The organism is Arminella tubonensis (genome assembly GCF_003240585.1).
Taxonomy (GTDB): domain Bacteria; phylum Pseudomonadota; class Alphaproteobacteria; order Rhizobiales; family Rhizobiaceae; genus Rhizobium; species Rhizobium tubonense.
The window spans coordinates 1-56,908 of sequence record NZ_PCDP01000032.1; the positions used below are offsets into that span (position 1 = coordinate 1).

At 58.4% G+C, this 56,908-nt stretch carries 50 protein-coding genes and 7 pseudogenes (1 of these 57 cut by a window edge); 25 read left to right on the forward strand and 32 right to left on the reverse strand.

The window, feature by feature from the left end; genetic code table 11:
• From CPY51_RS10070 to CPY51_RS10100, 7 genes are all read right to left on the reverse strand, one after another.
• On the reverse strand, window positions 1-373 hold a 373-nt coding region (locus tag CPY51_RS10070; protein WP_154677728.1), incomplete at its 3' end, for an alcohol dehydrogenase catalytic domain-containing protein.
• Complete coding sequence (locus CPY51_RS10075; RefSeq protein ID WP_111160118.1) at window positions 374-1,240, reverse strand: sugar phosphate isomerase/epimerase family protein; 867 nt, start codon at window positions 1,238-1,240, stop codon at window positions 374-376. It abuts the gene before it with no gap.
• A 39-nt stretch (window positions 1,241-1,279) separates the two neighbouring features.
• Window positions 1,280-2,287, reverse strand: a complete 1,008-nt coding sequence (locus CPY51_RS10080) for a LacI family DNA-binding transcriptional regulator (protein ID WP_111160119.1) — start codon at window positions 2,285-2,287, stop codon at window positions 1,280-1,282.
• Between the two features lie 153 nt (window positions 2,288-2,440).
• Window positions 2,441-3,658 (reverse strand): NAD(P)/FAD-dependent oxidoreductase, encoded by a 1,218-nt coding sequence (locus tag CPY51_RS10085; protein WP_111160120.1) that lies wholly within the window; start codon window positions 3,656-3,658, stop codon window positions 2,441-2,443.
• Between the two features lie 53 nt (window positions 3,659-3,711).
• Window positions 3,712-4,656, reverse strand: coding sequence for a substrate-binding domain-containing protein (locus CPY51_RS10090; protein ID WP_111160121.1), 945 nt, complete (start codon window positions 4,654-4,656; stop codon window positions 3,712-3,714).
• Between the two features lie 78 nt (window positions 4,657-4,734).
• Window positions 4,735-5,046 (reverse strand): MocE family 2Fe-2S type ferredoxin, encoded by a 312-nt coding sequence (locus CPY51_RS10095; protein WP_111160122.1) that lies wholly within the window; start codon window positions 5,044-5,046, stop codon window positions 4,735-4,737.
• Window positions 5,043-6,077 carry a sterol desaturase family protein gene (locus CPY51_RS10100; protein WP_111160123.1) on the reverse strand — a complete coding sequence of 345 codons (1,035 nt, stop codon included), beginning with the start codon at window positions 6,075-6,077 and terminating at the stop codon, window positions 5,043-5,045. Before CPY51_RS10100 ends, CPY51_RS10095 begins: the two co-directional genes overlap by 4 nt.
• A gap of 527 nt (window positions 6,078-6,604) precedes the next feature.
• On the opposite strand from CPY51_RS10100, the pseudogene CPY51_RS10105 reads away from it, so the two are divergent.
• From CPY51_RS10105 to CPY51_RS10120, 3 genes and pseudogenes are all read left to right on the forward strand, one after another.
• A pseudogene (locus CPY51_RS10105) lies at window positions 6,605-6,813 on the forward strand (integrase); the annotation flags it as partial.
• A gap of 341 nt (window positions 6,814-7,154) precedes the next feature.
• Window positions 7,155-7,289: a site-specific integrase gene (locus CPY51_RS33795; protein ID WP_275540469.1), complete on the forward strand. Its 135-nt coding sequence runs from the start codon at window positions 7,155-7,157 to the stop codon at window positions 7,287-7,289.
• A gap of 774 nt (window positions 7,290-8,063) precedes the next feature.
• Window positions 8,064-9,770: an adenylate/guanylate cyclase domain-containing protein gene (locus tag CPY51_RS10120; protein WP_111160125.1), complete on the forward strand. Its 1,707-nt coding sequence runs from the start codon at window positions 8,064-8,066 to the stop codon at window positions 9,768-9,770.
• Window positions 9,771-10,198: 428 nt separating this feature from the next.
• Here the strand turns inward: CPY51_RS10120 and CPY51_RS10130 are convergent.
• Window positions 10,199-10,839: pseudogene (locus CPY51_RS10130) on the reverse strand (dihydrofolate reductase family protein).
• A 147-nt stretch (window positions 10,840-10,986) separates the two neighbouring features.
• Here CPY51_RS10130 and CPY51_RS10135 point away from each other — a divergent pair.
• Both CPY51_RS10135 and CPY51_RS10140 read left to right on the forward strand, forming a co-directional pair.
• Window positions 10,987-11,343 carry an ArsR/SmtB family transcription factor gene (locus CPY51_RS10135; protein WP_111160127.1) on the forward strand — a complete coding sequence of 119 codons (357 nt, stop codon included), beginning with the start codon at window positions 10,987-10,989 and terminating at the stop codon, window positions 11,341-11,343.
• Window positions 11,318-11,806: an SRPBCC family protein gene (locus CPY51_RS10140; RefSeq protein ID WP_195909494.1), complete on the forward strand. Its 489-nt coding sequence runs from the start codon at window positions 11,318-11,320 to the stop codon at window positions 11,804-11,806. Before CPY51_RS10135 ends, CPY51_RS10140 begins: the two co-directional genes overlap by 26 nt.
• Before the next feature lie 354 nt (window positions 11,807-12,160).
• Here the strand turns inward: CPY51_RS10140 and ilvD are convergent, their stop codons facing one another.
• Window positions 12,161-13,882: a dihydroxy-acid dehydratase gene (ilvD, locus tag CPY51_RS10145; RefSeq protein ID WP_111160128.1), complete on the reverse strand. Its 1,722-nt coding sequence runs from the start codon at window positions 13,880-13,882 to the stop codon at window positions 12,161-12,163.
• Between the two features lie 540 nt (window positions 13,883-14,422).
• On the opposite strand from ilvD, the gene CPY51_RS10150 reads away from it, so the two are divergent.
• The 4 genes and pseudogenes from CPY51_RS10150 (at window position 14,423) to CPY51_RS10170 (ending at window position 19,259) form a co-directional block, all read left to right on the forward strand.
• The gene (locus CPY51_RS10150; RefSeq protein ID WP_111160129.1) at window positions 14,423-16,048 is read left to right on the forward strand and encodes a DUF1254 domain-containing protein; all 1,626 of its coding nucleotides are present in this window, start codon (window positions 14,423-14,425) and stop codon (window positions 16,046-16,048) included.
• A gap of 243 nt (window positions 16,049-16,291) precedes the next feature.
• A pseudogene (locus CPY51_RS33335) lies at window positions 16,292-16,440 on the forward strand (IS110 family transposase); the annotation flags it as partial.
• 1 nt (window position 16,441) lies between these two features.
• Window positions 16,442-16,966 (forward strand): annotated as a pseudogene (locus tag CPY51_RS10160) (IS66 family transposase); the annotation flags it as partial.
• Between the two features lie 520 nt (window positions 16,967-17,486).
• Entirely contained in the window at window positions 17,487-19,259 is a 1,773-nt protein-coding gene (locus CPY51_RS10170; protein WP_111160130.1) for an adenylate/guanylate cyclase domain-containing protein, read from the forward strand.
• Between the two features lie 354 nt (window positions 19,260-19,613).
• On the opposite strand, the pseudogene CPY51_RS10175 reads toward CPY51_RS10170, so the two are convergent.
• Window positions 19,614-19,828, reverse strand: a pseudogene (locus CPY51_RS10175) (transposase domain-containing protein); the annotation flags it as partial.
• Window positions 19,829-20,807: 979 nt separating this feature from the next.
• Between CPY51_RS10175 and CPY51_RS10185 the strand changes: the two are divergent.
• Together CPY51_RS10185 and CPY51_RS10190 are read left to right on the forward strand one after the other, a co-directional pair.
• Window positions 20,808-24,188, forward strand: coding sequence for a CheR family methyltransferase (locus CPY51_RS10185; RefSeq protein WP_244598576.1), 3,381 nt, complete (start codon window positions 20,808-20,810; stop codon window positions 24,186-24,188).
• 22 nt (window positions 24,189-24,210) lie between these two features.
• Complete coding sequence (locus CPY51_RS10190) at window positions 24,211-24,579, forward strand: response regulator (RefSeq protein WP_111160177.1); 369 nt, start codon at window positions 24,211-24,213, stop codon at window positions 24,577-24,579.
• Window positions 24,580-24,607: 28 nt separating this feature from the next.
• Here CPY51_RS10190 and CPY51_RS10195 read toward each other — a convergent pair whose 3' ends face one another.
• The 11 genes and pseudogenes from CPY51_RS10195 to CPY51_RS10250 all read right to left on the reverse strand — a co-directional run bounded on the left by CPY51_RS10195 (window position 24,608) and on the right by CPY51_RS10250 (window position 33,894).
• Window positions 24,608-25,636, reverse strand: a complete 1,029-nt coding sequence (locus CPY51_RS10195; RefSeq protein ID WP_111160132.1) for a chemotaxis protein CheB — start codon at window positions 25,634-25,636, stop codon at window positions 24,608-24,610.
• A gap of 250 nt (window positions 25,637-25,886) precedes the next feature.
• Window positions 25,887-26,155 (reverse strand): annotated as a pseudogene (locus CPY51_RS10205) (tyrosine-type recombinase/integrase); the annotation flags it as partial.
• 47 nt (window positions 26,156-26,202) lie between these two features.
• Window positions 26,203-26,997, reverse strand: a complete 795-nt coding sequence (locus tag CPY51_RS10210; protein ID WP_195909495.1) for a transporter family protein — start codon at window positions 26,995-26,997, stop codon at window positions 26,203-26,205.
• 39 nt (window positions 26,998-27,036) lie between these two features.
• Window positions 27,037-27,606 (reverse strand): OmpA family protein, encoded by a 570-nt coding sequence (locus tag CPY51_RS10215; RefSeq protein ID WP_111160134.1) that lies wholly within the window; start codon window positions 27,604-27,606, stop codon window positions 27,037-27,039.
• 15 nt (window positions 27,607-27,621) lie between these two features.
• Window positions 27,622-28,047 (reverse strand): hypothetical protein, encoded by a 426-nt coding sequence (locus CPY51_RS10220; RefSeq protein WP_111160135.1) that lies wholly within the window; start codon window positions 28,045-28,047, stop codon window positions 27,622-27,624.
• 55 nt (window positions 28,048-28,102) lie between these two features.
• Complete coding sequence (locus CPY51_RS10225; RefSeq protein WP_244598580.1) at window positions 28,103-29,071, reverse strand: formylglycine-generating enzyme family protein; 969 nt, start codon at window positions 29,069-29,071, stop codon at window positions 28,103-28,105.
• A 41-nt stretch (window positions 29,072-29,112) separates the two neighbouring features.
• Window positions 29,113-29,907, reverse strand: coding sequence for a hypothetical protein (locus CPY51_RS10230; protein WP_244598573.1), 795 nt, complete (start codon window positions 29,905-29,907; stop codon window positions 29,113-29,115).
• A gap of 184 nt (window positions 29,908-30,091) precedes the next feature.
• The gene (locus CPY51_RS33340) at window positions 30,092-30,802 is read right to left on the reverse strand and encodes a hypothetical protein (protein WP_244598574.1); all 711 of its coding nucleotides are present in this window, start codon (window positions 30,800-30,802) and stop codon (window positions 30,092-30,094) included.
• Between the two features lie 125 nt (window positions 30,803-30,927).
• Window positions 30,928-31,299, reverse strand: a complete 372-nt coding sequence (locus tag CPY51_RS10240; RefSeq protein ID WP_111160136.1) for a response regulator transcription factor — start codon at window positions 31,297-31,299, stop codon at window positions 30,928-30,930.
• A 106-nt stretch (window positions 31,300-31,405) separates the two neighbouring features.
• Window positions 31,406-32,014, reverse strand: a complete 609-nt coding sequence (locus CPY51_RS10245) for a response regulator transcription factor (protein ID WP_111160137.1) — start codon at window positions 32,012-32,014, stop codon at window positions 31,406-31,408.
• The gene (locus CPY51_RS10250; protein ID WP_111160138.1) at window positions 32,014-33,894 is read right to left on the reverse strand and encodes a sensor histidine kinase; all 1,881 of its coding nucleotides are present in this window, start codon (window positions 33,892-33,894) and stop codon (window positions 32,014-32,016) included. The genes CPY51_RS10245 and CPY51_RS10250 overlap by 1 nt, the downstream gene beginning before the upstream one ends.
• Before the next feature lie 271 nt (window positions 33,895-34,165).
• Here CPY51_RS10250 and CPY51_RS10255 point away from each other — a divergent pair, with 271 nt between their 5' ends.
• The 3 genes from CPY51_RS10255 to CPY51_RS10265 all read left to right on the forward strand — a co-directional run bounded on the left by CPY51_RS10255 (window position 34,166) and on the right by CPY51_RS10265 (window position 37,971).
• Entirely contained in the window at window positions 34,166-35,809 is a 1,644-nt protein-coding gene (locus CPY51_RS10255) for an arylsulfatase (protein WP_111160139.1), read from the forward strand.
• Window positions 35,810-36,077: 268 nt separating this feature from the next.
• The gene (locus tag CPY51_RS10260; RefSeq protein WP_111160140.1) at window positions 36,078-37,088 is read left to right on the forward strand and encodes an HAD family hydrolase; all 1,011 of its coding nucleotides are present in this window, start codon (window positions 36,078-36,080) and stop codon (window positions 37,086-37,088) included.
• A gap of 40 nt (window positions 37,089-37,128) precedes the next feature.
• Window positions 37,129-37,971 (forward strand): hypothetical protein, encoded by an 843-nt coding sequence (locus CPY51_RS10265; RefSeq protein ID WP_111160141.1) that lies wholly within the window; start codon window positions 37,129-37,131, stop codon window positions 37,969-37,971.
• A gap of 157 nt (window positions 37,972-38,128) precedes the next feature.
• On the opposite strand, the gene CPY51_RS10270 is transcribed toward CPY51_RS10265, so the two are convergent.
• Window positions 38,129-38,464 carry a hypothetical protein gene (locus tag CPY51_RS10270; RefSeq protein WP_146260111.1) on the reverse strand — a complete coding sequence of 112 codons (336 nt, stop codon included), beginning with the start codon at window positions 38,462-38,464 and terminating at the stop codon, window positions 38,129-38,131.
• A gap of 229 nt (window positions 38,465-38,693) precedes the next feature.
• Here CPY51_RS10270 and CPY51_RS10275 point away from each other — a divergent pair, with 229 nt between their 5' ends.
• Both CPY51_RS10275 and CPY51_RS10280 read left to right on the forward strand, forming a co-directional pair.
• Window positions 38,694-38,927 (forward strand): hypothetical protein, encoded by a 234-nt coding sequence (locus tag CPY51_RS10275; RefSeq protein ID WP_111160143.1) that lies wholly within the window; start codon window positions 38,694-38,696, stop codon window positions 38,925-38,927.
• Window positions 38,928-38,987: 60 nt separating this feature from the next.
• A complete protein-coding gene (locus tag CPY51_RS10280) occupies window positions 38,988-39,287 on the forward strand; it encodes a hypothetical protein (protein WP_111160144.1) in 300 nt (99 codons plus the stop codon).
• Window positions 39,288-39,712: 425 nt separating this feature from the next.
• Here the strand turns inward: CPY51_RS10280 and CPY51_RS10285 are convergent, their stop codons facing one another.
• On the reverse strand, window positions 39,713-40,096 hold the full coding sequence (locus CPY51_RS10285; RefSeq protein WP_111160145.1) for a hypothetical protein: 384 nt from the start codon (window positions 40,094-40,096) through the stop codon (window positions 39,713-39,715).
• Between the two features lie 713 nt (window positions 40,097-40,809).
• Here CPY51_RS10285 and CPY51_RS10290 point away from each other — a divergent pair.
• Window positions 40,810-41,481, forward strand: a complete 672-nt coding sequence (locus tag CPY51_RS10290; protein ID WP_195909496.1) for a hypothetical protein — start codon at window positions 40,810-40,812, stop codon at window positions 41,479-41,481.
• Between the two features lie 1,076 nt (window positions 41,482-42,557).
• Here CPY51_RS10290 and CPY51_RS32515 read toward each other — a convergent pair.
• Window positions 42,558-42,698 carry a hypothetical protein gene (locus CPY51_RS32515; protein ID WP_154677729.1) on the reverse strand — a complete coding sequence of 47 codons (141 nt, stop codon included), beginning with the start codon at window positions 42,696-42,698 and terminating at the stop codon, window positions 42,558-42,560.
• Between the two features lie 1,105 nt (window positions 42,699-43,803).
• On the opposite strand from CPY51_RS32515, the gene CPY51_RS32275 reads away from it, so the two are divergent.
• From CPY51_RS32275 to CPY51_RS10310, 4 genes are all read left to right on the forward strand, one after another.
• The gene (locus CPY51_RS32275) at window positions 43,804-43,956 is read left to right on the forward strand and encodes a DUF982 domain-containing protein (protein WP_146260113.1); all 153 of its coding nucleotides are present in this window, start codon (window positions 43,804-43,806) and stop codon (window positions 43,954-43,956) included.
• Between the two features lie 386 nt (window positions 43,957-44,342).
• Window positions 44,343-44,489, forward strand: coding sequence for a DUF982 domain-containing protein (locus CPY51_RS10300; RefSeq protein ID WP_111160148.1), 147 nt, complete (start codon window positions 44,343-44,345; stop codon window positions 44,487-44,489).
• An 829-nt stretch (window positions 44,490-45,318) separates the two neighbouring features.
• The gene (locus tag CPY51_RS10305) at window positions 45,319-45,546 is read left to right on the forward strand and encodes a hypothetical protein (RefSeq protein ID WP_206607248.1); all 228 of its coding nucleotides are present in this window, start codon (window positions 45,319-45,321) and stop codon (window positions 45,544-45,546) included.
• 468 nt (window positions 45,547-46,014) lie between these two features.
• On the forward strand, window positions 46,015-47,031 hold the full coding sequence (locus tag CPY51_RS10310) for a zinc-dependent alcohol dehydrogenase family protein (protein WP_111160150.1): 1,017 nt from the start codon (window positions 46,015-46,017) through the stop codon (window positions 47,029-47,031).
• Between the two features lie 142 nt (window positions 47,032-47,173).
• On the opposite strand, the gene CPY51_RS10315 is transcribed toward CPY51_RS10310, so the two are convergent.
• A complete protein-coding gene (locus CPY51_RS10315; RefSeq protein ID WP_111160151.1) occupies window positions 47,174-47,470 on the reverse strand; it encodes a PRC-barrel domain-containing protein in 297 nt (98 codons plus the stop codon).
• 386 nt (window positions 47,471-47,856) lie between these two features.
• On the opposite strand from CPY51_RS10315, the gene CPY51_RS32520 reads away from it, so the two are divergent.
• The 3 genes from CPY51_RS32520 (at window position 47,857) to CPY51_RS33800 (ending at window position 48,544) form a co-directional block, all read left to right on the forward strand.
• The gene (locus tag CPY51_RS32520) at window positions 47,857-48,027 is read left to right on the forward strand and encodes a hypothetical protein (protein ID WP_154677730.1); all 171 of its coding nucleotides are present in this window, start codon (window positions 47,857-47,859) and stop codon (window positions 48,025-48,027) included.
• A 147-nt stretch (window positions 48,028-48,174) separates the two neighbouring features.
• Window positions 48,175-48,405, forward strand: a complete 231-nt coding sequence (locus CPY51_RS10320) for a hypothetical protein (RefSeq protein WP_111160152.1) — start codon at window positions 48,175-48,177, stop codon at window positions 48,403-48,405.
• Window positions 48,406-48,409: 4 nt separating this feature from the next.
• On the forward strand, window positions 48,410-48,544 hold the full coding sequence (locus tag CPY51_RS33800; RefSeq protein ID WP_275540470.1) for a hypothetical protein: 135 nt from the start codon (window positions 48,410-48,412) through the stop codon (window positions 48,542-48,544).
• Between the two features lie 38 nt (window positions 48,545-48,582).
• Here the strand turns inward: CPY51_RS33800 and CPY51_RS10325 are convergent.
• Both CPY51_RS10325 and CPY51_RS10330 read right to left on the reverse strand, forming a co-directional pair.
• Window positions 48,583-48,717, reverse strand: a pseudogene (locus CPY51_RS10325) (alcohol dehydrogenase catalytic domain-containing protein); the annotation flags it as partial.
• A 306-nt stretch (window positions 48,718-49,023) separates the two neighbouring features.
• Window positions 49,024-49,794, reverse strand: coding sequence for an alpha/beta fold hydrolase (locus CPY51_RS10330; protein WP_111160154.1), 771 nt, complete (start codon window positions 49,792-49,794; stop codon window positions 49,024-49,026).
• Between the two features lie 213 nt (window positions 49,795-50,007).
• Between CPY51_RS10330 and CPY51_RS10335 the strand changes: the two genes are divergently transcribed.
• Window positions 50,008-50,973, forward strand: a complete 966-nt coding sequence (locus CPY51_RS10335) for an AraC family transcriptional regulator (RefSeq protein WP_111160155.1) — start codon at window positions 50,008-50,010, stop codon at window positions 50,971-50,973.
• 151 nt (window positions 50,974-51,124) lie between these two features.
• Here the strand turns inward: CPY51_RS10335 and CPY51_RS10340 are convergent, their stop codons facing one another.
• The 5 genes from CPY51_RS10340 to CPY51_RS10360 form a co-directional block, all read right to left on the reverse strand.
• The gene (locus tag CPY51_RS10340) at window positions 51,125-52,303 is read right to left on the reverse strand and encodes an ROK family transcriptional regulator (protein ID WP_111160181.1); all 1,179 of its coding nucleotides are present in this window, start codon (window positions 52,301-52,303) and stop codon (window positions 51,125-51,127) included.
• 377 nt (window positions 52,304-52,680) lie between these two features.
• Window positions 52,681-53,274 carry a DJ-1/PfpI family protein gene (locus CPY51_RS10345; RefSeq protein WP_111160156.1) on the reverse strand — a complete coding sequence of 198 codons (594 nt, stop codon included), beginning with the start codon at window positions 53,272-53,274 and terminating at the stop codon, window positions 52,681-52,683.
• Between the two features lie 70 nt (window positions 53,275-53,344).
• The gene (locus CPY51_RS10350) at window positions 53,345-54,295 is read right to left on the reverse strand and encodes a substrate-binding domain-containing protein (RefSeq protein WP_111160157.1); all 951 of its coding nucleotides are present in this window, start codon (window positions 54,293-54,295) and stop codon (window positions 53,345-53,347) included.
• A 53-nt stretch (window positions 54,296-54,348) separates the two neighbouring features.
• Window positions 54,349-55,341, reverse strand: a complete 993-nt coding sequence (locus CPY51_RS10355; RefSeq protein WP_111160158.1) for an ABC transporter permease — start codon at window positions 55,339-55,341, stop codon at window positions 54,349-54,351.
• Window positions 55,338-56,908 carry the 3' portion of a sugar ABC transporter ATP-binding protein gene (locus CPY51_RS10360; RefSeq protein ID WP_195909497.1) on the reverse strand. The gene runs 7 nt beyond the window's last position, so the window shows 1,571 of its 1,578 coding nt (coding positions 8-1,578); the start codon falls outside the window, past its right edge; it ends in the stop codon at window positions 55,338-55,340. Before CPY51_RS10360 ends, CPY51_RS10355 begins: the two co-directional genes overlap by 4 nt.

Consider the following 56,908-nt stretch of genomic DNA (forward strand, 5'->3'; position numbering starts at 1 on the left):
AGCGCGACGTGCCGTCGGGCATGACGCCCTGGCCCTGGGTCGAGCGGATCGCGGTGCAGAGGTTCGTCTTGCGCGAGAGGCAAGAGGGGCATTGGCGGCATTCCGGCGTATAGAGCGGGATGACGTGGTCGCCCTTTTTCACCGAGGTGACGCCGGGGCCGACGTCGACGACGATCCCGGCGCCTTCATGGCCAAGGATGGCCGGAAACAGGCCTTCCGGGTCGGCGCCGGACAGGGTGAAATCGTCGGTGTGGCAGATGCCGGTCGCCTTGACCTCGATCAGCACTTCGCCGGCGCGGGGGCCTTCGAGCTGAACGGTCATGATCTCGAGCGGTTTTCCTGCCTGAACGGCGACTGCGGCGCGCACATCCATCTAAATTCCTCCATCGCTTCGTTTCGTTTTGCGCTCGGGCGTTACATGAGCCCAGAGTGCCCTTATCTCATCTTTCAGAATTTGGGATTCCTGCCATCTGTCGGTGCTGTCTTCGCCGTCACGCCCGGTGATGGCATAGGGCTTCGGGCCGAGTTCGCAAGTGAAAGCCAGAACGTCATCCGGCCCAGCACGATTTTTCCAGCTCCGGAAGCCGTAATCCCACCAGCCGAGGAAAAGGTTGAGCCACGGCTTGTGATGGGGAAACGAGATTTCGATCTGCACCTGCTCCCGCGATGCTACCCGGCCATGAAAAGACCACGAGCTGTCAAGCACGCGGTGCATAAGCGCGTGGTTCTCGTCCGAGATCGGCCACGCGAATTCGCGACCGACCAGAAAATGCGAGAGATCCCCGAGAAGTTTCAGGTCGGGCATCCGGTCCAGCAGATCGAGCGTGAAAAACAGGTCAGTCGTCATGCGGTCGCGGTGGGTCTCGACATAGACAGGGATCTTCGCCTCGTCCCCGAGCCGCTGCCAGCCCTCCAGTAGAGGCAGACAGTCCTCGATGCGCCGCAGCCTGACGTCGGGTTGCAGACAGATATGGGCGACCTCGAATTCGACGGCGTTTTCGAGCACCGGCTTGAGATCGTCGACGGTCTTGGGAAAGCACTGCCCTTCAGCTTTCAGGTCACGATCTTTCAGCAAAGTGGCGAGCTGCCTGACATAGGCGCGCTCATGCCAGTGAGCGCTGACGCCGTCGAAACCCGCGTCGGCGGTTCGTTGAACATTTGTCTCGAGCGAGGGTTCCGACTTCGAGGAACTACGCAGCTCCATGGCCCAGAGCGACTGGAATATGTTCAGCGTTTGCAAGGGCGCCTCCAGTTGCGGTTACTTGCGGAAAATTTAAAATCAAACATTCTGGGCGGTGATCGTCATGAAGCGCACTGGATCGATTGCAACCTCGGCCTGGATGATGCCAAGCTTGCGTAATATCAGATCGACGGAACGCCGCGCCTGCGTTTCTGGCGCTTGGTCGAGACAGATATCAAGCAGGCCCGATTGAAGATAGCGCTTCTTTCTTTGAGTCAGCTCGTGGCCCACCCAGAAGATATCCCGCTGACCGCTCAAGGTTTTCAACACCGTGGCGACGCCCTCGTCTCCCCCACCGGCTGAATAGACGCCGATGATCTGCGGATCGTGACGGAGAGCCTCGCTGACAAGGTCTGCTGATCGCAGGTCGTCGTCAAATCCGATCATGACCCGCGTCAGGTCGTGAGTGCCGGCCTTTCCTGCTACGAAGTCAGAGAAGCCCTGGATACGCTCCCGATGGGTTCTGTAGGTGCCGCTGTGGCAGATGGCAGCCAGATTCCCGCTCCTACCCCCAAGCATGCCGGACATGAAAAACCCGGCGCTCCTCCCGGCTGCATAATTGTCGATCCCAACGTAAGGGATCTCCGCGTCGTCACACCGGCTGACGACCTGCACGACCTCGACGCCCGCCTCCCTGACACGCCTCAAGCTCTCTGTGACCTTTGGATGATCCAGGGCGCAGATGATCACACCGGAGCGGCGAAAGCTTGGATTGGCGATATGGTGCGCCATGCCGACGGGATCGCTCTCCTTGACAAAAGTCCGGTGAAGAACGACGGATCGGTCAAGCGACGCGGCGATGCGCTCGAAGGCCTGGTTCAGGCGGGCGAAAAAGCTGGTTTCAGGGCGCACGAGAATGACCTCTATCTTGATAGCCGGTCGATGTCGCTTGGATGGGCGAATGCCGTAGTTCAGCCTCTCCACCACCGCCAAAACCTTTTGAACGGTATCTTCCCTGACGTTGCCACGCCCGTTGATGACACGCTCTACGGTCGCTGTGCCCACGCCCGCCTGCAGGGCGACGTCCCTGATCGTTATCTTTGGCATTGGCAATCCGTTGTCTTGCACCAGGACACGAGACTCCTACCGCAAAACGTGGCCAATGTCGGTAGGGGAGAGAGCTTATGACATACGCTCTCTCCCCGTCGCCGCCACCGGAGGAGTTCGGCGACTGCGAATCGAGACACGATGATCTTGTTGTCATGCAGCAGCCTGAGCCGAGCGCACATCCCTTAGCAGTTCCTTAAGGTTCAGCACTGGATCGGCCAGTTTCGAAGGGTCTGGCGTGGCTCTCGCATCGATCAACATCTCCGCCAGTTTGATATCCTTGGCGACGCCGTTGCCGACGCCAAGCCCAGCCGCGGCAACAAGGCGCCCACCGTCCAGATAGAATTCGATCGCGCCGTCGGCGATGTGTCGAACGATGGTCTGTTGCCCAGGCATCGGTATTCCGACGACCTGCAGACTAAAATCGTATTGATCCGACCAGAACCAAGGTGTGGCGACAAATGCTTCCTCGCCGCCCAGCATGTTTCGGCTTGCAGTCTCGGCCTGCTTGCGGGCGTTCCGCCAGCTTTCAAAGCGCATGTGCCCATTGTCGCCGATAAGGACCGAGGCACAATCGCCTGCCGCAAAGACGTCGGGCGCGCCTGTCCGCAGGCACGCGTCAGTCACGATCCCGTTCGACGTCGCAATTCCTGCAGATTCGGCCAGTTCGACATTTGGAACGACGCCGATGGCCGCGACTACTACGTCGGCAGGCAAGACCGTTCCGTCAGCGAGCACGACCGAATTCTGCTTTATCTCTTCGACCCCCTGACCCAGATGGAACGCCACACCCTCCTCGACATGCCTGGCATGCAGCATCTGGGCGAAGCGCCGCGGTACCGCCCGCCCGAGAGGCTTCGAGGCCGCTTCTACAATGCTGACCGCGATACCTCGCCGACGTAACACCGAGGCAAGCTCCATGCCGATCAGCCCGCCTCCGATGATGGCCACCGATTTCGCGCCTCTTGCTTTCTCGAACATGACGCCAGCATCAGAATAGGTCCGAAAGCCGAGTGCAAGGTCGGAACCGCGACAGCTAAGACGCCGCGGACTTGCTCCCGTTGCAAGAAGCAGCTTGTCATAGCGGTATGTCGTTCCGTCGGTCATTTTGATCGATCGCGCTGCGACGTCTATGGCCGTGACAGCGCATCCTTGCCGATATTGGATTGACGCTGCCTCCAGAGCCTCTGCGGTGCAGATCGCCTTCATCTGCGCGATGCCATCCGAGGGCTTCGATAGTGGTGGACGCTCGTAGGGGAGATGCAGCTCCCCGCCGATCAGGGTTATCGGCCCGACATAGCCTGCTTCGCGCGTTGCGAAAGCGGCCCGAGTCCCACATTCGCCAGCACCGATGATAACGATTCCGTCCATGGTTTTCGTATCCGTGAAGGGCTGGCGCGCTGCCGCTCGCCAGCCGCATGGGGTCAGTTCTTGTGAGCGTATTCGTTCATGTTCTTGGGGGTGACGAGTTCGAAGGGAACCATGACCTCCTTTTCCACCGACTTGCCGCGCGCGAGCGCGACGGCCGCATCAAGGGCGCTTCCAGATTGACCCTTGGCATTCTGGAAGACAGTCGCGGCCAGATCTCCAGCGGCCATAGCTGCGAGACCATCCTGGGTCGCGTCGATGCCGACGACGATCTCGTCCTTCATCTTCATCCCGGAGGATTTTAGCGCCTGCACGGCGCCGAGAGCCATTTCATCGTTGTTTGCAAACACGACGTCGATCGGCCGGCCAGCGGTGATCCAGTTCGTGGTCATATCCATCGCGCTCGTTCGCTGCCAAGCCGCCGACTGCTCGTCCGCGATAGTCGCCCCCTTACAGTCGCCACCGGCAAAGGCGTCCTTGAACGAGTCTGTGCGATCGTGCGATGCCTGGTGAGCGAGATCACCCATCAGGATGTAGACCTGCGCACTGCTTTCCTTCTTCTTGGACTTCAGGAGATCGCATGCCGCCTGGGCTGCCAGCTTCCCGGCGTCCGTCTCCTTGGAGCCGATATAAGCTTCCTGGTCCGGGAGCTTGGCAACGTTCGAGGGCTCGAGGTTGAGGTAGACCAGCGGGATCTTTGCTTTGCTCGCCGCCTCGCTGATCGCCGGTGCCGCGGATGCGTCAGCCAGAGTGATGATGATTGCATCGACTTTAGCGGCGATGAAGTTGTTCACCTGATTGATTTGCTTTGAGATGTCAGTCTGCGCATCCTCGAATTGTACGGTGACCCCGCCCACCTCGGCCGCCCTCGTCTGGATGCCCTGCCGCAACAGCGTCTGGAAATTGTTGTCGAAGCTCTGCATCGAAACGCCGATCGTTTCGGCTGACGCGCTGCCGGCCATTAAGGCGGCAATAGCTGCCGCCACCAAAGTCATTTTCATGTTCATCCTCCCATTTGATGCCGGCACATCCAAAAAGCGCTCCGGAGGCCGTTGTGGCCCAAACCAAATCCTTGTCGCCTAGGCGAGTTCGATGCGGATCTCCCCGTTCATCACCACCGCGGGGTAGGTCTTCAAGTTCTCGCAGGCCGGAAGTCTGATCGCCTCCCCAGTCCGATAGTCGAAGACGCCAGAGTGCTTGGGACACTCCACTTCAAAATCCATGACCAGCCCGTCTGCAAGGTGGACGGCCTCGTGCGTGCAGAGACCGGCGGTGCAGTAGACGCTGTCATCAAGGGCGCGATAGACCGCATAGGTGCGGCCCAGGTAATCGAAGCGGATCGCGCCTTCCTGTTCGACGGTGTCCAGTCTGCAAACTGATATCCAGCTCATTCGGCAGCCTCCCCAACGCTGCTACGAGCCTTTTGCGCGGCGAGCTTCGCCTTCCGTTTGCGGTAGCGATCCTGCATGCGGGCATCGCCCTCCTGCGAGCCGTCGTGCCAGGTCCCGAACCACTTATCGAGAGGGATAAGGGCATCGCCATAGTTCACCTCGAAGTACTTGTGGTGCAGGTAATGTGCGTAGGCATGGCTATCGACGAGCGTTTCCTTGCCCACCTCGACCTTGTCGAAGCCCACATGCCCAGGGATCGCACCAAAGCCCGCATAATGGAGCTGGTAAAGCATGATGACCGGATTCGAAGGCAGTATGAGGTGGTAGAATGCCGTTCCGAAATACAGCAGGTGCTCGATCGGATGCATCGATAGCGACGACCACGGCGACGGATTGACTGAGTTGTGGTGAACTGAGTGGACCCATTTATAGAGCAGTGGCGTGTGAATGAGCCGGTGAACGCAGAAGAAGTGGAACTCATGAATGATCGGGACGACCAGCGCGACAATCGCAAGGGTCCAGGGGTGCTGAGTGAAGCCGAGCCAGGGCGCATAGCCATTCGCGTAGGCCCAGAGCATGGCGACTTCGATCGCGGTCCAGATGGAGACGCCCGACAGAAAGGTCCGGAGGATGTTGTCCCTATTCTGGTTTTCGAACCAGAAAGCCTTGTTCTTCTGGTCAGAAGGAAATTTTCCGTTGTATTTGAAACGGTTCTTCTGCCGCTTCAGCACATACAGGTGAAGTTCGAAAGCACCGTAAAAAAGGAAGACACAGACAGCATTGACAAAATACAGCCCCCCAACCCACCCTATACGGATCGTCTGCATGCTCTCCGTGGCTGGAATTACCCACGCCCAATAGGCCACTGCCGATGCAGCAAAAGTCAAATTCCATGGGAAGAAGTAGTGCGGCAGCCACTTCAGAATGGCGACGATTCGTGTAGGAAATTGAAATAATGGGGCATAGACTACTGGATTATAAGGAGCCCAATCGCCACGCTTGTCGCGTTTTCCGTATTTTTCATCGTCCATGCGAGCTCCTTCACGCGACTTTCATCGCAGTGCTTTTCAAGCCAAATTTTGTGATGAAGACCGTGACCAATGCGCTGTCAGCACGTGCCTACTTGCCTTCTCCCATCCTTCAAAGATAGCAGGACAGTTGGATCAAGCCGAAAAGTAAACTGATCAAAAGTGATCATTTTGAACCCTCTGCAGCATGGGCATTGAATTCATTCTGCGGCTACCTGGTGGTCGGAGGAGAGCGCTGACGCCGCTGCACGTCTTTTCGACGGCCACCCGCATATCACCATTTTTCCCGGCGACGGTGTGGATGTAATGCCTTTTTTGACGTGACCGTTACGTGCAGGCATCATCACACGAGATGATATCACTCAACTACGCGGGGGTCCGCAACGGGCCAACCCCGACCTTGGCGCGGCGTGCTAAAATCTCCGTTTTCTCGTCGAGTATGCTAGCAGCGGACGATCTGCGGTCGGCCCCGTGAATCCTTGCGTTCGCGGGTTCTTCCGACGGCCAATGGTGGCCGAAGGAGAACTCAAGTGGGTATCGCGCAATACGATCCTGCTGCACTGGGTCGACCGGCATGGAACGCCGGCCGGAAGGTCGGCGTAAAGAAGCCCCTGAAGCAGCGACAGATTTGGGCAATTCGTTTCTTCCTCGATAGGGAGGGCGCATGAGAGATCGGGCGCTGTTCGATCTCGCAATCGACAGTAAGCTACGCGGCTGCGATCTGGTTAAGTCTCGCTTGAAGGGGACACTTGAGTTGGCGCCCCCTTCCTGGAAGGACGAGTTCACTAATCAGTGGGGCACCTTAGAGATAGTCTACGCTATGGCGTTGAATCGGGCTAAAAGTGTTGCAGGCGACAGCCATAGCGAAATTATTCTCAGCAAGGAGGAACATTCGCTTGTTTTGACATCGATCAACAACCTTCAGCGACTTATTCCGTTGGTCTCAGGTTCCGTCTGAAGTGACCCAAGCGAGTTGGAGCGCCTCTGAAAGCCGTCCTCGATCCCCTCAGACAGAAAATCGGAAATGCCCTCGTCAACAGCGATGGCGATCTTTGGACTTCGCGCGGATTTGGATCTTCTTTGGGAAAAGCTCGCCCGGCTGCCGGCGTGGTCGGTGTGACCTACAATGACCTGCGCGGACCGGCTGCGACGAGGCTTGCCCTCGTCGGATGCACGGAAGCGGAGATCGCGACTTTGACCGGCCATAGTCTTTGACAGGTGCGCTCGATTCTCGACGCACACTACCTTCATCGCGATCCACTGCTCGCCGTCGCCATCCGGAAGCTCGAAATGAGAACGAACTCTTCCAAGTGACTATCAATGTTCTAAGAGAAGAATGAGGAAAACGAAGCAAAAACAGATGACTGGGAAACCTGGACTCTCACATGATTTCAATGGCTTATAGAGAACGCCTCGAAATTTCCTCTGTTTTCCCATCGCAAGCGACCGTGGATGCCACCTTTGCGCCCTGCCTTTGGGCCTCAGTCAACGGGAGGGGTCTAGCGGCAATAATTGCCGCTTTCGGGGCCCAACTGGCCCTCGCCTGCCCGTCATTCCAGCAGCTTTCGGTGGAATTCGGAAGCAGGGCGACGGGAGCTGGATGAGTACGATGGGCCACAAACGGTCGTCTCAAATGGTGGTTGTCGATGACCAAAATGGGGCCGGAAGGAGACTGGCCGCATCTGGAGAGTTAGCCAGAAATGCAGGCTTAGCGCAGTTGCAGTTCGGGTCTCCCCCGAACGCCATTTCGCGAACAGAACTGGGCACTTCCGCCGAAGCCCCCGCTCGCCGCCCATCACCAGACGTTCAAGAACCGTCCGCTTTCCGTTGATACTCATTTCCGTGCCGTCCACCTCGACGCCGTCGGTCACAAACAAGGATGACGGCTCGATGGAGGTGGAGATCGCCTGGACATTACCTCTTACCACTTGTTGACTCAATCGCGGTTGAACAATAACTTGCGAGTTCGGTCGTTAGGCTTGTCCTCACATGACGAATCAATCTCTTCAGCGTCGCCTTGCCGCCATCGTCGTTGCCGATGTGGTGGGATATTCACGCCTGATGGAGGCTGATGAAGTCGCAACGCTGACGAACCTCAGGGAACTCCGTTCTGGCGTTATCGAGCCGGCTGTGATGCGCCACAACGGTCGCATCTTCAAGGTTCTGGGCGACGGATTCCTAATCGAATTCGGTAGCGCGGTGGACGCGGTCGCAGCCGCGTTGGAAATGCAACGGGCCACCACTGCTGTTGAGGCTTCCGGAGACCGGCGCCTGCTTTTGCGTGTAGGCGTCAATCTGGGAGATGTCATTGACGACGGTTCAGACGTCGTCGGCGACGGCGTCAATGTCGCGGCGCGCCTCGAGACGCAGGCCGCACCGGGAGGTATCTGCATTTCAGCCAAAGTTCACGACGAGATCGTCGGCAAGATCGGCGACCGGTTCTTTGATGCAGGCGAACGCTACCTAAAGAACCTGACTCGCCCGGTCCACGTGTGGCATTGGCCGGATGCGCTGCAGAGCATATTGCCGCTGCCCGAATGTCCCTCGATCGCTGTATTGCCGTTCACGAACATGAGTGGGGATGAAGCGGACGCGTATTTCGTCGACGGATTGACCGAAGACCTGATCACCGACCTTTCCCGTACGGCTGGCCTGTTCGTCATCGCGCGCAATTCCGTCCACGGTTACAAGGACAAGCCGGTCAACGTACGGCTGGTCGCCCAGGAACTCGGCGTCCGCTACGTCCTGGAGGGGAGCGCCAGACGCGCAATGGGCCGTGTCCGCATCAATGCCCAATTGATCGACGCGCTTGGCGGCGGGCACTTGTGGGCCGACCGGTTTGACAGGACGGTGGAAGATGTGTTCGAATTGCAGGATGAAGTTAACGCCAAGATTGTCGAAGCCCTCGTCGGCCGGCTGACCATCCCGAAGCCGCGCAATCGGCCGAAGAACTTTGAGGCGTACGATCTGTGTGTGCGCGCCCGCCTCCTGACGGAAGTGTCGCCGCAAACTGAGCGTGAGGCCTATATGCTGCTCCAACGCGCGGTTAAACTCGAGCCATCATATGCCGAGGCGCTCGGTCTGCTCGCGTATAACCGTTGGCTTGCCTGGACTCATTTCGGCGAGCCCGAAGATCCTAACCGTCGGATGGCGGCGACGTTCGCGCAGAAGGCGGTCGACCTAGATCCCAACGATGCCGGCTGCCGTTACGTTCTGGGTACCATTTTGGCTTATGAGCGGCGATGGGAGGAATCGGAGGCCGCCTTCGCCAAGGCCCTGGAGCTGGACCCCAACCATGCCGACACCTGGGCCGCTAAGTCGGACATGTCCGTGCTGGACGGCAGGGTTGCCGACGGACTAGCGCAGATCGAAAAAGCTCTGCGGCTCAATCCCTATCCACCCTGCTGGTATCTTTGTCATCTGGGGCAGGCGCAATACGCCGCGCGTAACTATCAGGCGGCAACCGCCACACTCCGCAGGGAAAACACGTATCGTACCAACTCACGCAAATTCCTGGCTGCTACGCTTGCGCAGTTGGGCCACCGTGAGGAGGCGCGGCGAGAAGCAGAATTGTTCCTGATCGCCCACCCTCATTTCACCATCGGCCATTGGCTCAGCTCCCAGCCGCTGCGCGATGCATCTGTACGAGACCACTTTGTCGACGGCTTCCGAAAGGCCGGCCTGCCGGAGATGTGACAGCGGGTGGGACAATCCCGACGCGTTCGAGGACTTGATCAACGGATATGCGCTGCGCGAGAACGGCGGTCTGGATCGCAGTGCCAAGCTTCTTCAGACGCTCCACAGAACGCGTCAACCAGCCCGAGTCTCGCATGACTTTTCCGCTGGACCGCCTTGCATCAGGTGGCGATGAGCCCATAGCCCAGAATGAAGACAGGATGCTTTGAGAAACATTTAAGCAGCTTCGCCGAGACATGAAGGCGACGACGCTTACTTCCGCTATCGGCGGCGCAAAGATGCCGTTACCTTGAAACTAGACAATGTCTGCTTTCCGGCAGTCATGGGGCCGGAAGCAGACTGTCAGCACTTGGACTGGCAACTCGAGAAGCCGACATCATGGACCACCTATGGACAGTCCATGATCGCCCCAAGTCACAGGCTAGCGGCTAGCGTTGGAAGGTGAGGTGGATGGTGCCGCTCGGTGACGTTTCCGCCTTGACTGTGCAGCCAGCTTCCAAGCCGCGCAGATCGTCCCACAGGCGGATGCCGCGCCCGAGCAAAATCGGCACGATAGCAACATGAAGGCGGTCGACGAGGCCAGCTTTGAGATAGTCGCAAACGACGGTAGCACCACCGCCATCCTCACATCCTTGCCGTTTGCGGTCCTCACGGCCTGCTGGAGCGCATCGACAGGGGTGGTATTGAGGAAGTGGAAAGTGGTGCCGCCGGCCATCTCGATGGACGGCCGGGGCTTGTGGGTGAGGACAAAGACCGGACACCCGAACGGCGGCTCGTCGCCCCACCAGCCGCGCCAGTTCGGATCGTCGGGAAAGTTGTGGAGCCCAAACATGCCGGCGCCCATAATCTCAGCGCCCACATTCTCGAAATATTCCTTCGCGTATTCGTCGTCGACCCCTGTGGTCCCTTCCCCCGTGGTATCCTTCAACACGCGCTCACGGAACGTTCGCGTTGCGGCATATGCGCCGACGAGACGCGGCCAGTCCTCGCCGAACGGGGTTTCGGGCGTCTGGTCCGTCGTTGTCGCGAAACCATCGAGCGAGATCATGAAATCGACACGAACTACCATTGGAGTCCTCCTTGAAAGGTGTTGCACCACAGCGCCCCCTCGTTCGGGGCCAAACACTAAGGCAACTACCTTTATATTTGGAGCGGGATACTAAGGCAAGTGCCTTTTTAACCTTGACCTGAGCCCCCGACGCCTTTACTCATCCATATGCCTTACCATTCGACTCCGCTCGACCTCGCCTTTCACGCTCTCAGCGACCCGACCCGCCGCGCGGTGGTGTCGCGGTTAGTCGAGGGCGAGTTGCCGGTCAGCGCGCTGGCCGAGCCTTTTGACATGGCTCTGCCCTCCTTCGCCCAGCATCTCAAGGTGCTGGAAGATTGCGGGCTGATCGCCAGCGAGAAGCGCGGGCGCAGCCGCTGGTGCCGCCTGGTGCAGGCGCGCTTCGACGAGGCGGCGGACTGGATGGTCGCGGAGCGCCGTCGCTGGACCGGGCGGTTGGATCGGCTGGAAGTCTACCTGGACAAAACGGAAGAGGATGATGAAGGACATGGCAAACCTCTTTGAGACATGGTCGCTCGACCGCGAAATCGTGCTGGTCAAGGTGCTGAACCACCCGCGCGACAAGGTCTTTGCGGCCTGGATGGACCCGAAAGCGCTTGCCGAATGGTACGGCCCGGACGGCCTCAGCATCGAGAGCCACGAGGCCGATATCCGCGAAGGCGGGCTCTGGCGTTTCGACATGGTGGGCGTGTTCGAGGGTCGGGAGCAGCGCTTCCCGAACCTCATACGCTTTCTGGAGATCGTGCCGAACGAGCGGATCGTGATGGACTACGGCACGCCCAACCCTGATGATCCCGACCGTTTCCGCACCACGGTGACCTTCGATGAGCAGACCGACGGCAAGACGGTGCTGACCTTGCGCCAGCTCCATCCCAGCCGCGAGCGGCGTCAGTTTGTCATCGGCTTCGGCGCGGTGGAATACGGGCTGCAGACGCTGGATGGTCTCGCCGCCTGGCTGGACCGCTGAGCCCTTGGCCGCTCGGCGTCGCTCGCGCCAGTTGGCGATGGCCGAGGCGGGCGTGCAGATCGAGCTGCGCTGATCGCGCAGGTCACAGCTTGACGGAACAGGAGGGCCACACATGATGTCTGCTTTCGGGCGTCCGCTATCGCGATCTGTAGGACAGCATGGCGGGCGCAAAGCCGCCATCGCTGCGGTGCCCATCTTTGTGGTGGAGTGGTGGGAAATGGCGCGCTCGACAGGATGAAACTGGGCACTGGTATGTGATTGTTTGCGCTGTGTGATTTATGAGTTCCCGCCGAAGGACGCAAGTCGAGCTTTGATCATGGTTGGTCACCGAAGCTCGCGTTTCAATAGTGAAACTCAGATATCCGCGTAGACGTGGGTCTCGGCTCGAGCGCCGGGGTGCGTTACCGCGCCTTTTGATGCGGGGCCGACGTTCTGAGCGTAGCGCCAGAGCGCACCTGATTGGTAGTTGCTGGCGTGCGGTTCCCAACCGGCGCGGCGCTTTTTCAGGACCTCATCCGTCACATCAAGATCAATTGATCCGGCTTCGGCATCGATGCGGATTATGTCGCCGTTTTCGACCAGAGCCAGGGGACCGCCGACCGCTGCCTCGGGGCCGACATGGCCAATGCAAAAGCCACGAGTCGCGCCGGAGAAGCGTCCGTCGGTCACGAGTGCCACTTTCTCGCCCATGCCGAGACCATAGAGCGCTGCCGTCGTCGAAAGCATCTCACGCATTCCAGGCCCGCCTTTTGGGCCTTCGTAACGAATAACGACAACGGAACCCTCAGGGACGTCGCGTGACTCGACAGCGGCGAAGGCGTCTTCCTCGCATTCGAAAACGAGGGCCGGGCCTTGGAACTGAAGGCGATTCATGCCGGCGACTTTTACGATCGCGCCGTCAGGCGCCAGGTTTCCGGTCAGCCCAACGACGCCGCCCATCGGGCTGATGGGCGTCCGCGCATCGTAGATGACCCTCTGGTCGGGGTTCCAGGTCACCTCGTCGATGTTCTCGGCCAAGGTCTTGCCTGTAGCCGTCAGGCATTCGCCATGAAGATAGCCTTCGGCGAGGAGCGTCTTCATCAGCATGTAGACCCCGCCCGCCTCATACATGTCCTTGGCGACGTAGCGTCCGCCGGGCTTCAGGTCGGCGATATAGGGAGTTGACTTGAATATCCCTGCGACATCGAACAGATCGAACTGAATCCCTGCCTCGCTCGCCATGGCTGGCAGATGGAGCGCTGCATTGGTAGAGCCACCTGTCGCGGCGACGATGCGCGCGGCATTCTCGAACGCATCTCTCGTGCAGATGTCGCGCGGACGGATATTGCCGGCCAGCAAAGCCATCACCTGCCTGCCGGCCGCGCGCGCAATCTCGTCGCGGCCACGATAGGGAGCGGGAATCATGTTGCTGTTGGGCAGCGACAGGCCGATCGCTTCGCCGACACAGGCCATGGTATTGGCGGTGAACTGGCCGCCGCATGCCCCGTGGCCAGGACAGGCAACCCTTTCGAGGGCATGCACGTCCGAGATCGAACAGGCACCGGCAGAATATCGGCCGACGACCTCGAACACATCCGCCACGGTCACGTCGCGATCCTGATAGCGCCCCGGCAGGATCGATCCGCCGTAAACGAAGATCGATGGAACATTCAGGCGCAACATCGCCATCATCATGGCCGGAAGCGACTTGTCGCAGCCGGCGAAGGCGACCAATGCGTCGTAGCAATGTCCGCGAACCGAGAGTTCGACCGAATCGGCGATAACCTCGCGGCTGACCAGCGAGCTCTTCATTCCCTGATGACCCATGGCGATGCCATCGGTCACGGTGATCGTGTTGAAACGACGGGGCGTGCCGCCAGCCTCCACGACGCCTTCACGGCAAAAGTCGGCCTGCTCATCCAGCGTGGTATTGCATGGAGCGCTGTCGTTGCCCGCGGATGCGACCGCCACGAAGGGGCGATTGATCTGATCCTCGGTCATGCCCATCGCATAATAGTAGCTGCGATGCGGCGCGCGCTCTGGCCCAATCGAGACATGCCGACTGGGTAGGCGTGACTTATCGAAGACCTGGGTCATCGGATTTGCTCCGGTGGAAGCTCCAGAAGGCAGAGCCGCTAGGATCTACGCGCCCCAAGCCAGTTGTCGGCAGCTTCCATGCCGGTCGGACCAATGCGGCAGGATCGTCCTTCAGCCACCATTGGCCTTCAGGAAAACGCATGATCTCAATGATTCACCGGGCCGACAACAGACCGTCCGCTCCTAGGGCACCCTCCACGAAAGCGGACATCGAAGTATCTGTGAAGGCCCGGATTTGGCGCAAATGAGACCCACGTCAGGGTGCGTGATGGCCCGAAGCGGCCTCTCATGGATGTTGCTTCGACAGAAATGTTCGGTGGGTAACCCACGATAGCTGCGGCCTGGTGTCCAGACATCGCTTCCCAGGAACAATATCAATTTTGGACGCACCGTCTCATCGCAACTAAAAGGAAGTAGACCTTAGTTGTTGCACGCTGATTGTTATTGGAACCATTCCTGATAGACTGCCCTCCTCATCCCAAAATAAACGTTAGCGAGCATCCAAGACTATTCATCAAAGAGAAACCTTAGGGGGCAAGCATGGCAACGATTGGCAGAAGCCTTGCATTGATCGCAATTGTTGTGGCGGTGGCGAGTGTCGGTAGCCTTAACAAAGCCGACGCGCAGACTGACGGCTTGAGACCCCCGGCGATCCTCACCCCGGACAAAGTACAGACAGCGATAGGACCGCTCGACTTCAAGGATGGTGCCCCGAGCAGCGAAACGTTGCAAAAGGTCTACGATCATCTGGACTTCACGCACGCCTTCGATGCGTTCATGAACACCATGCAAGGTGTCAGTGTCGCCGCCTTCGATAAGGGCATGCAAAGCATTGGCGTGAAGCACAACGAAGTCATCGTCTACTCCAAGCTAATGGATGCCAGCTCTCTCTTTTTGACGGCCAACGCGGACACGATCTACTTCTTCGGTGTCCTCGATCTTACAAGGGGGCCAATGGTTCTGGAGGTGCCACCGAAAGCGCTCGGTGCCATAGACGATTATTGGTTCCGTTGGGTCACTGACTTCGGTGCGCCAGGACCCGACCGGGGCGAAGGTGGAAGATACCTCGTCTTGCCACCCGGCTACGATGGACCGCTACCGGAAGGCGGCTTCTATGTGGCTCACGCAAAGACCAACAACGTCCTATGGTTCGGGCGCTCGTTCATGGAAAACAACGATCCCGCCCCGGTGGTCGAGGGGATCAAGGCCAATACCAAAATCTACCCCTACCAAGTCGGTGGTGTCGGCACGAGCATCGCCCAATTCCTGGCGGGCGATGCCAGGCTCGGCAAAATCACCGAGCCGCCAGCGACCGTGTTTCACGAAGGCACCGCCGTTTCGGTCAACACGGTCCCGCCCGGCGACGTCAGCTACTTCGACATGCTCAATGAGATCGTGCAGAACGAGCCAGCGACGTCTCTCGATCCCGAGCTGATGGGATCGCTGGCCGCGATTGGCATCATCAAGGGTAAGCCGTTCGCGCCGGACGAGAGGATGAAGACGATTCTTCAGGAGGCAGCGGCGCTCGCAAATGCTTCATCACGGAGCTTGTTCATGGCTCCGCGCGATCCAAGCTGGTTCTATTACCCAAATTCATCATGGTCGAATTTGCTGTTCCAGACCGGCTATCAGTTCGAGACGCCGATCCCGGAAATTACCACAAGCGGCGTGAAGCCCTATCCGGACACCGGATACCGTACGCTGAATGCGCGATCGTATTTCTTCTACGGCGTGACCGGCATCACGCCGGGAATGGCCATGCGCCTGCCGGGTGTCGGCTCGCAATACCTCCTCGCCATGCAGGACGCGAACAAGGAGTATTTCGACGGCGGCAAGACCTATAAGGTGGCACTGCCGAAGGATATTCCCGAAGCTAACTTCTGGTCGTTCACACTCTACGACAACCAGACCCGCTCTATGCTGGATACCCCGCAGCGCTATCCGCGTGCAGGAAGCCAAAGCTTTCCGTCGCCCGCTGCCCAAGCCGATACGGACGGAGTGACGACCGTCTACTTCGGACCGAGCCAACCCGAAGGGGTCAGTCGCGGTAATTGGGTGCAGACGGTGCCCGGCAAGGGTTATTTCGCGATCCTGCGCCTCTACAGCCCGCTTGAGCCGTTTTTCACAAAGGAGTGGCGGCCGAGTGAGATTGAACCCGTAAAATAACAGGGCGTCCGATGAGACAGATGCGCCTGTTTGAAGCTTGGTGCTTTTCCTATCCCTAGTTTCTCGTCCGGCGATTCGTGCGCATCACGCTTTTTAGGAGCGTGTCATGGGACGATACTCTCGGTCGGAATGGTAGGATGGACCTTAGCCGCGATTTTGGCAGAAGGTCAGGTGGTACCTCCACCGGCATCGCGATGTGCCATGATAGAGGTGTTGTTAGGAACCGCATGGGAGGAGCCATCCATGGAAGAGATTACCACGATTGGACTCGACATTGCTAAGTCGGTGTTCCAGGTGCACGCCATTTCCGCAACCGGCACACGGTCGTCGTTCGCCGACAACTGAAACGCCCCCTTGTCGTTCAGTTCTTTGCGGGCCTCAAACCGTGTCTGAGGACCGCCGGAACAGGCGCTCCGGTTCTTCGAACAGCTCTACCGGATCGAAAGGAAGGCGCGAGACGAAAAGCCCGACGTCGGTGAAACGCAGGCCGACTGCATTCACCGTTTCCGCCAACAGCACAGTTTGCCTGTCCTGAACGCTTTAAAGACGTGGCTCGAGGCCGTCGCGCCGAAGGTCGTGCCGGATACCAAGCTCGGCGATGCCGTGTCCTACACTCTGAACCAATGGGATTACCTGACACGCTACACCAGCGACGGCAGGATGCCGATCGATAACAACATTCTCGAACGCGACATCAGAGTTTTTGCGACAGGAAGAAAATCGTGGCTGTTCAGCGACACTGCCGACGGAGCCAAGGCCAGTGCTGTTATCTACAGTCTGATGCTCACCTGCCGCGCCTGTGGCGTCGACCCTCTCACCTGGCTGCGACACGTGCTCACTAAGTTGCCTCAGCGAGATGACGACGCAGATCTCAGCGATCTGTTACCGTTCAACTTCTCCAAAACCTCTGCGGCCTAACAGACCCGGATATCGCTGCCGATGCGAGGGCGGTTCAGCGGTGCCACAGCCGTCAACGCGCAGGGAAAATCGCGCTTACGGTTGATCACCGACTACTCGTTCTTTTCAGTTTTATAGCCCACCGTCCGGCCGGCGTTCCATACCGGGCGACCCAGTGCAGCAGGATCATATTGTGCGATACCCGTTTGAGTTCTCATCCGGCCACGATTGGCCGTTGGAAGAATGCGCAAATTCCAGGTTCAAGGGGACCGGAAGCGGACTGGCAACTTCAGGCTGCGGATCTTCAAAGAGCGGACATTCGGGTGGGCGCGGACATCGTCGTGACCTGACCCTGAGTGGGCTTTCGGAACGACCGCGTTGGACGGCCGGGAGCATGACAGAGCAGTCATTGCGTGGGGCTGCAACGTCGGCTGCGTCCACATGAGCCATGGCCAACTCGATCTCAACCAAGATCGCTCTGCCTGAAAGTTCTTTCTTGCCCTCTGTCTCCCTGCTATCGTGGAACTTAGGAGACTGCGTCATGAGCGAGAACCGAAAGCTGGCTGCAATCCTGGCCGCGGACGTGGTTGGGTACAGCCGGCTTGCCGGCGCCGACGAGGACCTCACCCTGGCGAGGTTGCGGACACTGCGAAGTGATCTCATCGATCCGACGATCGCCGTGCACCATGGCCGGGTGGTGAAGCGCACCGGCGATGGTGCGCTGGTCGAGTTCCGCAGCGTGGTGGACGCCGTGCGCTGCGCCATTGAGGTGCAGAACGGAATGGTGGAGCGCAATGACGGCGTCCCGCAGGACCGTCGCATTGAGTTCCGGATCGGTATCCATTTGGGCGACGTCGTCGAGGAAAGCGACGGCGATCTGATGGGCGACGGCGTCAACATCGCCTCGCGATTGGAGGGCGTCGCCGCGGCGGGCGCGATCTGCCTGTCCGAGGATGCCTATCGCCAAGTCAAGGCGAGGCTCGACCTCTCGGTCAGCGATCTCGGCAGCACGCAGCTCAAGAACATCGCCGAGCCGATCCGGGTCTATTCGCTGCAAGTCGGCAGCGCAGGGACCAAGTTAGCCGCGACCTCGGAAACCGCGACGAGCCAATCGGCGACGGCAGCGTCGCCGAAGCTGTCGATCGCCGTCCTGCCCTTCGCCAACATGAGCGGTGACGCCGAACAGGACTACTTCGCCGACGGCATCTCGGAAGACATCATCACGGCGCTATCGAAGCTGTCGCAGCTCTTCGTCATCGCTCGCAATTCGTCGTTCACTTTCAAGGGCAAGAACGTCCATGTGCAGGAGGTGGGCACGAAGCTCGGCGTGCGGCATGTACTTGAGGGCAGCGTACGCAAATCGGGGAACAGGGTACGCATCACCGCGCAGCTCATCGACGCCACAACCGGCGGGCATCTATGGGCGGAGCGGTTCGATCGCGACCTCACCGACATATTCGCGGTTCAGGACGATGTCACGCAGCAGATCGTCGGCGCGCTGGCGGTCAACCTGACAGAGGGCGATCGGCAAAAACTTGCGCCGGGGCAGACCCGGCACCCCGAGGCGTATGACTGCTTCTTGCGTGGCCGGGAGCTGTGGCACCGGCTGACGAAGCAAACGAACAGCGACGCCCGCGACCTTTTGCAACGTGCCGTCGAACTGGACCCGAACTTCGCTTCGGCGCACGCCTTCCTCGCCCTTACCCACGGGCTCGACTACCTGAACCGGTGGAGCGCGTTGCCGCAGCGCTCGGTCGAGCAAGCCGAAGAGGCTGCGACACTAGCGGTAGCGCTGGATGATAGCGATCCGGTGGCGCACTGGTCGCTGAGTCTGGTCAAACTTTACTCGCGACAGCACGATGGAGCCATAAGCGAGGCCGAGCGTGCGATAGTCCTCAATCCGAACTTCGCCGAAGGGCAGGTCAGCCTCGGCGAGGCACTTGTCTATTCAGGCAGATCCGAGGAGGCACTCGCCTATTTCGATCGGGCAAGGGTCCTGAACCCATACTTTCCGGATATCGTTCTTCACTTTCAGGCCTGGGCCTTGTTTCAACTGGGAAGGTACGAAGAGGCCGTCGAACTGTTGCTGCAGCGCGTGAGCCGCAACCCCGTCACCGATGTCTCGCGCGCGCTTCTGGCCGCCTGTTACGGGCACCTCGGCCGTTTCGAAGAGGCTCGCGCGACGTGGCAAGAGGTGCTGCGCGTCAATCCCGACTATTCCTTGGAATACCGTCGCAAAGTCTTGCCCTTCAAGAACCCCGCCGATTTCGAGCTCGTCATGGAGGGGCTACGCAAGGCGCGTGTCGTACAATGACGGTGATTAAAGTCCGATCTTGAACCTGTTGCCGCCATTTGCACGGGATGAGCAATAGCCAGTGCCGGCGCAATGACGACCTCCAACGTGATCGCCAGCAATATCTGCTTTTAGGAAGCTGCGAAGCCGCCCTCTATGGCCGACATGGTGAAGGGGGCGCGAAGCGGAAATTATCTCCGCTCTGGGCTGCTGGCGGCATGGGGCCGAGAGCGGACCGCCGCCCGGTGCAAGGAAACCTACCCCGAAAGCGGACACGCGACGCCTTGGGGCGAAGGTCCGGAATTGGCCCCAAACCCGACCCCTGAATTGAGGAGAAAGCGGCTCGGCTCCAAAGATTGAGTCAATCGTGAGCGGTTAGCCGATAGCGTCAGCGGTGAAGTTCAACGGCATGAGCAGCTCAATGTCTGAGGCTGGCCAGCGATTTGCGATGCGGGTCAGGGTCAGGGATAGCCAGGCGAGCGGATCGACACCGTTCATTTTGCCGTCTGCAGAAGTGTGGCGATCGTCGCCCATGTCTCTCCGCCGCCCTCGCTCCCAGCGAAGAGGCAATTTGTTCTTGTAATTGTTTGGGCGGCTTGTCGTAGCTGCGCCTGAATTGCACCATCAGCTTGTCGGCCGGGCAGACGTAATGATTTGCATCCGCGTCAAAAGTGAAGTCGGCACGCGAGAATGTGCCATCGGTGCGGTTGGATTTGTCAAAGACCGGAATATGCGGCGTGATCTTCTTGTCCTTGCGCCGACCAAGCCTTCGGACATGCATCGCCTCACGACGGTCTCGAACAGATGACGGAGAAGATCGCTGTCACGGAAGCGCCCATGCCGATAGCGCGAGAAGGTCGAATGGTCGGGCACCTACCGTCGAGTCCGAGCATCAATGTGCCGCAGCATGTGATCACCGGGAACATGATCGTTCAGGCAAAAGTCGTAGAACAATCGGACAGGTTCTGCCTGCATCCCCATCGTCGCTGCGCTCTCCTCTCGAAGCAACAATGAGAGTGAATCACGAGGAGCAAAGCCAATCAAGCACCGACTAAATCAACAATATCTGCCCTCAGTGGACCTGAGCGGATTCCCGATCGGCCTGCCACGTCGCGCGAGCCCCGCTCAAGCAAGATGGGTTGCGACCATGAAGGCCCGAAATGGTAGCTCTGACCACCGTCTTATTCAGAACAGTCGGTAACCAAACCAAAGGTGGTACTGGAATAGCGCTGCCAGAGCGTTAGTTTGTAGTTGCAGAAAAATTGTAGGTAAGTTGCGTGCGGGAAAGTAATCTGGCCGGATTGCTCGGTGAACTTCGTGAAATTGCGAAGCAGGGGCTCAACAGTCGCGTGAGGCTCGCGTGCGGATTGGCAAGGTACGCATATGGCTAAAAATCCTTCGATTAAGAAGTTGCGGAGGGATTACAAGGCGAACCCGACGCACAACAGCTTGGTGGAAAAGAACGACGGCAAGGGTGACGAGCATGCGGATCGCAATTCAGGGCTTCCCATTATCGGCATTGGTGCATCGGCAGGCGGAATCACGGCGCTCAGCCAATTCTTTGCCGCGATGCCCCCTGACAACGGCTGCGCCTTCGTGGTCGTGTTGCACCTTGACCCATCGCGTGGGAGCGAACTCGCGCACGTACTGAGCGCCCATACGGGTATGCCGGTTGCTCAGGTAATAGACGGAATGATAATCGCGCCAGACCATGTTTACGTCATAGCTCCCGGTTCCGATTTGAACATCCGAGACGGCCAGTTGCATTTCGCAAAACCTTCGGCATCGTTTGGCCACCCGGTCGATGTGCTGTTCCGTTCACTGGCTCGCGACCAGGGAGAACGGGCGATCGCCGTCGTCCTTTCCGGAACGGGAAGCAACGGGACAGAGGGTCTGAGGGAAATCCGTGCCGAAGGCGGGATGAGCCTGGTGCAAGCGCCGGAGACCGCCCAGTTCGACGGAATGCCAAGGAGCGCGATTTTGGCGGGCCTGGCCGATCACGTTCTTCCTCCCGAGAAAATGCCTGAGGCTCTGATTGCCTTTATAAAACATGGCTACGTCATGCATCCCGCTGCAATGGACGCCAGTTCATCTGAGAGCCCGGTAACGTTGAGCACTGTCCTTGAACTGTTGCGCGCCCGCGGCGAGTACGATTTCCGTGGCTACAAGCACTCGACGCTCGGGCGGCGTGTCCATCGTCGGCTTGGGCTGAGAAATATCGACACCTTGGACGGATATGTCGAAGAACTTAGAGCCAATCCGCATGAACTCACGACACTTGCCGGTGATCTGATGATCAGCGTTACCGAATTTTTCCGTGACGCCGACGCGTGGAAGGCTCTGGCCGAACTTGTCATCGCCCCGATCATCGAGGAGCGTGAGACTGGCGCTGCGATCCGTGTCTGGACGCCTGCCTGCTCCACCGGAGAGGAAGCCTATTCCATCGCCATGCTGGTAACGGAGTTGGCTGAGGCGGCTGGAAAGCGGTTCGAACTAAAAGTGTTTGCGACTGACGCGCAGGAAGAGAATTTAGGAAAGGCGCGAGTGGGTACTTATCCGTCGGCTGCCATGTCCGCCTTGTCCGCCGAGCGCCTGGAACGCTTCTTCGAAAAACACGATAGTACGTTCCAGGTCAGCAAGGAGCTTCGAGACATGGTGGTGTTCGCGCCGCAGAACCTGTTGCGCGATCCCCCGTTTTCCAGGCTGGACCTGGTGACCTGCCGCAATGTGCTGATCTATCTGGACGCCGAGTCGCAGCAGCGGATCATCACCTTGTGTCATTTTGCGCTGCGTCCAGGCGGGCATCTTTTTTTAGGCAATGCCGAAACGATCGGGCGGCAAGAGGAGTTATTCGAAACCGAATCCAAGAAATGGCGGATTTACCGAAAACTCGGTACAGGACGCCATCATCCCATCGACTACCTACCCACGCTCCGATCAACTGGATCTCAACCGATGGATAAATCGACGCCGCCCCCTGAGCCAAATCTCCCGGCCGCGGAACTGGCGCGACGTGCGCTTCTTGACCGCTTCGCCCCGGCATCGGTGCTGATCGACGAAAAGGCGCGCGTGTTGTATTTCCATGGGACGACCAGGGAGTATCTGGAGCATCCGTCAGGCGAACCGACCAGGGATTTGCTTATGATGGCGCGTGCTGGGCTGGCCCCAGCGCTTCGCGCCGCGATACGAGAAGCGGTGAGAGAGAATAGGAGCGTGACGGTCGATGCTCTGATGCATGACAAGCCCGGAGCATCGGTCACGATGACAGTCACTCCCCTGCCAAGTGCCGCCCCGGGGGCCTCCTTCCTTCTCGTGAGTTTTGTGCCCGCTCTGCCACGATCTGATCTTATTCGGACACCTGTCCTCGATGCCACAGAAGACGCATCCGCGCGTGAACGCGCCCTGATCGAAGAATTGAAAGCGACGCGGGCCGAATTGCAGAACACGATCGAACATCAGGAAACCACCAACGAGGAATTGAAGGCCTCGAATGAGGAAGCGACCTCAATGAACGAGGAGCTTCAGTCAACCAATGAGGAACTCGAAACGTCGAAGGAGGAGCTGCAGTCGTTCAACGAGGAGCTGAATACCGTAAATAGCCAGCTTCGACATAAGATTGGCGAGTTGGAAAGTACGACCAACGATCTTAACAATCTCCTGGCGGGATCGGAAACAGCCACATTGTTTCTCGACGAGACGTTCCGCATTCGATGGTTCGCGCCAGCCATCAAGGACCTGTTCGATCTTGCGCCATCGGATGTCGGCCGTCCGATTTCAGCCTTCGCGCAAAAGTTCTTCGATGAAAATCTTTTGCTGGACGCAGAGACAGTTCTGAAGAATTTGAGTGCTATCGAGGTCGAGGTACCAAGCGATAACGACCGCTGGTATTTGCGGCGGATGCTTCCCTACCGCACACAGGATAATCGCATCGCGGGCGTGGTGATCACGTTCCAGGATATCACTGACCGAAAGCGCGACGCCGACGCGATCAACGACGCTCGTAAATATTCCGAAGCCATCGTTCGAACGGTCCAACATCCATTACTGGTGCTGGACCACGATCTGCTTGTCGTGACAGCCAATAGGGCCTTCCGCGAACTCTTTGCAGTGTTCGAGGGAGAACCAAAGGGACGCCTGATCTTTGAGCTTGGAACCGGCGAATGGAATAACCCGCCGCTTCGGGCGCTTCTCGACAAAGTCCTATCCGCAGACGACGAAATCCACAATTTCGAGGTTGAACAAAATTTTCGGGTGGGCGGACACCGATCGATGTTGCTCACGGCAAGCCGATTGCCACAGGAACGAGGCAGGGAGGAGCTGATCCTAGTGGCGATCGAAGACGTTACCGATCGCAAGCGCAGCGAGCAGCATCGGGAAATCCTCATCGGGGAGCTTAATCATCGTGTGAAAAACACAATGGCAGTCATCCAATCGATCGCCACCCAGACCCTTCGCCAAGCAACGACGGTGGAGGAAGCGCGGCATGCTTTTGGTTCGCGGTTGATCAACCTGGCCAAGGCCCACGACGTCCTGACCCGCGAAAGCTGGGATGGTGCCGACCTTGTCAATATTGTCACCGACACGGTCAATCCCCATGCAGGAGACAACCGTTTCCTCATCGAGGGTCCCGATGTCCGGCTGGGGCCGAGCGCCTCGTTGGCGATCTCAATGGCGCTGCATGAATTGTGCACCAACGCCGCGAAATACGGAGCGCTCTCTTGTGATGCAGGTCAGGTCGTCATCGTCTGGCGGCTTATTGGCAAGGGTCAGGACCGGCGTTTGAACCTTACTTGGTCAGAAAGCGGTGGTCCTCCAGTGACCATACCAACACGGAAAGGTTTTGGTTCTAGGCTTATCGAGCGTGCACTGGCCCAGGAACTCCGCGGCACGGTGAGCGTTACGTACGAGCCGTCGGGGGTGATGTGCGAGATCGATGCACCGATGCCGTGAAGGCGAAGTGGTAAGGGGCATAATGACAAAACAACGAGCGATACGGATTCTCATCGTGGAGGATGAAGCCCTGGTCGCGATGCTGCTGGAAGACTTACTCACAGAAATGGGGCATGAGGTAGTTGGGCCGGCATTTCGTATTGATGAAGCTTTGAAGCTTGCTCGGCAAGCCGAGCTTGACATCGCGATACTCGACGTCAATCTTTCAGGAAACCAGTCGTTCCCAGTCGCAGATATTTTGCGCCAGCGGAATATCCCGTTCATGTTCGCAACTGGTTACGGGGCAGAGGGCTTCCGAGATGGGTATCGCAATGAAGTCACCCTCCGAAAGCCGTACGAGCTTGGCGACCTCGAGCGGGCAATCGCAACGGTGCTGTCGAGCCATTGCTGATGGCTCGGTGAGAATCGTCCAAAATCGCTTAGCTTGCAGCGCGCGTCGATGTGAAGCGAAGCTCAGTAGAGGATTCAGGGGTCAGCCAGTCCTGTTCGACTAGATCGCGTAGCTTGTACGCACGATCCAACGCCTGCCTGCTCGCGGCATGCCACTTCGCGGAAATATCGGGATGGGGCGAGTGAGTGTATTCGGCCATTTGAAGACAGAATTCGGCGCGCTCGTTAAGGAACCTTACGGCTGCGCGCATCACCTTTTCCATTTCTTCGAACTGCGCCGAAGCCATTATGTCGGCCGTGTAGGTGTGGCCGATATGGCAGCCGAACTTGACGATCGATGCTTCTTCGAACTTTTTAAGCGCGCCGCCGCAGTCGGGACAGGTAACCGTTAGCGGCCGATCGAATGTTCGTCCTCCTACGATCTCAGGTCCCTGCTCATGCTCAAGTTGAGAAGGAGTTTCCAACATTGACCCTTCCTCTCCTTCCTTTCCCTCGACCAGCTTCAACAGACATCCCGGTATGGCCCCGAGTGACAGGCAATAGTCCAGTTCGACATACGCGGCGGCGCTTTGTGGCATTTCGGGATAAAGGGCGTCGTCTAAATCCTGTGCGATGGCTATCCCGCCTCGTCGCTTGATCTCATAAAGACCCAGCGTCCCGTCGTTTAAATTACCCGTCAGTATAACGCCGATTGCGGCTGGCCCATAGTGTTCAGCGACGCTCCGGAACAGCGGGTCGATCGCCGGCCTGGCGCAGTTTTCTTTTGGGGTTCTTAACAGGCGTAGTTGTCCCCCATCTATAACCAAGTGACGATCGGGTGGTGCTAAATAGATGTGTCCAGGCTTTACTATTTCGCCGTCCTCAGCATGATTTGCGGGGATGGGACCTGCCGCAGACAAGATCGCTGGCAGTTCACTTCGGTTCGCACCAATGTGCAGAACGACCAGGATCGGTGCGGGCAAAGTCGCAGGAAGCGCCGCCGCCAGTTCGCGCAGAGCAGCAACGCCCCCGGCCGACGCCCCAATAGCAATAATCGAAGAGCGGGCCATAAAGTTCATCTAACCTGCAAATTGAATGTGGTTAGTATCAAACGCACAAAAAGGAGAAATGTTCGGTGGCAGAATTCGCGTTGCGGATATGCCGCGTCAAGATAGGCGATCGAAGAACGCGAACCGATGTCCGCAAATGGCGCGATCCGGAAGCTGACCACCGGCGACCTATGGGCGCATAGCAGCTTCGTCAAATTGCTAAAACCGGAAACTTTTTTCCCAAAAGGCGCGGCCTCGCTTGCTGCGGGGCCGCACTCTCTCAAATCTCTGTATGCTCTGCTAGTTCCAGCGCATCCTCGATGTCACACCAAGATACCTCAGGGTGTTCTCGATTTCGGTATGCCCGATCTGGATTGCACGAAGATTGCCCGTCGCTTTGTAGATCATTGCTGCCTTCGTGCGACGAAGCGAGTGCGTGCCGTAGTCTTCGCGCCTTAGCCCAATTGCAGTCACCCACCCATCGACCAATCGCGCATACTGCCGAGTGCTGAGATGATCGGCATGATCGACTCGACTGGAAAAGGCGTATCGAAGTCGTCACTCCATCGGATCGGTGCGATCGGGATGGTCTTCGGTCACTTTGGAAACAGGAATGTCACCGCCACCCGCACGCCGAGACCACTCGGTCCGCTGTCAGGGGCCGTGGCCCAGTAGCGTAATCCGGCGAGAAGGCTGATCGGCTGTTTGTTCACCTTTACGAGCTTGGAGACCGTCAGATTGATCGGGATCGCCCAGTCGTGGGTTTCCCAGTTATAGGTCGACTCGGTGTTCAGCGCGAACGTCCAGGCATCCTTCGTGGTGTAGGAGACGAACGGCTGCAGGAAGGTGGAACTGACATCGGTACGGTTGCTCTGTCCGGCGAACGACCAGATGTGGTTGGCAAGGGCACCATAGGTCCACGGCCCGTCCTGCTTCAGAACCACCGCCGTCGGACCTGCGCCCCACTTGCCGCTCCCGAGCAACGGATCAGTCGCGGTCGGTATCAGGAATGCCGGACCGATACCCCAGACAAATCCGCCCGCTCCGGGCTTGGCGGGCGAAAGGAAAAAGCTCTGCGTCGTGTCTCCGAGACCGAACTGCGATCCCGAGGGCCCGGCGATGTCGTTTTGCCAGATCACGGGTACAATCGTGCGGGATATGAGATTCCAGTCCTCGCTGAGCGAGAACGGGATGACCGGCTGGATGTTCAGCGTCTCCCTGTTGCCATTGTTCGGTCCGTAGCCGTGGTCGTAGTTGAACTGGAACGGAACGCTGATCAGCGAGGCGATGGGGTTGGATAGCTTTTTGGCCAGAGCCTCGCTGGATTCCTGGGCCTTGGCGGGTATCGCCAAGGCCATTAAGACCGCTATGCTCGCTATCAGCTTGATCATTAATTTCTTCCCCAGTTGATCGGAGGCCGGATACTGAGACTACTTCAGCAGCCCGAGATTGAAGAGCTGGACGCGGCGGTTGACGGCCGATGCGGGGTTTGTACCGTCGATGGGATATTCCTGGCCGGCTCCAACTGCGAACAGGCGTTCGGGCTTGATGGCGAAGGTCGTCGACAAGGCGAGCTTGATGGCGTTGGCACGATCTTCGCTGAGTTGCAGATTGCGCTTGGCGTCGCCCGTGGAACTGGTGTGTCCGACGATCAGGAACGAATACCGCGCCAGGTTTGGATGATGCAGCGCATCGGCGATCAGCCCGAGTGTGCGATAGGACTCGGGCTCCATCGCGACGGAATTGTTGACGAAGTTCAGTTCGACGACCAGTTGGGAGAGCTGGGCAAGCTTGGCCCAGTCCGGAAGGCCTGCCGCACTTCCGGCCGGATCTTGCGCCGCCTGCTGTTTGAGGAGCTCGACATCGATCTTCGGCGCGACCTTGCCGGCATTGTCGAGGGTGGTGATGATCCGCTGTTGCGATACTTCTTGGGCCAAGACTGCAACGGGCAGAAGCATGATGCCGCCAATGAGCGCAGCACTGATCTTACGAATAGACATGTTCGCTCCTCCCTCTTAACGCCAACCGGCGTCGGTGATCGCCTGGGTGCATTTTGGTCCAGTCATGCGCTCGGCCTTGATGAGGCAGGACAGCATGTTGCCGTCGCCCTTCACGCCCTTGCAGGTGGTGGCCATGTTGCGTCTGCAGACCGTGTAGTAGGCAATCTGTGCCGCCTGGCGCTGCTTGATCGAAGCGATCACGCCCGCAAGCGTCGAGGTGCAGGCTGGCGAGACCTTGGCCGAATTCTTCTGCAGGCAGTCGGCGATGGCGTTGTTGCCGAGATTGAGGCCACTGCAGACCTTCTTGATGTCCTCGCCGCAGCTCTTGGCAAGCGTGGTGACGGCGTCCGCATAGCTGATGGTGTCGGCGCGAGCGATAAGGGAGAGGCCGAGAAAGGCGACAAGCGCCCCCGCCCCGATAATGGTTAGTTTGCTTCGCATGCTTAGTTCCCCTCTGTGATTTCTATCAGCTAACTCTGGACTTCGTTTCAACCCGTCACTCGCGACGGACGCATCTGAAGCCGACATGGCTTGTCGACGTGTCCTCGGGCTCGGCGTGCCGGGCCGCGGGCCGGTATCGTCGACAGTAGTTTGGCGCGCAGAGATGCGATCCGCCTTTCAAGACGCGTCGTGGAATCTGGATGTTTGGCTCGCGCGGATCGAAGCTCGCTTCACGCGCGCCGCCGCGAGGGTTGCTCGGAATGCAGCAGGAATGCGCCGCCGGCTGCGAATGGCGTGTCGACCAGAAGTCCGCCGTCCACTCCCAGACGTTGCCGATCATGTCGTAGAGGCCGTAACCATTTGGCGGATAGCTTGCGACCTGGGACGTCCGATCGCTGCCCCTTGGCTTCGTCGAAGACGTTGGAAACGTCCCCTGCCATGTGTTCGCCATCAGAATGCCGTCCGGCGTAAGCTCGCTGCCCCAAGCAAACTCCATTTCATCGAGCCCGCCGCGTGCCGCAAGTTCCCACTCGGCCTCAGTCGGAAGGTCCTTGTCCGCCCAATGCGCATAGGCGATCGCATCGGAATAGGAAACATGGACCACCGGATGATCGAAATTGCCTCTTATGTTGCTGAGCCCGCCGTATGGTCTTTTCCAGTTCGCGCCAAATTTAAACGTCCACCATTGCCGGATGTCCGAACCAACGACCGGCCCCCGAGGCTGAGTGAAGACCAAGGAACCCGCCTTCAACATGCCTGGCCGAGCGCCGGGATAGTCTGCGGCCTGAGGAGTCTTTTCAGCGGTCGTTACATGTCCTGTCGCCTTGACGAAGGCGGCGAACTGTCTGTTTGTCACTGGAGTGATGTCGATCCAGAAGCCATCGACGGTGACCGGATGCACCGGGGCCTCTTCGGGATAATGCTTGTTGGAACCCATATTGAATGTGCGGCCAGGGACCCAGGCAAGACCTGCCGGAGGGCGGGCCTCCGGATTTGCATCGGGATCATCTGAGCCGCGTCTCACCTGAGATACCGTCACGAGATAAGCTCCGCTTGTTCACCAGTTTAGAATTTTATGATCACGCTCGAGATAATGCCGTGCTGGGTGGCGTCGTAGCTGAAGCCACCCTTGTCGTAGTTGGTGTAGAGCACCCGATAGCCGAGCGTCGACGAGATGTGGTCGTTCCAGTTATAACCGACGGCGACGGTATCCTGCGTCGTGAAGTGCGAGCTGACGCCGAAGCCGCCGATGTCGACCATGGCGTCGAGGAACCATTTCGGCGTGAAATCATAATGTGCGTATAGGCCAATCACCGGATCGACCCAGTCCTTGGAACCGCTGCGGCTGATCGAGCGGAAGCGCTCGGGATCGATGTCGAGGGTCGCCTTGTAGTGCTGGTAGCGCAGGCCGATCGTGCCGAAAAGCTGCAGGTTTTCGACAGCCAGCGGGATGCGATGCCCGGCGAGCGCCGTGAACAGTATCTGTTCCTGCTCGAAGTCGCCGGAACCGGACGAGCGCTTGAAGTCGTAGTCGGCCTTGACCTTGGCATACAGGAAATCGGCAAACAGCAGCCAGGTGCCGTCGTTCGCCATCAGCGAGCCGGCGAATGCCCCGTCCAGATGCTGGATCGCGTCCCAGGCGCTGAGATCGACGTGGGCGGGCGGCAGGCCACGGATGCCGACGTCGCCGTTGAGCGCTGTCGCCCAACCATAGATCGACGCCTGATACTTCCATCCGTCGACCAGCGGTGCTGGCGGAGCCTGCTCTGTCGGAGTGACCGCGTCGGCGGCCAGTGCCGGTGCCGCAATCGCCAGCGCGGCAAACGTCGCCAGCGCAACTGTTTTGAGAATCAATGCCATTAATTCGAAGTCCCCCATAATCTTCGGTGTCTGCGACCGTCCCAAGCCTTGTTAAGGTGACAACCATACTGGGATGGTGTCCCGGACAAACCACACTGCGGCAGGGTCGGCCGGACTTGATGCGGCTTCCCCTGGATTCGATTTTCGGCTGCGTGCGACTCGGCCCTATTTGCACGTGTAACGATTAGTAGCAAACCTGGTAAGGTGAATCAACGCACGGAGTGGGAGGAGCTTGCACCGGAGCCGTACCTGCAAATGTCGCCTCCGAGGCGATGCTCGGCAGCGCGCTTCCATACCAAGCGCCGTGGAGGACTGGCGCGTGCCAGTAGGTGCGCTGGGGCGATTGGTCGTCGGCGGCACGCGGTGCCCCTCCAGCCTTCGGCGAACCGCGGCTTTCCTCGCTGAAATCGTCGATGAAGACGGCCGTCGGTCCACTGCCGTCGAGGCTGCCTTCCAGTATCGAGACCTCGAACGTGAGATTGTTGCCTTCCAGCTTCGGCGATCTCAAGGTGACCACAGCATCGCTAACCTTCGACCCGTCCCCCCCGAGAACAGAGACGGTGGCGTTCGGTGGATCCTTGGCGAAGCTGCTCTTTCCATCGTCCCACTGCATGATAAACTGTTCCGTGGCAACGTGACCCGCGGCGCGGATCGGGCGGTCCGCGAAAACGATCGCATTGGCGGAGACGCCCGTCAGCGTCAGCTTGTCTTTGTCCAACGACGCGCCCGCCGAATTGATGACGGCCAACGATGGGACGGGTCCCGTGGGCGTCACGGCTCCTATCGTCTTCTCCAGCGGCACATGCGGCCTCGCATCCTCCGCACGCAATCCTCCCGATACGAAACAAACACCGCTCGTGAGAATGACGAAATAGGCAAGTTTAGTGATGACCATCTCAATGACTCCCGTTGATCCCGTCCACATTGAAGTCGGCAAGAGCGACTTGTCGATAATTGGCTTTGCATCTTGCGCCTGCTCCTTGGCGCGGCGTCATCCGTCGCAGTTGGCGATCAATTAGATCAGTCACCCAGCGCAGTTTTGATCGCTGCGATCAGCAGCGAAGCTTGAAAAGGTTTTCGAAAGAAGGCGATGCATTCCAGTCGCTCCGCCTGCTTTTGAAACGCGATTTCATCAAGCGCAGTTATGAAGATCACTGGAAGCGACGATCCGGCGTCCTTCAGACTGCGTTGCAGGTCGATGCCCGACATTCCGCCAAGATCTATGTCGAGGATCAGGCAATCGGGATTGACCGCCTGATCCCGTCGTAGGAACTCCTCCGCGGACGCGTACTCGATCGAATGAAAGCCGGAGGCGTTCAGCAATCGGTGTACGCTGCGGCGCATACTTGCATCATCCTCGACAACAGCAACAGTACGACGCAGGTTCTCCATCTCACGCTCGTCTGGTTGAATTGAGAGATCGGCCGTTTTTGGGACTTTAGCCTTCTCTCCTCCCCGATGATATTGCACCAAAGGGAAGGGCCTGGTGGCATCGATCTTATTCGACGAGCCCGATACGGCTGGCCAGCGATACCGCCTCGGCCCAGGACCGCACTTTCAGCTTTTCCATGACCCGATGGCGATGAACCTTCACCGTCCGCTCCGATGTCCCCAATGCGTGCGCGATCTGCTTGTTCAGGTGACCATGTACGACCAGCGCAAAGACCTCGGCTTCGCGTGGCGTCAAGCTATCCACCAGGGTCTGAATCATTTGTCGGCGTTGATGTTCGGCAAGTCTGCTGTCGTACTGGTTCAAAGCCCGTTCGACCGCCGCCAGCAAAGTCGAACTGGAGGCTGGCTTTTCCAGAAAATCCACGGCACCGGCCTTCATCGCGCCGATGCCGGTGCCGATGTCTCCCTGCCCCGTCAGGAACACGACCGGAAGAAGGGGCGCTAACTCTGCGATCTTGTGCTGTAGAGTTAAACCGTGAATGCCCGGCATTTGCAGGTCCAGCACGATACAGCCTGGCTCAGCGCCCGGCAGCAGGGCAAGAAGCTGATCGCCGGACTCGTACGGGGCGACGTTAAATCCGGATATCGAAAGCAGCCTGACGATCGCGCCTCTGTAGGACGCATCATCGTCCACGACGTGGATGGTCCGTCCCATCAGATCACCTGTTTTCTGCGAAGCGGCAGCAAAACGCGAAATATCGCGCCACCCTCCGGGCAATTCCCGGCCGAGATGCTACCGCCGTACATTTCGACGATGGCGCGGGCGATCGACAGTCCGAGGCCCGTGCCGCTGGGCTTGGTCGTGTAGAACGGCTCGAAAATGCTCGCGAGACGCTCGTCCGGGATTCCCTTGCCCGTATCCGAAACAGAGATTTCAACCTTGTCTCTCCTCAGTCGTGTCGCGAGCATCACGATCTTTTCTGCCGCCGCGTTGTCCAGCATGGCGTCCATCGCATTGGTCGCAAGATTGAGGATGACCTGTTGAAGGTGAACCTTGTCCGCCAGCACCGGCAACTCCGCAGGCTCCTGCGTTGATCTCACCTCGACGCCCCTTCGTTCGGCCTCGCCATGAAGAATGCGGAGCGCACTGGACGTCACGTCGTTGAGATCGAACTCCTGCCAGTCGATCTCGTTTCTTTTCTTCAGCATCCCTCTCATCCGGGAAACGATGTCGCCGGCACGCTGATCGTCGGCTTGTATGTCGAACAGAATTTGCTCGATCAACGCCAGGTCCGGTTTGTCGCTGCGAAGCATGATCGCCACCGCCTCCGCATTGATGCGGATGGCACCGAGCGGTTGATTGAGTTCGTGCGCGACCGCCGAGGACAGCGCTCCGGCGGTCGCGGACTGATTGAGGTGTACGACCTCGAGGAGATGAAGGCGCGATCTGCGCTCGGCTGCGTGTCGACGCCGCCGCTCCAGCAGGAGCGCTGCGATGACGATGGCCTGAACACCGACGACGGCGATCGCCGCAAGGCAAGCCAGCCAGTGCTGCTCCCATAGACCCGGTTCCTTGAACATCAAAAGGGTGCCCGGCGGGAGATTCGCCTGCTTCAGCCCCCACCGATTGAGCTGCCGCCAATCCGCGACGAAATTTTGGGGCGTTTCGACGCTGGAAACGGGTTTGTTGTCGACGAGTTCGATTGCAAGGTCCGCCGCCGTCCGCCCGAGCGACGCGAAGGTGACGGTGCTTCCACCGACCTCTCCGTAGTCGAGGTAGGTCTCGTAAGGACCGTAGATCGGCGCGCTGGCTGTTGCGGCGATCTGCTTGAGCGCCTCGCGAGGTATGAAGTTCCGCCCGGTTCGATCCTTGAAGACCGTCAATGCGAGAACGATGCTGTCGGCAGGCAGCCGCGCCGTCCGCGCGACCAGTTCCTCGATCGTCATGTCCTCGAGATAGGTCGTGTCGTAGTCTTTGGAGAAGTCCTCTAAATCGGCGTGGGCCGCCGCCAGCCACTTGCGATCAAAATCCGAAGACCCACCGATGACGAAGAGATGGCGAGCGTCCGGTTGCAGACGCCGAGCCATTTCCGCCGTCTTCGCGATATGGAAAGACGTGAACGCCCCAATCACGTCGTTCGGCATGCCCATCTTTTCCGCCGTGGCAGAATCGAACCCGGCGGCGATAATCTTGGCGGCCGGCGCGACGGCGCTCCGGTGGTCGACGATGAAGCGCGCCGACTCCTCGCCGAGCGCGATGATGACGTCCGGGGTGCGTGCGGCGTATTTCTCGGCGAGATACTGCGCCATTCGGGCGATATGAGCTTGTTCAGGAAACCGCGACAGGTCGAGGAACTCGGAAAAGATGTCGATCTTTCCGGCCCGCGCTTGAAGCAGCTCGGTGCGCATTGCCTCACCGGCGATATTGGTCGCGGCTATCCGTTCGTCATAGGGGTATAGCAACAGAATGCGGGGAACGTGATCCGCCGAGCCCGCCTGGGCGATTGAAACGTTGGCGAAAACAAGCAGCGCTAGCGCGGCCGCCCGTAAGGCAGGCAGGCGCAGTCGCCCTTCCCGATCGCGGCCCCGATTCATAAGCCTGCCCCCACACGCTGCGTTGTATTAGCAGAATGTGATGCACGCGTCTTGGCCATACTGCAAAATTTTTCGATCCGTGATTCCCCAAAGGGCAATATCGCCGAGCCTCGACAGTGGCTAGACTCGGGCGCGGTGGACAGATTTCAGGATCTAGGCACGCAACCTGGCCAGCCCACAATTCAAAACGTGCATCCGGGCTGAGGACAGGAATGCCGTCGCTCTAGCATGGTCTTTTTTGCCTGCACCGCATTCAACGGAGGGATCTGATATGCATAGCAAGGCCCTTATGTATTGCTCCGGAGCGATTGCCATCGCGGCAGCGCTTTGGTTGCCAGCGACGCCCTTGAGCGCGCAGGAAACGCAGAAGAAGCCCAATATCCTCGTCATCATGGGCGACGATATCGGGATGTGGAACATCGGTGCCTATAGTCGCGGCCTAATGGCCGGCCGCACCCCAAATCTGGACAAGATCGCCAAAGAAGGCATGCTCTTCACGGACTATTATGCCGAGGCGAGTTGTACGGCGGGACGCGCTAATTTCATTACGGGGGAACTGCCGATCCGAACGGGCATGACGACCGTCGGACAAGCCGGCGCGCCGACCGGACTTCCGGCTGAGGCGGTGACGACGGCAACCGTGTTGAAATCAATGGGCTACACCACCGGCCAGTTCGGAAAAAATCATCTCGGCGACAAGAATGAGTTTCTGCCGACTGTTCACGGCTTCGACGAATTTTTCGGCTACCTCTATCATCTCGACGCGATGGAAGATCCGGCTCACCCCAACTATCCGCAGGATTTGCTGAACGTGGTCGGACCCCGCAACATGGTTCACAGTTGGGCGACGGACACAGACGATCCGACCGAGATGCCGCGATGGGGCAAAGTCGGCAAGCAGAAGATAGAGGACGCCGGAACCCTTTACCCCAAGCGCATGGAAACGGTCGACGACGAGATCCGCGACTTCGCGACGAGCTTCATGGCAAAAGCCAAGCAGGACAACAAACCCTTCTTCGTCTGGCTGAATCCGACTCGCATGCATATCGTCACCCACCTGTCTCCCAAATACGAAGCAATGCGAAACTCTGAAAACGGCTGGTCGGAAGAGGAAGCCGGCATGGCTCAACTCGACGACGACGTTGGGCTCGTGATGAAAAAGATCAAAGACCTAGGCGAAGACGACAACACCATCGTGCTGTTCACGACCGATAATGGAACGGAAGTGTTCACCTGGCCGGACGGAGGACAGACCCCCTTCGCGCAATCCAAGGGCACCGTGTTGGAGGGTGGCTTCCGCGTACCTGCAATTCTACGCTGGCCCGGACACGTGCCTGCAGACGCGGTGCAGAACGGCATATTCTCCGGTTTGGACTGGTTGCCGACCTTTGTTGCGGCTGCTGGCAACCCGAACATCACCAACGAATTGCTGCAAGGCAAGACCATCGGTGACCGGACCTACAAGAACCATCTTGATGGCTACGACCAGACGGCTGCTATCACGGGTAAGGGTCCGTCTGCACGTCATGAGATCTTCTATCTCGGTGAAAGCACGGTCGGCGCGGTTCGCATCGACGACTATAAGTTTCGCTTCATCGATCAGCCCCAGGGGTGGCTTGGCGAAAAGACCCATCCCGATGTGCCATACATCACCAACCTCAGGCTCGACCCGTTCGAGCGGACCGGCTGGCCTAATAGCGGCACTAAAGAGGGCGGACAGCAGTACTTCGACTGGTTCAAGTACCAATTCTGGCGCTTCGTCTTCGTTCAGCAGTTGGTCGGAAAGGAACTCCAGACCTTCCTCGATTTTCCTCCAATGCAGCGAGGTGCAAGCTTCAATCTCGACGCCGTCAAGGCCGAGATGCAGACTCGCATGAAGCAGGCCGAGGCGGCTGCAAAAGGTACCGGCAACTGATAGAGTCCGTTCTCGCTCCGGGCGGTCCCATACGACTGCCCGGAGGGGAAAGCAAAACTCACACCTGCCTCGCATCGCGTCGTTCTCCCGAATATACTGCTTGTAACGACAGAGCGGCTCGATGCCCCGGCACCGTAGCCGGATTGCTCCGATCACAACCCCGACGACCCCTGGCGGCGTCGTCCTCGTGGCGAGGAGTTTCCGTCCGATCATCCTCGCGCATCACTTCGGGCTTTCTGCGGCAATATCGTAAAGTCAGGAGCGCATTATGAATTCGAATTTGAAAGTTCCAAAACTGCTCCGCGGCGTGGCGTTGGTCATAGCGATCGCGCTTCTTGGCTCTGCTTCGGCGCAGGCGCAGAGCGATCCTCTCCCGTCTTGGAACGACACCGCTCCAAAGGCTGCGATCGTCGCTTTTGTGGAGAAGGTGACGAAACAGGGCTCGCCCGAATTCGTCGCCGAATCGGAGCGCATCGCCGTGTTCGACAACGACGGAACGCTCTGGGTCGAGCACCCGATGTACACGCAGCTCGCTTTCGCTCTTGATCGCGTCAAGGCATTGGCTCCGGCGCACCCTGAATGGAAGAGCACCCAGCCCTTCAAGGCCGTTCTTGACGGCGACATGAAGACGCTCGCAGCGTCGGGCGAGAAAGGTCTTCTCGAACTGATCATCGTCACGCACGCGGGAATGACCACCGACCAATTCCAGAAGGTGGTCTCCGACTGGCTTTCCAGCGCGCGCGATCCAAAATTCAAGCGTCCCTACACCGAACTTGTGTATCAGCCGATGGTCGAACTGTTGGCTTATCTTCGCGCCAATGGGTTCAAGACCTACATCGTCTCGGGGGGCGGCGTTGAATTCATGCGGCCATGGACAGAGAAGGTCTATGGCGTCCCGCCGGAACAGGTCATTGGCTCCTCGATCAAGACTCAGTTCAAGATGAAAGACGACACACCGACCCTGTTCCGCCTGCCGCAGGTCAATTTCATCGATGACAAGACCGGCAAGCCGGTGGCGATCAACGAGTTCATCGGTCGGCGCCCGATCGCCGCGTTTGGCAATTCCGATGGCGACCTGCAAATGCTGCAATGGACGACGATGGGTGGTGGACCAGCCCGCTTCGGCATGCTCGTCCATCACACCGATGCCGATCGAGAATACGCCTACGACCGTAAGACCGAGTTCGGACAACTGAACAAGGCGCTCGATGCGGCAGCGAACGCCGGCTGGACGGTCGTCGACATGAAGGCGGATTGGAAGCAGATCTTCAAGGATTGAAACTGGCCTCTTGCCTGTGCCAACTAGGAGGACGACCACAATGAACAGCGACCGTTTTGCTTGCCTGATGTTAGCCGGAGGCTTCGCGCTGGCAACCACCGTTGCCTTTGCGCAGGACGCCCCGAAGAAGCCGCACGTACCGCTCGAAAAGGCGGTCGGCCAGGTCACGCCGACGGGACCGGTGCCGTCGCTGGCAGTCATCAATTCGGCTGGTGCCAAAATCGAAAACGGGAAGCTCGTCCTGACCGGCGTCTCTCCCAATTCAATTGTCTTCGCCGACCGGCCGGTGCGGGCTGCGGGACATGTGATGACCGAGCAGTTCATCATGCAATGGGACGACGGCAAGGACAATTTCGCCCTCGATCCGCCCAATGCGACCGTGTCCATTCTCGGTGGCGACGGATCGGACGTCAGTGACGCCGTCGTCACGCTGAAGACCCCCAAACTCGATGGCTCGACGTTGACGTTCGACGTCGCTGTCCTTGAGGGAAGCCTAAGCGGAGCATCAGGGCCCGCAGCCCTGTTCATCGATCACTTCGGTGGTAGTTTCGGCGGCGGTGGCTTCCATGGTGGCGGGTTTGGTGGTGGCGGTTTTTCCGGCGGAGATTTCCATGGTGGAGATTTCCATGGCGGGGATTTTGGCGCAGGCGGTTTTCATGGGAGCTATGCGCATGTCGGTGACGCGAGCTTCGCTCACGTTAGCGGCACTTACTGGCATGCGCCAGTCTACCACGGAGCCTGGTATCGCGGCGCTCCGGTTGCCGCGGGTGTCGTGGCTGGCGCGGCCATCGGGGCGGCGGTCGCCCGCCCTTACTATCCCGACTACAATTACTACGGCGACGGTCCGCGATGCGGCTATTATCCCTACCCGCCCTGCTATTGATCGGCCGTTTCCGAGATCGGGCCTTGGCCTGAATTTTTTGCGATAGGCGATGGAATTTCAATGGCAGCATTGACGAGGCATCATATGCGAGGGGCCTCCTGCTGCTTTGCGATGTGCGCCCGCCTGGCGTGAGGGCGGCATCGATGGCCAGCGAATCCTACCGCCCCGCGGTCCACTCCCTAGGTCGAAAAACTCGACATGTCGCCGCCTTGTCGATTTCCGACCAGGCAAGCTGCCCGGCCTTCCATAAAGCGAGATCGGCGGCAAGCTCGGCAGCCCACTGGCGCGCAGGCCCGAAGCCAGGCAGCACACTCAAGCGAGGAGCCGCGTGAACCTCATCATAGGCGGCCGCAAGGCTCGCGAAATCGATTGCCGACCTCCCTGCGAGTTTCCGGGCAGCCATGAGGTGCCTTGCGGTCGGCTTCTCGACTGAGACGATCACGTCGGCGGTCAGCCGCAGGTTTTGAGGCAATGCCTTCAGGGAGTCGGTCACGACAATTGTTTGATGCCGCGGCGACAAACGCCTTCTTGGGATATGCTGAGGGTGCCGTGACAGCTGAAATGGGGGCGCAGAGCGGACGCCCATAAACGACTTTTTTTGGCCTTCAGCAGGTGATAGAGTGTGCCTCGCGGACATCCTTTCGCATTTTGCGAGGTCGCCGATCGGGCAAGGCCGCCCTTCGGCTAGATCACCAGCAGCGAAAAAAGCGACTGGGGGCGGCATGAGCGACAAAAGCAACCGTGCTTTGGCCAAGAAGCTTTTGGACTCCGGGCAACTCGATCACCCGCAAATGGCGTTAGCGGTCCTGATGGCGAACACCGGCAATGATGCAGGCAAAGCGCTTCGTCTTTGCGGGGAAGCTTGCGCTCAGGCCGCGAATCTCCCGTGTCGCGATATCGCCTTTCGCGCTCTCTCAAGAGTCGGCGCGTTCCTCGAAGACGGCGAGCCTCTTTGACAGTCTGGCCCACACGACGGCTGGCTGCACGTCCGGGACGATAGCATCGTCCTCGAGTGCTTGACGCTGGCTGGCCGCCGCGCATGCATTCGATACGGCGCAGAAACGCCTGCCGCAGCCGTCACCAACGCCACTTTTGCAATGTCTGCCCTCGCCACCTCGCGACGGCCATCAGGAATCCGAGATGAAGAAAATCGAAATACCGAAGGCCAAGGCCGGTTGGCCACCTTGGACGATCTTACGGCACGCCGGAACGAACTTGGCGCGCGCATCGTCAACATGGAGAAAGAGAAGTTCGACTACGCGTGGGATTACAACCCGCCCATGGAAACATCGCCGGACGCTACGCCTCTTGTTTGATCACGACGGAAAGCAAGAATTGGGATCAACCGAGAACGGCCCGAACGAACCGAATCTCCGCGCCACCCCGCCGCCGTACCGCCGACCGACGACCAACTGGCAAGTTTTCGCAGCGATCATCGCCGTTTTGGTAGTGGGCGGTTTCGCGTGGTCGCAAATGGGTGGACACCCCGGCACAGATCGGACGACTACTTCGTCTACTACAAACGACACTACGCCGCTGGCGCCAGCGAGTCCAAAAACGCCAGCGCCGGCATTGGCTCCCCCGACGGCCTCACCAGTCACGCCGGCTCCTGCCAACTAAACTCTATCTTGGCGCTGGGCTCGTTTCAGCGCCGACCCTCAACATTTCAATCGGAAAAAGCGTACGTTTGGGGACAGCCGGTCCTGAAACCGCGATTTTCCAGCGATTTTCGGCCGGGGAGTCACGGCTTGAGGTTTGCGAGGTTGTCAACCAATCGCTTTGCCCGTGCAGTCACATTGGCCACACCTTGGTCGGTCTCGAAGGACGGCTTGCGAGCTGCGAGCCACAGCATAGGTTCCTCATCATCGAGGTCGACAACACGGCAGTAGGTGTTTGAAACCGCGCCTTCTGGCATAAGGGAAATCTCCTCGAGGCGCATCTTCGAACAATAAAGGTACTCGGTCCCATTGTCCGTCTTGCGCTTCTCATACTCGGTGAAGTCGCCACCGACGGAAACACAGGCACGTTCATTGTTGTTCACGGCGGAGATAATGCGGCCCGCGGTGGCGTTGTCCTCAAGCGGCATACGGAAGGCGAGACCCTTGAGGCAGTTGGCGAACTCCAAGATTATTGCTCATTCCAAGTACTCCTTTGTGAAAGGAGAACACGGACACCGGGACTTTTGTTCCGAAACGCAATTGCGCTACCGGATACCCGCGTAGTTCATCAGCGTCAGGATGACGACAACGGCGGCAGCAAGCCACAAAATCTCAAACATCTTGCCCACCCCGTTCGCAACTCCCGTTAACGCGCGAACGAGGATGGAGTTCCAAGCGGGCCACCCGCTTCACAAAAGATAAGGAAAATTAATGACCAAACATCCCCCTCAGCCGGTCGTGAGGTGCTGCTCGGGGGCGGGTTCGTAGCTGACCGCATGGACCTCGAATATCGTCTTGCCAAGCTCCTAGCAATCGTCAACTATTGCGGGCAGCAATCTTGCAGGGGGTCGTTCATTTTATGATTTGTATACGTTTTTCGTCTGCTTTCTCACTGTTGCGTCGGGCTATCGTAATCTTCAGTTTAGTCTTGTGCGCCCTCTCTTCGAGTGCGCAGGCCCAAGACGAACCGATGCAGATCCTTATAATGCACGGTGACATCCTTGAGGGCGGCTGCGGGTCCGATAACACGTGTCCCGATTGGATCTCGGCTGAGGGAATAATCAACAGAGATTCGCCAGACGATTTACGAAAAATATTGGAGAGTATGGGCGATCGAAGGCTCCCGATCATTCTAAATTCTCAGGGTGGAGACGTTGAGGCCGCCATCCGAATGGGTCGCATGATTAGTGAGCGCGGTCTTTCGGTCGCCATAGGTCAAAGCAGGCTTAAAGATTGTTCTACAGGTAGACCTTTTTGCGCCGAAGGCCGCCGCTGGGGCACGCTGGGGGCGGTCAACGCGGCGGGCGGCTATTGCTATTCGGCCTGTCCTTTGATCCTTGCGGGCGGGTCAAGACGCATGCTTAGTCCTTACGCGGACGTGGGTGTCCACCAGCTAACGTATATACAAACCCATGTGAGAATTGAGTATCAAACAGCATACAAGACGATCAATGGAAAAAGGCGCGCTGCAGATCGGTGGGAGGTCGGTCGCAAAGTTCTCAGCGAGCACAAAGACACAAAGATGACGGACGCCACGAAGGCGACATTGCTCAGCTATTTTAAAGAAATGGGCGTAGATAGTTCGATCTTCGATATGCTGATGAGTGCAACGCCAGATACATTCCGAATGATTTCGCAAGCCCAGGCATTGAAAATCGGATTGGTGACAGATTCGAACTCGGCAGACGATCTAATTGCTGCCGGCAACTGCCCGATAGGGCAACCACTATCGATCTGTCATGCCCCTGCTTCGGACTTTCCGTCTGCCATGGGGGCGAATCCGTTCCAAGGCATCTCACCGTCTGCCACCGGATGGAAATCTGACCTCATAACACCGGTTACGGGACGGTGATTCCGGATGCTCGCAAGTCGCGCGCCCGGTTGCTACGGCCCGCGGTTAACGATTCGAGCGATACCGGCCTCGGATGTAGTCGTTGAAGTAAGTTCCGGCCGATCGTGTAGACGTTCTCGGGCACGCGGTAATAATCGTACGGCCCCCCGCCAGATATGCCACCAAAGGCACTTGTCGATCGCCAACTGCGAGCTATCGCCGCCTACACGAAAAGGTGGCAGCCGATTGCAACGGCGAAAATTGCCAGCGGTAGCGTAAGCACGATAAGGGCGCGCCTCTTTTGTAATCGTTTCACTTACAACGCAGGCCGCATTGTTGCAGCCTGTACGGATGCAGGCGCCGGCGGTTCGGTCTATTTCCCTAGCGGCGCGTCTACGACGTCAGCGGCCTCAGTGTTGACTGCGCCAACCAAACTTGGGAACTTTCGCCGCTGGCTGTATTGCACCGGACCGGAGGAACGAATGCGCTGAACGTCAACGCAACGGGCGTTCGGATATACGGCGGCACCATCGACATCGACGCCCTGGCGATTGACTACGTGAGCGACCAGCGATGGGGAATTGATGGCTGGAGCGGAAACGGAGGTGCCGGCTAGGGGCTCGAGCTCGACGACGTTGCCTCAGCAAACCAGCGCAACCCAGGCGGTCAATCCGAGCGATTTACACCCGAACGGCGTGTTAATCGAAGTCCATAATACGGCCGGAGTAGTTATAAGCGGGAATATGCCTCATACAGGAAGATTGGTCTTTCGATTAATTCCGCAAAATGCGGCTCGATCATGGGGAACGCTGTTTCTGCCGCGTTTCAATACGGGATTGAGATCGGCGCCTTTAATGGCTCTGGATCAACCGGCTTGGGTGCGTAGGTAACTTTGTCCAAGGCGTCAACGGTCAAGCTGTCGGGTCGGCGGCTGACTCGCAAGGAATTTCTCTTTCGAGTGGGGCTACCAAGAATAATATTCAGGGAAATTACGCTCTAGCTTGCTCAGTCCCTATTTTCGAGAACGCACCCTCTTCGGGAAACAACATTGTGAATAACATTACGAGTTGATGACGGTGGGCGGCTTGGCCGCCCTATCAAAATTCGAATATCTTTTCACCGTTCCGCAAGGTCTTCCGGAACTCTTCTTCCCAAGGATCGAAGAATTCCTGCTCCGCTATTTCCGGGGTCGTCGAAGTCGGATCGACTTCAGGGTGCGTTTCCTTTGAATCAATCATTGGCCTTGTCTCCTCATGCGTATCTAGCGGGGCAAACAGCAGACGTCGATAATTCGACTGAACACAAATTATGGCCGATCACAGTTTAACGTGATCAACGAGGGGCTTCGGTGGGCCGGTTCGGCAGTAGGGTAAATGACGTATTCAAAACGTCACAAACTTCTGCGCATGTGCGCCGGTCGGACGTGCCCGCGCCCGACGCAATACCTTGGCCCGCTATCCCGAGGACGGCGGGTCTTTTTTGTGTTTTGGTAAACCAAGGGGAGAAAAAAACAAGCGCTGAACCTTTGGGGGAATCCAACGCTTGGTCTCAAAGGGTTAACCGTTTAATCTTTAGTCGAATCTGCAACTTGAGGCAACGAAATTTCGCGTTGGTCTGGTTCAGAGTTAACATGTTCTTAGCGGCTTCGGCCGCCCTACTGCTCTGCGGCGCCGCTGCGGAGCTCCTTGCTACTTAGGTGGGTGCTACTCTCTAAATCTCTATCCCCTGTCCGCGGCATGCGCCACGAACCAGCAAAATGCCGCATTTGGAGTTTCGTCGCCTATCGTGACGAGATCGCAGGTCGACCGATTGAACTATGATGAACCAAGCAATCCACTCGGAATCTAAAGCTTCGTCGAGATGCCGCACAAAGTGCCGGCCGACGACCTCCATGACTCAGCTTTCGTTTAGCAGCGCCCAAAGCCAGACGCCTGACCTGAGGGATGGGATGGCGCCTGGCCTTCTGCGGTGCTCACTTTGTTGGAGGCGAGCCTCGGCCAAACAAGTGCCGAGTGCAAATGTTCCTATTGCTGACCGGAACCCCGTTTCACGTTTCATTACAGGACTGGGGGCATCGAGCGTTTGCCAAGAACGTTTCAGCCTGCCCGTGCGCTGGTGGGCGTCCTCACCACCTCAAAAAAGCCCCGCCTGTTGTGACGGGACAAGCGGGGTAAAGTGGGGATCAAGAAGCCGTTGGTGCGAGATCAACGCTTCCTGATCCCGAGCGCCTAACAGCGGGCCGGGCGGTTAGTTCCACGCACGATCAATTAAACCCAGCCCCACGGAACGAATGACTATCATTTCCATTGAGTCGCAGTTTTTGCGTTTTTGGTGGAGGGCATCATGGCCCTTGTGTCCGATAAAATATGGTCCGACGGCGTCTACATGGAACTCGGCAAGCTCGGGGAATACCGGGTCGTCTGGTCGACGAGAGAAGCCCAGAACATCCTCTTGAACCCCGTCAAAGATGGGGACGCTTTCCGGGTATGCGCTTAATATCTGATCGAGCGTTCTGAAGCTGCCGGCCGACGAGGCTCGCCATGCTTTCATTCTCGCGACTGAGGAAGTAGGTCTCTTTGTCGCCGACAAGCTCCCACAGTACATGACGCTGTTGATACCGACCGAACCGAACCGCAAGAGCACTGACACGAAGTTTTATCCGAAAAAAAGGGTCAGACGATGAAAACTACCATAGCAATTTGCGTCGGATATCTGTTGGCCGGCATGGGCGTCGTTTGGTGCGGCATCGTGGTTTGCCGATTGGCCGAATTCGCTTTGATAATGGAGTGATCCATGGAAAGAGTTCGCAGAACCTTCAAGCCTGTCCGCATCCTGGTCGCCGGCAAGACTGTCAGCACGGTTATGGGCGCCGGAAGTTGCCGATGAATCAATGGCCGGCGGATGAGGGCGCCGCCCATCGGCGGGCGCAGATCGCTATTCTCGAAGCCTTTAACGAGGAGAAGTCGCCGGAAGAGGTGCGTCAGGCTCTTCTCTATGCAGCGACCGAGGCTAATCTGGATTTCAAGTAAGGAACCAGACGCATCCTTCCCCCAAAGAATCAATGCGCCTGGTCTTTGGTTGCACCAGACGGTGAACCGCGATCATGATTGGTGTAATTTATTCGCTGGTCAACCTCGGATCAATATTTAGGCGATGGTAATAATCTTCGTGGCTGAAGCTTTTTCATGTTGCAGTCCATGTCGCAGGTACTGACTCATAAAATTTGGGAATCATTTTGAAAATGAGCGTAACCCATTGGTATTGCGTGGTACTATGTTGCAATGCTCTGCAACATGGATTTTATGGGATTGACCGCTAAGTCATTGAAATGATTGGCTGGTGAACCCGGATTCTCACGTTATTTCAATGGCTTATCGGACTTGCCTTGAATTTCCCGTTACTTTCCCATCGTGAGCGACCGTGGATGCCACCTTTGTGCCCTGGCTTTGGGCCTCAGTCAACGGGAGGAGTTTAGCGGCAATTATTTCCGCTTGTGGACTTAAGTGGGCCTTCGCCTGCTGGTCAGCTCCACAGCTTTCGGTTGAATTCGGAAGCAGGGCGACGGGAGCTGAATGAGCGCGATGGGCCACAAACGGTCGTCTCAAATGGTGGTTGTCGATGACCAAAATGGGGCCGACGGCAGACTGTCCGCTCCTTGGGCGCCCAACACGAAAGCGGACATCGAAGTATCTGACGACGAGGTCCGGGATTGGTCCTAATCGGTCATTCCCGAACCCCATGAGACAGGCCAGGAAGCCGTCACCTGCTGTGACATATCAGCGTTGCATAACAAGTAGTATTCGTTTGCCTAAGAGGAGGTCATAAGGCGCGTAGCTGAGGCACAGGAGGGTCTTTATGATGGATTGGGTCCCTATATTCTTTGTTACGTTTAAGGTTCTCGCGTTAGGCACGGCCATGTTCTTCGCAATCAAGTGGCATTACGATCAAGGGGAGAAGGGGGAGAGGCGAGCGGTGCTACGCACGGGCGGCAAGATGGCCGCAGTCTTCGTTCTAGCGCTACTAGGCGTGGGGCTCGTCACCTTCATCCTTGGCAGGATGCTCGGTTTGGACCTAAGCTTCCCATGATGGCATCAATAATGTACATAGCCCGCACGGGCTCCTGGGAGGAATGAGTAAAGCGATCGGCATGGAGGGTAGCTGTCCAGCCGCGTCTGCCCTTCCAATGTTCTGGATATCTCGCAGTTTGGAAGGGTCCCGATTTTGGCGCACCGAAACTGCAATCTTCCAACCGCAGATGGCGGTTGCAGTCTGCTTCCTAAAGCTTCGCTCGCCGTCGTCGCGACCCAGAACGCCGAAGCTATCTCTTCGCCGCTGCGTAGACGATGCCTCGACGACCTCGCCATCGACCGTGATCTGAGCGATCACACGCTGGTATCCATCGCCCTCGAATTCGTCGAGCCGGTGCCAATGTTCCGGGAGATCGGGAGACCGAACCGATCGTGGGAGGGTTCCCGCAGCGGCTTTAGCTACAGCGTCGGTTCACTTGAGGCAATTGTCCTTCGGCCACCTTGTTGTTTACAAGAGGAATAATTCATGCTTGCAACAATCATGCATGCTCCCCGCGACGTTCGGTGCGAGGAAATAGCCGAACCGAGGATCGAGAAACCGACCGACGCGATCATCAGGCTCTCTGCATCGTGCGTCTGTGGGTCGGACCTATGGCCATACCGCGGCGCGAACGAAATCAACGAACCGAAGGCCATGGGCCACGAATATTGTGGCGTTGTGGTGGAGGTCGGCAGTGCCGTAACGTCCGTGAAACCGGGGCAGTTTGTCGTCGGCTCGTTCTGCCTCTCCGACAACACGTGCCCACACTGCAAGTTCGGCTTCCACTCGTCTTGCGTGCAGCGCGAAATCATGTCGGGCGCCCAGGCTCCATTCGCCCGTGTACCGCTCGCGGACGGCAGCCTGGTCGCGACCGCCGAGCTGCCCTCTGACGACCTCATCCCGAGCCTGCTCGCGGTCTCCGACGTGTTGGGGACCGGCTGGTTCGCGGCAGACGCCGCCGGAGTGCAGGAAGGATCGACGGCCGTCGTCGTTGGCGATGGCGCTGTCGGCCTGATGGGCGTGCTGGCGGCAAAGCGGATGGGCGCGGCCCGCATCATCGCGATGAGCCGGCACAAGACACGGCAGGACCTGGCGCTGGAATTCGGGGCAACGGATATCATCTCCGAACGCGGCGATGACGGCGTGGCGCGCGTCAAGCAACTGACCAACGGTGTCGGCGCCGAGTCCGTCCTAGAATGCGTGGGCACGCAGGAATCCATGAGCCAAGCGATGAACTGTGCCCGACCGGGTGGCAAGATTGGCTTCGTCGGCGTTCCGCACGGCGTAACCTTCGATGGCCAGTACCTGTTTCGCCAACAGAAGAGCTTGCTTGGCGGCGCCGCACCTGTCCGGCGCTACCTGCCCTATCTGATGGATCTCGTGCTGAACCGCGAGATTAGTCCCGGCAAGGTGTTCGACCTCGAAGTCCCACTCACCGACGTAGCCGAAGGTTACCGGGCGATGGACGAACGCCGGGCGATCAAGACGCTTCTACGCCTCTAATAAACCGACGTTGGCCCGGCCTGGCGAATTTGGAGACGAAATCCTGTGGTGGACGGGGCGGCTTACGGCCAATCCGAAGTGGCCGCGGAAAAAAACCCCGACAGTGATGCCGGGCTTCGTCGTTAGCTGTTCAAATCCTGTGCTAATCGCGATGCTCCGGCATGTCGTTGAGGCTATCCTTCGACCATGTCGTGACAGCATGCACTTCGCCGTCTTCGTCACGCATCCAGTCGAGATCGCTGAGGTTCACGGCCACCGGCTTTGCTCCGATCCCGAGGAAGCCACCGACATCTATGACTGCTTTCCCGCCGGGCCCTGTGCCATGAAGATGGTCGAGCTTGCCGACCTTCTCGTCGTCGACGCCATATATTGTAGCGCCTTCCAGAATTTCTGGTGTCAGCTCAGCAGTGGCCAAGCGCACATGGTTTGTATGGTCCATTGTCAAATCCTCCTGTTGACTGACCACACAAACCCCCAGCTTCTCCGGTTTGTTCCACTTTGGAAGCCTAGTCGTTGGCCGTGGCTCTCGACACCAGCCGCTCACTCGGCGGATGTGCACGAACACCCGAATAGGCCGGCCATACGGGCGGTGGCGTCCGTCCGGCGCTCGCCTCAGGCGTCCAAGGCAATGTCAAAAAAAGGAGGGCTCTTTGCGCTCCTTCGGGCAGCTCGTGTACAGACGTTCGGCAGGTATCACGACTACGATAACGCTGACAGACCACTAGCTGCGAGGACGGGCTAGTCCTAAAGATTGTCGACACCAGCACGCCCGAACCTTGTCTTGGAGATGCAGCACGGTACCTTTCCCGCGAAGAGGAGGACCACATGCAAAAAGACAGCTTCGACGTCATCGCCATTGAACTAAACCGTCTCGCGGATGAGATTGCTACGATCAATGCCCAGCCGTTTGACCGCGCGGCCGAACCCCACCTAACTGGCGACGAAGACGCCGACAGTTTGCTGGAGGCGGCTCTGGCATGGTCTCCTCCGCAGTGAAACGATCATATTAAACGTGGCAGCGAGTTTTCCGCAGTCGTTCAAAAACGAAACGCATTCGGTGCCAGTAGCGCTAGTGCTCGTAGCCGTCGCGGCTGCGGAACTCCTTGGCCCGCTCAGAGTTCTCGCTCGAAGGAGGACTTACTCATGTCGAACAACGCAATCCCAGAATCCGCCAAGCTCCCGCCGAAATCTCTGAACGAGGACACGCAGGACGACGAGCTCCCGGACACCAACGCCGACGAGCAGCGGGCTCCGCCTGTGAACATGGGAAACAGCCGCGAGGCTGGTGACGCCGTCACGCAGGCCGATTCCAAGACCGGTCGCGCCGGCCCCAGGGGCCGCATCCCCGCCCCGCAGTTCTCGAACCGGGAGTGAAGCTATGGATGAGCGCAAGAACTATCTGAATTCCGACAAGCTTCAAGCCGACGACGAGCTATCGCCAATGCCTTCGCAGGACGGTGCCGTCCCCGCCCCGCACATGTCGGAATCGCTGAATAATCCTGCCGTGAGTTAACCTATCTGCTACGCCTGTTTGGCACCTGAAGGATTCGAGCATTCGCCGCAGGCGATAGTGTATGGCACGACAACGCGATCGCTGACGCTGAGCTTGGAATTGCCATGGCCGACTTTTACGACCTCGCCCATCGTCTCGTGACCCATGACGTCGCCTGCGTGCATACCCGGAACGAAGCTGCCGTAGAAACGATGAAACATAGGAAAGCACCCTCGGCGTAATGAGCGCTACAAATGCATTCGCCCAGGACGCCACGAAGACGCCGCACGTCCCGCTCGAAAGACCATCGGCCAGGAACCCGCATTAATTAACCTCGGTCTGGTGCCAGTCGTCGGCCATAGGCGCTCCAGCGCTCAGGGCATGTCGATCCACGACATTCAGACACGATAGATAGCAAAGCGATCCCGAGGAAACACAGGTTGCATTTTCCAACTCTCCGGAGAGGTACTCCCGGCACGGAGGCACCGGGAGCAGTATTGTCAGTCCGTGAGCGCGGCCTTTTCAATGACAGCAGCGACTAAATTCGCGTGGACGACGAGGGAGGCATGGCTGCCAGCCACCTCTGTGGTCTTGGCCTTAATCCTGGCTGCGAACATTTTCTGGGTCTCGGGCGCGATTACCTTGTCCTTCGTGCTGATCACATAGAACGTCGGTTTGTCGTGCCAAGCCGCCCTATCTACGGGAGCCTCGTAGGCTGTGTGGTTTAGTGGAAGCTGCTGGTTTGCCAGGGATTGGGCGATCGTCAGAGGAAGGTCCGCCGCGACCGCCGAAGGAAACACCTTGGGATCGATATAGAGGTTGCCCTTCTCGTCGGGATGAATGGCCTTGGTGCCCTCGGTCGCCGGGCCGCTCTTGGCTAGGGTCGCCAGTGACTCTCCAACGTCAGGCGCGAAGGCTGAGACGTAGACAAGTGCGGAGACCTTGGGATCGTCACCGGCTTGCGTGATGACTACGCCGCCCCAGGAGTGGCCAACGAGGACGGTCTTGCCATCCAGCTTCGCCAGTGCCTGCTTGGTGGCATCGACATCCGCGGCGAGGGACGTGAGCGGATTTTCGACCAGCGTTACGTTATAGCCCTTCTTCGTGAGGATGCCGGCAACGGGCTTCCAGCTTGTCTGGTCGACGAATGCGCCATGTACGAGCACGATGTTGTGTGCCGCCCCCTTCGGTAGACGAGCCGATTGGGCGGGTGCGGCAAACGCTGCCCCGGCGACGAGGATGGTGGCGGCTGAGAGTAGTATATTTCGCATTGATTGCTCCTGTTGGGATGCCGACAACTCCGACCCAAGGAAAGGGCAGGCGCTTGGGTAAAGTCGCGCTTCGTGTTGCGGCAGCTTGCCAAATTGCTTGCTGCGTGACCTGTTGGCTCACCTTGACACGAAATAGTACGAAGGGTTCTCGGACGTTAGGCCCCAATCGTCCGGATATTGTGTCTGACCGTCCGGCGGACTAACATCAAGTGCATGGACATCATCGCCGAAGTGCTCGATCGCGTTCGCCTTAGCGGAAACCTGCTCTTTCACTTCGAGCTGGGTCATCCCTGGAACCTGGCCTTGCCGGCGCGCCCCTACGCCCTGTTCCACTATCTCAGTCGTGGAACAGCCACCCTCGCGCTCGAAAATGGGCTGGAGCTGTGCATGACGGAGGGCGATCTCGTCGTCGTTACACGCGGCGAGCCCCATTTGATTTACTCGGATAGCCGGACCAAGCCGTTCCCGATTATGGATCTCGATCGACCCACCCATCTTGGCGTCGTGCATCACGGAGGCAGCGCGCAGCCGCTCTCCACCATGATCTGTGGCAATTTCATTCTGTCGTGGCCCTCGCGCGGTAGCGTGATGGAGTTACTCCCACCTGTACTTCTCCTGAAGCCGACGTTGGACGGTGAATGGCTCGAGGCGATTCTGCGGCGCATGGTAAGAGAGTCGGCGCTTCAACGTCCCGGCCAACGCGTCGCGCTCGCGCGAATGACAGAGATGCTCTTCGTCGAGGTGTTGCGAAGCTGGATCAAATCTCTCGGGCCAGGAGAAGGCGGATGGCTGGGGGCGATGGCGGACCCGTATATTGGCCGAGCGCTTGAGTTGATCCACGAACGACCGGATCGCCCTTGGACCCTTCGCGACCTCGCACACCGTGTAGGGCTCGGCCGCTCGGTGTTTTCGGCTCGCTTTACCAAGCTCGTCGGTCAGTCCATGCAGCGCTATCTGATCGCACGCCGGATGTCGGAGGCTGCGTTTCTACTAGAATCAAGCGATGAGGGTATTGCACGGATTGCAAGCCGCGTGGGCTACGAAACCGCCGCGGCGTTTTCGAAGTTGTTCCATCGGCACCACGGCCTATCGCCCGGCCGTTATCGGGCAGCTCGGCGCACTGACGGCGGCCCAAGGCCAAGGGAATTTCTCGAAGCAAAAGTCGCTGATTGGTCTTGAGGTGTCGGTTCACAGCTACGCCTAAAAAACCAACCGTTGTTGCACTTGGCCTGATCGTCACCTTGCAAGGTCATGCCGTGGTGATCGCTACGGCCGTATAAGAACCTGAGCTTCCATCTCGACGGGACGATTAAAGGGCAGTCCCACGGGATCACGTTACGTTCAGCACGCCGCCATTATTCTCATAATCGAATATTTTTTGTATAACGAGAGCGGCCGCCCCCCGAGCCCAGGAATTGTCCTTCCAGTCAGGAAGAAGATAAGGCGGTGCCCGGAACGTCCTTAGTGCAAGGGCGTGTCTGAGGGGTTGCAGTAGCGGTTCACCCAGAGAGACCGCCTCGCCGCCGACCACGATGACTCCCGGATCCGTAATGTTGACCAGATCGGCTAGCGCCGTGCCGATACAGCGACCGGCCTCTTCGACGATTGCGACTACAACCGGATCTCGGGAGGCAAGGGAAGCGCGAAATTGCTGCGATCCCGCTTCGTGATTGACGCCGATCTGCTCAGTCCAGCGTTTCACCATCGAGGCTTCAGAATGATATGCCATGAGGCAGCCTTGTTTCCCGCATTCGCAGGGCCGGCCGTTCGGCTCGACAATCGTGTGTCCCAGTCTGCCGGCTGCGCCGTTGGCGCCGCGATAGAGCTTTCCCTCGATTACATGGGCGCAGGCGATGCCGACACCGACTGCGAGCACTGCCATGTTTTGATGGTGGCGCCCTAGTCCAAACAACTGCTGGGCGATCGCGTAGGCATTCGTGTCGTCTTCGAGCCACACGGGCACTCTGACCTGGTTCGCTATCAATTGTGCAAGCGGAACGTTATCCCAACCAAAGCGGTGGCTTCTGATACAGACGGTCTGGTCATGACTGATAACCGCCGGCATCGATATTCCAATCCCCGCCAGCCCCGAATGCGGTCGCCCAGCCAATTTGATCAACTTGGGTAAGGTCTCAACCAACACAGCCACGACGGTCTCGGGCACACGACGGGGCAGAGTGACACGCATCGCCGCGATAATGTTCGTCTCAAGATCCGTGGCAACGCATTCGACGGCGTCCGCCATTAGTCTGAAGCCGAGTGCTATTGTTTGATCGTAGTCGATCTGCACGGGAACTGGTCGCCGACCGGTCTTGCCAGAAACGGCACTCCCATCTTTAACAACTTTTTCCTCGATCAGGTCGCTTACGACAAAGCTTACAGCAGCCGGACTTAGACCGGTCGCGATTGCCAGCTCGGCCCGGCTCATTGGACCATGCTGCCGAAGGAGGTTCAAGATCAGGCAACGGTTCATCGCCCTTGCGGTCGCTTGATACCCCTTTGGCTTCACCGTCCCCATCGCTCACCTTAGTGTCATCAGCAAGTGTGGGCCATTGCTCGAAGCGATAGCAGCTAGTCGTCCGACGTTTGAGAGTCGGTACAGATGTCCGCCAAGCCGATCGAGGTCGAAGCCGATGTAGTAGAGCGATCAAAAAGGCTCTCTAGCTAGACTCCCGGTTGGTTAATCTCGCTAACGGATGTAGGCGCCAAGCTTGTCGAAGTCGGCCTCAGCTACAATCGTCTTTTGGCACTTTGCCTTCGTGTCATTCTTTACAACCGCCGCTGCTGAATTGCGCCGGGTATGGAGAAAATAGACTTTGGAGTGTGCAGGGAGAGCCGACGCGTCGCCATCGAGACGAACTCCTTGGCGACGTGAACTTCGATAGGTTAGTTGTGGTGAATTTCGGTTCCCAAAACTTTAAGGCATTCGCGAATGAACGCCGCGAGCGCCGTCCATCCCTTCGCCGAAACCATTGTGCCGTCGACATAGGCATCAGTTGGCGACAGATCGATGTAGGTGCCGCCGGCAAGTATCACTTCCGGCTCGCAAGCGCCGAGTGCAGCAACTTTCTTGCCCCGTATCACGCCTTCGACGGCTATCAGGATCTGAACGCCGTGACAAATCGTGAAGATCGGCTTCTCAGTTTCATGGAAATGGCGAACGAGAGCCTGGATCCGCTTGTCGGTTCGGATGTATTCCGGGCCACGGCCACCCGCACAATAGACGGCGTCGTATTGTCCCGGATTGGCGACCGCTTCGGAGAATGTCTTGTTGATGGTGAAGTAGTGCCCCATTTTCTCCGTGTAGGTCTGGTCGCCTTCGAAGTCGTGCAGCGACGTCTTGATCAGATCGCCCGCGTTCTTGTCGGGGCAGACGACGTGAACAGTGTGGCCGACGGCCTCCATAGCCTGCTGGTAAACGAATATCTCATATTCCTCGGTGAACTCGCCGGTCAGCATCAATATTTTCTTGGCTGGCATTGTCGTTTCCTCTTGTCGTGAAGGCGTGGGACACAGGGCTAACGCGTCTGCGCGCCCTGTGTTTGCGTGGTCAGAAAGGAGAGTCGGGGAAATAGTATTCGTTGGCGTTTTCGGGCGTGATCAGCGGGGCGTCAAGCTTGACGACGCCGCGCACTGGTGCCTGACCAACGTACTGGGCGACAGTCATGTAAATGGCCGTCTTGATCATCGACGGTGGATATGGCGTTTCGATCGGAGTCATCGGATCCTTGGCGATGACCTTCGCGACGATTTCCTTCATCCCGTTGCCACCCAGAGCAAATTTGATATCGGTGCGGCCCGATTGCTTGACGGCCTCCAAGACGCCGAGCAAACCGTCGTCGTCATTGGCCCAAACCGCATCGATGTGCGGATATTTGGCAAGGTAATCCTGCATCAGCTTGAACGCTTCGTCGCTGTTCCAGTGAGCGTACTGCATATCGAGGACTTTGAGGTCTGATCCGGCGATGCCGTCCTGGAAACCCTTGATGCGCTCGTCGTCGATGACGGTCGGAATGCCGCGAAGCACCACGAGATTGCCCTTGCCGCCCAACTTGTCGACCAGGAACTTGGCTGTATTTTTGCCGACGGCGATGTTGTCCCCGGCGACATAAAGACCCTGAATAGTAGGGTCGGTGAGGCCGCGGTCAACAACTGTAATGAACGTGCCCTTGTCTTTGATGGCCTTGACCGGTCCGGTCAGCTCTTCCGAGCTGTAGGGCAAGATGACGAGGGCGTCGATCTTTCTGGAGGCCGAAAGATCCTCGATGGCGGAGACCTGGTCGCTCGCCGATGGCGACGTCTTGACGATGACCTCCACGTTTGGAAACGCTGCGTTGATCTCCTTGGCCGCGGCGTTCGCGTGATAAACGACGCCTGATGTCCAGCCGTGGTCGGCCGCCGGTATCGAGACGGCAATGATCTTTTTATCCTGTGCGATGGCGTGCGACGCCATGAGCATCGAGCCCAGGGCAGCCACAGCTATCCATTTCTTTTTAAGCATGGTTTCTCCTCCTCCAAATAGGCCATCACAAGTACCGCGGGCCTGATCGCGGCTTATTTCGAAAATCGTTGAATGAGCATGGCGATGATGATGATGACGCCCTGGACTGCCGAGACGAGATACTCGGACACGAAATCTGACAGCACCATCAGATTGGCGATCAGCTCAAGGATGACGGCTCCGGCGACCGTCCCCCAGATATGCCCCTTGCCGCCGCGGAGCGCCGTTCCTCCGATCACCACTGCCGTGATGACCTGCAACTCCCAAAGCAGGCCGGTGGTCGGAGTGGCTGCGCCCAGCCGCGGCACGTAACAGATGGCAGCGATCGCCACGCAGGCACCCTGAATGACGTAGGCAGTAGTCCGGATCTTGCTGACGGAGATCCCGGAATATCGGGCGACGTCTTCGTTGGCTCCGACCGCCGCGCAACGACGTCCATATTTCGTCTTGTAGAGTATGAACGAGGCGATCAGCGCCACGACGATGGATACGACGATCGGGATCGGAATACCCGCCAATGTTCCGAAATAAACCGGTCGGTATGCGTCGCGCAGACTGCGATCAATCGGGATCGTGCCGCCATTCGCCATGTAGGTGATCAGTGCACGGAAAATGCCCATGGTGCCGAGGGTGGCGATGAACGGCTCGATTTTGCCGATCGTCACGATCAGACCGTTGATAAGGCCGCAAAGGATCCCAGCCACCAGTACGATGCCCATTCCCGCCGAGATTGACAAGATGCCAAGGCTGGGGACAAGCCGGTTCATCGACAGGATCATGATGCCAGTGACAAAGGCGGCCATCGAGCCGACCGACAGGTCAAGGCCGCCTGACGAGATGACGAAGGTGGCCCCCACCGCAATGATCGCGATAAAGGCGCTTCGCGTAATGACGTTGGCGAGATTGGTGACCGTCAAGAAGTCCGGATTGACGACGTAGCCCACGACCAGCAAGACGCCGAGCGCGATAAACGGACCTGCATCCGTCCAGTTGATGGACCATTCCCGTGCCGGGCGCAGCGTGGTAGCGGCGGAGATATCAGTCATGGGTGCGTCCCTCCCTGGACAGTCTGGTCTGGCTTGGTCTCGCTGGTGGCTAGAAACGCCACGTTGCGTTCGGTCATCTCATCGCCCTGGAGTTCGCCGTTGATATGCCCCTCCCGCATCACGACAATCCTGTCGCAAATACCGATCAGTTCCTGCATCTCGGACGAGATGACGATGCAGGTCTTGCCCTCGGCCACCAGATTTTGGATAAAGGCGTAGATCTGAGCCTTATTGGCGATGTCGATGCCGCGAGTGGGTTCGTCGATGATGACCAGCGATGGGTCCGTGAGCATGATTTTTGCAAGAAGCAGCTTTTGCTGGTTGCCGCCGCTCAACTGGCCCGCTTTCAGGTTAAGGCTTCTCAGCCGGATGTCGTATTGGTCCACCGCCTCGACAAGCGCCTGGCTTTCACGACGTTTTCTGAGGTAAAGGTGCGGGTAGAACCGCGACAAGGCGGACAGGGTGAGGTTTGGGCCTAACGGTTCATGAAGCAGCAGGCCCTTGCCTTTCCTGTCCTCGGTCAGGTAACCGATTCCGGCTTCGATCGCTTCAAGAGGCGACTTTATACGGATAGGCTTTCCGCGCAGCCGAACCGCGGTTGAGGTGGCCGGACGGAGACCGAGGAGACCCTCGAAAAGCTCGGTTCGCCCTGCCCCGATCATCCCGGCAAAACCAAGGATTTCGCCGCGATAAACGGTGAAGGAAACGTCCTTTGCAAAGCCCGGCACGGTTGCGCCCATCACTTCAAACATGGGTTCATTTGTCCGGGCAGCCGTCTTTGGCGGATAGAGCGCGTTGAGTTCGCGTCCGACCATCCAATGGGCCATATCCATCTGGCTCAGCGTTCCACCGGGATAGGAGCCGACCATCTTGCCGTCGCGAAGCACCGTGACCCGGTCGGCCAGCCGCTGCACTTCGTCGAGACGATGACTGATGTAAAGGACAGCAGTCCCCTCTGCCTTCAATCGCTCGATGATCCGTATAAGGGTCTCGACTTCTTCACTGGTCAGGACTGCCGTCGGCTCGTCGAAAATAACGACACGATAATTGTCAAGCAGTGCCCGTGCGATCTGGACGAGCTGCCGATCCGCCAGCGAAATATTGCGAACGAGCGTGTTCGGCGAAACTACGCAGTTGACCTCGGCCAGCCGCTCGACCGCCAATCGGTTCATTGTACGGTCGTCGATCACGCCTTTGCGGGTGATTTCCCGTCCCAGAAATAGGTTTTCGGCGACCGTCAGCGCCTCGGCCAAAAGAATCTCCTGATGGACAAGGACAATTCCAGCGGCCTGCGCCATGTCGGGCTTTGAGAAGTCGACCCTGTCGCCGTCCATCCACAGGCTACCTGAACTTGGCTCCGCATAACCGGATAGCAGCCGCATGAACGTCGATTTGCCGGCACCGTTCTCACCAATAATGGCGTGAATCTCACCGCGCATGATATCGAGCGTGATGTCCGACAGAACCGTGACGGGTCCATACTGCTTGGAAAGACCCTCGGCACGCAACACGGGACGGATCGTCGTCTCGCCCTCTGTTGGCAGGGCCGCCGTGCCTTCCGTGTTGC

What these genes read in the sequence shown, in the direction of transcription:
- CPY51_RS10080 (WP_111160119.1), bottom strand. Translation starts at nt 2,287, where the DNA reads ATGCCAAAGATAACGATCAGGGACGTCGCCCTGCAGGCGGGCGTGGGC.
- CPY51_RS10085 (WP_111160120.1), bottom strand. Translation starts at nt 3,658, where the DNA reads ATGGACGGAATCGTTATCATCGGTGCTGGCGAATGTGGGACTCGGGCC.
- CPY51_RS10090 (WP_111160121.1), bottom strand. Translation starts at nt 4,656, where the DNA reads ATGAAAATGACTTTGGTGGCGGCAGCTATTGCCGCCTTAATGGCCGGC.
- CPY51_RS10095 (WP_111160122.1), bottom strand. Translation starts at nt 5,046, where the DNA reads ATGAGCTGGATATCAGTTTGCAGACTGGACACCGTCGAACAGGAAGGC.
- CPY51_RS10100 (WP_111160123.1), bottom strand. Translation starts at nt 6,077, where the DNA reads ATGGACGATGAAAAATACGGAAAACGCGACAAGCGTGGCGATTGGGCT.
- CPY51_RS10120 (WP_111160125.1), top strand. Translation starts at nt 8,064, where the DNA reads ATGACGAATCAATCTCTTCAGCGTCGCCTTGCCGCCATCGTCGTTGCC.
- CPY51_RS10135 (WP_111160127.1), top strand. Translation starts at nt 10,987, where the DNA reads ATGCCTTACCATTCGACTCCGCTCGACCTCGCCTTTCACGCTCTCAGC.
- CPY51_RS10140 (WP_195909494.1), top strand. Translation starts at nt 11,318, where the DNA reads ATGAAGGACATGGCAAACCTCTTTGAGACATGGTCGCTCGACCGCGAA.
- ilvD (WP_111160128.1), bottom strand. Translation starts at nt 13,882, where the DNA reads ATGACCCAGGTCTTCGATAAGTCACGCCTACCCAGTCGGCATGTCTCG.
- CPY51_RS10150 (WP_111160129.1), top strand. Translation starts at nt 14,423, where the DNA reads ATGGCAACGATTGGCAGAAGCCTTGCATTGATCGCAATTGTTGTGGCG.
- CPY51_RS10170 (WP_111160130.1), top strand. Translation starts at nt 17,487, where the DNA reads ATGAGCGAGAACCGAAAGCTGGCTGCAATCCTGGCCGCGGACGTGGTT.
- CPY51_RS10185 (WP_244598576.1), top strand. Translation starts at nt 20,808, where the DNA reads ATGCCCCCTGACAACGGCTGCGCCTTCGTGGTCGTGTTGCACCTTGAC.
- CPY51_RS10190 (WP_111160177.1), top strand. Translation starts at nt 24,211, where the DNA reads ATGACAAAACAACGAGCGATACGGATTCTCATCGTGGAGGATGAAGCC.
- CPY51_RS10195 (WP_111160132.1), bottom strand. Translation starts at nt 25,636, where the DNA reads ATGAACTTTATGGCCCGCTCTTCGATTATTGCTATTGGGGCGTCGGCC.
- CPY51_RS10210 (WP_195909495.1), bottom strand. Translation starts at nt 26,997, where the DNA reads ATGATCAAGCTGATAGCGAGCATAGCGGTCTTAATGGCCTTGGCGATA.
- CPY51_RS10215 (WP_111160134.1), bottom strand. Translation starts at nt 27,606, where the DNA reads ATGTCTATTCGTAAGATCAGTGCTGCGCTCATTGGCGGCATCATGCTT.
- CPY51_RS10220 (WP_111160135.1), bottom strand. Translation starts at nt 28,047, where the DNA reads ATGCGAAGCAAACTAACCATTATCGGGGCGGGGGCGCTTGTCGCCTTT.
- CPY51_RS10230 (WP_244598573.1), bottom strand. Translation starts at nt 29,907, where the DNA reads ATGGCATTGATTCTCAAAACAGTTGCGCTGGCGACGTTTGCCGCGCTG.
- CPY51_RS33340 (WP_244598574.1), bottom strand. Translation starts at nt 30,802, where the DNA reads ATGGTCATCACTAAACTTGCCTATTTCGTCATTCTCACGAGCGGTGTT.
- CPY51_RS10240 (WP_111160136.1), bottom strand. Translation starts at nt 31,299, where the DNA reads ATGGAGAACCTGCGTCGTACTGTTGCTGTTGTCGAGGATGATGCAAGT.
- CPY51_RS10245 (WP_111160137.1), bottom strand. Translation starts at nt 32,014, where the DNA reads ATGGGACGGACCATCCACGTCGTGGACGATGATGCGTCCTACAGAGGC.
- CPY51_RS10250 (WP_111160138.1), bottom strand. Translation starts at nt 33,894, where the DNA reads ATGAATCGGGGCCGCGATCGGGAAGGGCGACTGCGCCTGCCTGCCTTA.
- CPY51_RS10255 (WP_111160139.1), top strand. Translation starts at nt 34,166, where the DNA reads ATGCATAGCAAGGCCCTTATGTATTGCTCCGGAGCGATTGCCATCGCG.
- CPY51_RS10260 (WP_111160140.1), top strand. Translation starts at nt 36,078, where the DNA reads ATGAATTCGAATTTGAAAGTTCCAAAACTGCTCCGCGGCGTGGCGTTG.
- CPY51_RS10265 (WP_111160141.1), top strand. Translation starts at nt 37,129, where the DNA reads ATGAACAGCGACCGTTTTGCTTGCCTGATGTTAGCCGGAGGCTTCGCG.
- CPY51_RS10275 (WP_111160143.1), top strand. Translation starts at nt 38,694, where the DNA reads ATGAGCGACAAAAGCAACCGTGCTTTGGCCAAGAAGCTTTTGGACTCC.
- CPY51_RS10290 (WP_195909496.1), top strand. Translation starts at nt 40,810, where the DNA reads ATGATTAGTGAGCGCGGTCTTTCGGTCGCCATAGGTCAAAGCAGGCTT.
- CPY51_RS32515 (WP_154677729.1), bottom strand. Translation starts at nt 42,698, where the DNA reads ATGATTGATTCAAAGGAAACGCACCCTGAAGTCGATCCGACTTCGACG.
- CPY51_RS32275 (WP_146260113.1), top strand. Translation starts at nt 43,804, where the DNA reads ATGGCCCTTGTGTCCGATAAAATATGGTCCGACGGCGTCTACATGGAA.
- CPY51_RS10300 (WP_111160148.1), top strand. Translation starts at nt 44,343, where the DNA reads ATGAATCAATGGCCGGCGGATGAGGGCGCCGCCCATCGGCGGGCGCAG.
- CPY51_RS10305 (WP_206607248.1), top strand. Translation starts at nt 45,319, where the DNA reads ATGGATTGGGTCCCTATATTCTTTGTTACGTTTAAGGTTCTCGCGTTA.
- CPY51_RS10310 (WP_111160150.1), top strand. Translation starts at nt 46,015, where the DNA reads ATGCTTGCAACAATCATGCATGCTCCCCGCGACGTTCGGTGCGAGGAA.
- CPY51_RS10315 (WP_111160151.1), bottom strand. Translation starts at nt 47,470, where the DNA reads ATGGACCATACAAACCATGTGCGCTTGGCCACTGCTGAGCTGACACCA.
- CPY51_RS32520 (WP_154677730.1), top strand. Translation starts at nt 47,857, where the DNA reads ATGCAAAAAGACAGCTTCGACGTCATCGCCATTGAACTAAACCGTCTC.
- CPY51_RS10320 (WP_111160152.1), top strand. Translation starts at nt 48,175, where the DNA reads ATGTCGAACAACGCAATCCCAGAATCCGCCAAGCTCCCGCCGAAATCT.
- CPY51_RS33800 (WP_275540470.1), top strand. Translation starts at nt 48,410, where the DNA reads ATGGATGAGCGCAAGAACTATCTGAATTCCGACAAGCTTCAAGCCGAC.
- CPY51_RS10330 (WP_111160154.1), bottom strand. Translation starts at nt 49,794, where the DNA reads ATGCGAAATATACTACTCTCAGCCGCCACCATCCTCGTCGCCGGGGCA.
- CPY51_RS10335 (WP_111160155.1), top strand. Translation starts at nt 50,008, where the DNA reads ATGGACATCATCGCCGAAGTGCTCGATCGCGTTCGCCTTAGCGGAAAC.
- CPY51_RS10345 (WP_111160156.1), bottom strand. Translation starts at nt 53,274, where the DNA reads ATGCCAGCCAAGAAAATATTGATGCTGACCGGCGAGTTCACCGAGGAA.
- CPY51_RS10350 (WP_111160157.1), bottom strand. Translation starts at nt 54,295, where the DNA reads ATGCTTAAAAAGAAATGGATAGCTGTGGCTGCCCTGGGCTCGATGCTC.
- CPY51_RS10355 (WP_111160158.1), bottom strand. Translation starts at nt 55,341, where the DNA reads ATGACTGATATCTCCGCCGCTACCACGCTGCGCCCGGCACGGGAATGG.